The organism is Paenibacillus marchantiophytorum (assembly GCF_014640555.1).
Taxonomy (GTDB): Bacteria; Bacillota; Bacilli; order Paenibacillales; family NBRC-103111; genus Paenibacillus_E; species Paenibacillus_E marchantiophytorum.
Genome location: NZ_BMHE01000011.1, coordinates 115,343 through 173,013, shown reverse-complemented (window position 1 = coordinate 173,013; position 57,671 = coordinate 115,343). Strand labels below are relative to the sequence as shown.

The following is a 57,671-nucleotide window of genomic DNA, read 5'->3' as shown; positions in this document are numbered from 1 at the left end:
ATTTGAAATGAGGATAAATAGTTGGTATGTTTCGAGAGAAGCAGCACAAATATCAAGTTCATTATAGCGATCCCTAATATCGTCGAATAGGTAAGACGGAGCCATGCACCAAGCAATGAAAGGCTTTGATGAATTGGCTTAAGGAAGATATAGAAAGCCCAGGCGACCACGAAGTCACAGATCAGAATGATGACCCACCCCAAGATTTCAGCTTTGAAAAGGTTGTTTAATGACGCGATGTTGTTGAATGTGGCGATGGGATCGCCTTGTACCACAAGAGTTTCATGGACAAAGCCGTAGGAAAAAAATGAGGCAAGAGCCATGATGATAAGCGATGTACCAGCAATTAATGCAGATTTTCGCTGATACGATACTTCTTTTACTGAGGTAGTCATAAGATAGCCTCCTATTGAGATTGTTTATTTTCATTATAATTAGGAGGAGTATGACTGGTCATTGACTTAAATCAAGGGGAAGGATTTTTTATAGGACTGAAAGGTAGAAAATAGTTTAATTTGTTTTTGGTCTTGTATAAGTGCACACTCTGTTGTATTTTATAGCGGGAACCAAATAGATAAAGAACTATTCAAAATAGTTCACAGGAGAGGGAAGTGAAATTCATTTGAAGCAATACAATACACGAGCTATAATGGCGTCGCTGCTCATTTGCGGCTTCGTAGGCATGTTCAGCGAGACGGCACTCAACATAGCGATTAGTAATTTAATGGACGTGTTCCAGATTTCGGCCGCGACTGCTCAGTGGTTAACGACAGGCTTTTTGCTGACTCTCGGTATTCTGATGCCGATGACAGGTTTACTGCTGCAATGGCTGACGACTAGGCAGCTTTTCATTCTTTCGCTTGCAAGCTCGATCGTTGGGACATTGATTGCAGCGCTTGCGCTCAATTTCGAAATGCTCATGGTTGCTCGCGTTCTTCAGGCAGCCGGCATGGGATTATTGATTCCGCTCATGTTTAATACGATTCTCGTGGTCTACCCTCCGGAGAAGCGTGGGGCAGCGATGGGCTTCGTTGGTCTAGTCATTATGTTCGCACCAGCAACTGGGCCAACTGTGGCGGGTCTTTTAATTGAATATTTAACATGGCACTACATTTTCTGGTTGTCTCTTCCGTTTTTGGTCATAGGGTTGTTGATCGGATTGAAATATCTGGATAACGTCACCGAGGTCACGAGACCCCGCATTGATCCCTTGTCTATTCTTTTGTCAACAATAGGCTTCGGCGGCGTAGTCTTTGGTTTTAGTAAGGCGGGCGAAGGACAGGGAGGCTGGAGCAGCATGATCGTGCTCGCTTCAATTGTCATCGGCCTTATCGCACTTGTATTGTTCGCGCTGCGCCAGATGTTCATGCGCGAGCCGATGATGAACTTGCGCGTCTTCAAGTACCCGATGTTTATCGTGGGGCTGCTTCTTGTGCTGACGTGTATGATGATCATTTTATCGAGCATGATTATTTTGCCGATGTATCTGCAGAACGGGATGAAACTATCCGCGTTCGCTACCGGGCTCATGATGCTGCCGGGCAGCGCATTGAACGGTATCTTGTCGCCGCGTATGGGACGCTTGTTCGATAAGTATGGACCTAAGTGGCTTGTAATTCCGGGGCTCGCTATCGTAGCGGTGATGTTATGGTTCTTTTCCAGCATAACCGTTGCGTCTTCTGTAGCCTTTATCGTGACCTTGCATATTGGTCTCATGGTTGGTATTTCCATGGTCTGGATGCCGGCGCAGACGAACGGACTTAACCAACTTCCACCGGAACTTTACCCACATGGAACGGCAGTCATGAACACGCTGCAACAGGTCGCAGGTGCGATCGGCACGGCAATCGCAATCAGCATCCTCACTAGTGGCATGGAGAAGTATTTAACCAGCTCATCTGTGCCGAGTGAGCCGGTCGAGATGGCTAAAGCTATGATGCTCGGTTCCCAGAACGTGTTCTTGTTCGCGACAATCGTATCCGTCATTGGGCTAGCCGTGGCGTTCTTCATCCGCCGCGTCATCGTTAAGCATGCGACGATGAATGCGGTACACTAACGAACTACGAGAAATAAGGAAGGAGCTTGCTTAACCGCTGCTCCTTTTTTTCATGCCCTAAGAATAAAACTGACTTGACACAGGTGAATTGTGGTGTTAATTTTTACTGGAAGATATAGACAAAACGTAAAAACCACATTTTTCAATAGGAGGCATTCATGCGTATTATTTATCTGGATATCGATTCGCTTCGGCCTGATCATATGGGCTGCTATGGATACAAGCGAAACACGACGCCAAATATTGACGCGATTGCTGCGCAAGGAGTGCGCTTCAACGATTGTTATTGCGCCTCGTCGCCATGTGTTCCTTCGCGGGCAAGTTTTATGAGCGGACGCTTTGCGATTAACCACGGAGCGCTGACGCATTGGGGACCGGGATACAATTTTTACTATCCGGAAGGGGAAAGTCATAGCGAGCCCTACGCCTTTTTTACACGCAGACTGCGGGATGCTGGGTACAAAACGGTTACCTTTTCATCGTTCGGTGATCGACATCATGCCTGGTGGTATTTTGCAGGGTGGAACGAGATCCATACGTATACGATGAAGGAAGGCAACGAAGATGCGGATGAAGTGAATGCGGCCGTCATTCCGTGGTTGAAGCAGCATGGCAGAGCGGATAATTATTTTTTGCATATCCAATATTGGGACCCGCATACGCTGTACACGTCCCCTCCGGAGTATGCGGGGCAATGGAAGGATCAAGCGGCCAAACCATTCCCGTCTGAGGAAATCATCAAAGAACACCAAAGTGACATCTTCCCCCATTCGGCTAAGTATCTGCATACGGATAGCGAGTTTCCTGAAACGATGCCGCAGCGAATCGAGAATCGAGCTGATTTTGTGCACTTGTTGAATGGATATGATGGCGGGATTAGCTACATGGACAAGCATGTGGGTGAAATCCTTGATACGTTAGGTGAGTTGGGTATTGCGGACGACGTCAGTTTCATTATTAGCTCAGATCATGGCGAATCCATGGGTGAGCACGGTATTTATGCCGAACATGCCAGCGCGACGGAGTCAGTCCATCATTTGCCGCTTATTATCAAAGTGCCGGGAGTAACAACGCCGGGTACAGTTGTAGACGGTTTCGTATACAACGTTGATGTGGTTGCGACCATTACGGATCTTGTCGGTTTGGAAGTTCCTTCGGGTTGGGACGGCAAGTCATTCAGTCCTGCATTGCGGGGGGAAGACTGGCAAGGACATGACTATTTGGTCATGGATCATGGCTTATATACATGTCAGCGGGCTGTGAGGGATGCCGTCTGGTCTTATATCCGCACGTATCATTCAGGCTTATATCAGTTTGATCCCGTTAGTCTTTATCACATTGAAACCGATCCGAACCAAACGACCAATGTGGCAGCCCAAAACCCCGATGTGGTTGCGGAGATGGAACGCCGTTTGTCACAGTGGAAAGCAGAACAAAACGGTTTGCATGGACATATCGCAGATCCGATGGATGCGGTGATTGAGACGGGGCCTTGGAAGTATGTGACCTTGGACAGTTGGATAAACAAGCTGGAGGACGAAGGCGCACATGAGGCTGCGGAGACGTTAAGGTACAAGTACAAGAACGGGATCGCGCATTAGAAAAAGGAAGTTACGCAGCTAGCTGTAGCTGTGCAGCTTCCTTTTTTCGTTAGAAACGTTAGTCTTAACTATCTCAGGGAGTAAGATGCGAGAAGGACAGATGCTTGTCAAGGACGAAATTGGCTGCCCCGAGGGCGCCGCCGATATCTTTAAACTGTCCAATCTTCACATCTGTGCTTTTGGAGAGCGTGCTCATTGCGCGTTGACGCATAACGGTCTCCGCTATTTTTACGTACAGGAAGCTGTCTTTTGGAATGGGCCCTCCGAGAATAATGGCTTCTGGATTAAGCAGATTCACCAGATTGGCTAAGGCAGTCCCTAGGTATGCAGCAGCTTTATGAATGATCTGCTCCGAAAACACATCTCCGTTTTCAGCCGCTTGACATAGATGTTCAGCTCGCAAGAGTTGTAAGTCGAAATCGGGTTGCAGCTGCAAGGAGGAGGTCGCGCCTAAACGCAGCTGTTTGCGCGCTTCAAGCTCTATCGCTTGGGAGGTTGCTACCGTTTGCAGACATCCGGTGTTCCCACAAGGACAGAGAGGGCCGTTTTCAGTAACGGTCGTATGTCCGATTTCCCCAGCTCCGCCATTAGCGCCATGAATGAGTTCGCGATTGACGTAAATACCTGCGCCAATACCGGCATCTATGCCGATATAGATCATATGATTATAATGTTTACCTGCTCCGTAGCGGCACTCGGATAACCCTCGGGCGCGGCTGCGGTTAAGTAAAGCCGTCTGCCAACCAAGCTCTTTTTCGAATAACTTTGCCCATTCCACTTGCTGCCATCCGAGCACAGCTGAGCTGCGCAAGATGCCTTGATGAGAATCTACGATGCCAGGCATGGCGATGCCAAGCAAGGGGATAATGTGACTTTTGCCTAAATTTGAAATAAAGGCAGGCAGCTCATCAATTAATGCGCGATAAGCGGCCTCTTGGGTGAGGGGGCTGACTGCAATCCGCCGACTGTCTATGGTATTGCCCAGAAGATCAAAAGCGCCCAGCATCCAGCCTTGCTGATTGAGGTCAGCACCCAGCACAAGATGCGAACCCGGAACTAAGGATAAATTAGTTGGGGGCCTGCCTCCAGTGGATTGACGGAGTTCAGTTTCTTGCGCCAAGCCGAGTTCAATTAATTCCTGAATAGAGATGGATATGGTGGCTCTGCTTAAATCCGTCTGATTGGCTAGCTCAATGCGAGACATGGTGCCGTAGACGCGCAGGATTTGAATGATGGTCGTTTTACTGCCTTTTTGATCCACAACCTTACGAATATGATCCATAGAAATTCCTTCCGCTTATCGAGGTACTTAAAAAATAACAAAATCAGCACAAGATAGCAATGAGGAACCAACTGACAGGGCACATTATTATATAGTTTATAAAATAGTATGTTTAAATATTGACAAAAGTAATAATTGTAATGTAAGATCAATTTGAAATATCGTTTTGTATTAAATCCGATAATTTCAATGTGATTAATACGAATAAATGAACCGGGAAATGGAAAATTCGCATGAGGGGAGTGCAGAGGAAAGTGATGAATGATAACCCTCATATTGTTTTGATTATGGCTGACCAATTGAGATGGGACGCGCTTGGCACGCATACCCCTCACTTGAATCAACTTCGATCAGAGAGTGTTGACGTAGAGAAGGCCTATTGCGCATCTCCTTTATGTGTGCCTGCTCGAGGCGCTTTCCTTACTGGCAAATACCCGAATGTGAATGGCTCACTTATTAATCCGTGGACGGAACAGGAGAAACACTATGGCAATGTTCTCTCCGAACATGTCCATTGGTATGATCTATTGGAGCAGGATTGGGACAGTTGGCATACTGGTAAACAGCACCTATTCACCGATCCGAAGCTGGAACGATTAACGGACAGCAAGACGCGCTGGCTTCCGCTTGAAGGACGCTATGAAGCGTTCCTGAAGGAAGAGGGAAAGAAGAAGCCAGGGGGCTCGGCTTATCGAGGTATTGTCCCCGAGCTTGTTTACGGGAGGGTGACACGCAAACGGAACTATTCGATTCCCACCGTGGGCCGATTTGATGAGGGACTTGATTATTTTTACGACGGTTTTATTCTTCGTGATGCTCTGCATGCGATTCGGAATCGCGATCAAAGCAAGCCGTTTGCGCTCAATGCGATGTTTCTTGCCCCGCATCCTCCTCTACACATACCCGATCCGTGGTATTCCATGGTTCAAGAAGCGGATTTGCCTAATAACGTAGGTGTGTGGGGGAATAACCAATCTCCTCTTCAGCTTTATAATTTGCCAGGCATGTTAGGAAGCTCTTACACCCGTGAGGAGTGGCAGCATATTTGGCAGGCTTACCTCGGCCTCGTCGCATTACTCGACCATTGTGTCGGTGAGCTGATTGCTGAATTGAAGCGCCAGGACATGTATGATGAGACACTTATCATTTTTGCAAGCGATCATGGTGAAATGCTCGGTTCGCACCGACTGTGGCAAAAGATGTGCATGTATGAGGAAGCTGTGAAGACGCCTGTATTTCTGAAATTTCCACTAAGCTTATCTCCGGCGATTCAACGAATCACTGACCCTGTCAGCGCTGTGGACATTGTCCCAACGCTCTGTGATTACTTAGGGCTCGAGCCGCCTGAAGGAGTTTCCGGCCTTACGCTGATGCCGCTCATCCGGGGTGAAAAGAAGCGGTTGGAGAGAGAACGAATTTTTATCCAATTTGACGGAAACGGGGCAAGGAGCAACTTCCAACGTTGTGTTGTGGAACAACGTTATAAGCTCATTGTGGATATTTTTAAAGATGAGATATTTATTGAACTGTATGATATACAGGCTGATCCTGAGGAGATGTGCAACCTTGCTTACCAATTGGGGGAGCGTATACGGATTCTAACGATGGTTGGGCATTTAAGGGCACACATGAAAGTGACTGGTGATTTGCTGGAATTGCCTGAGGATTTGTATGAGCGGTTCTTAGCCGATTATGCCCCCTTTCAAGCGTAGCGTTCAAGGTCGAGAAGGGATGATATGGATGTCAACGGAAGCTGACAAGGACCAAGATTGGTTAGAAGAGACTTGGCGGAAAACAGTTGCGAAGATGACGCAAGCAAGTGATACCATTGGCAGTGAATTTGTTCATGTATCCCGTGATGGAATGTATGACCGCACTGATTCTCATGTCTGGACGGCCGGCTTCTGGCCAGGGCTGCTCTGGCTCGTTTATCGGGATACGAGCAAAGAGCGTTTTCGTGAACTGGCGGAACAATGCGAGCGGAGGCTCGATACATCTATCGAAGAATTCATGAGATTGCACCATGATGTCGGTTTTATTTGGTCGCTTGCTTCAGTAGCGAACTATAAGCTTACAGGCAATCTAGCTTCGAGGCTTCGAGCCCTCAAAGTGGCGGCTTGGCTTGCGGGGCGCTACAACCTGCGCGGCAAGTATATCCGAGCTTGGAACGATTATGCGGGCATCGGACAGAAGAGAAATGCCGGTTGGGCAATTATCGATTGCACGATGAACTTGAGCTTGCTATTCTGGGCTTCCGAGGAGATTGGAGATCCCCGGTTCAAGCATATAGCTTCTGAACATGCGGATACGGTGCTCCGTGAGTTTGTAAGAGAGGATGGTTCCTGCTGCCACATCGTTTCATTTGATCCTGAAACCGGACAACGGATCGAAGCGCTGGGCGGTCAAGGCTACGCGCCTGACTCGGCATGGGCAAGAGGCGCAGCGTGGGCGATATACGGTCTAGCCTTATGCTACCGCTATACGAAGGCAGAAAAATATAGGCATGGCAGCCAGCGAGTGGCCGATTTCTATTTGGCCAATTTGCCTGAGGACAGCGTGCCCTATTGGGATTTCAGGCTGCCGACAGAGGAAGGGGCGCCCAAAGATTCCTCTGCGGCGGCGATCGCCGCAAGCGGGTTGCTGCTTTTGGCTCGATGCGAAGATACGGAGCGGTCACGCCACTATGAAGCGGCCGCCAGGCGAATGATGAGATCCCTAAGCGATTATTACGCGGTGTGGGATCTTGAGGATGAAGCGATTTTACTTCATGGCACGGGCAATTACCCAGCTAATAAAAATATCGACGTTGGCTTGATCTATGGTGATTATTTCTTCGTTGAAGCACTTGCGAAGCTGCGGGGACAGATGGAGACATTTTGGTAATTGAGAAGACCTTAACATGCTACCCTACCAAGGAGACGATCGACGATGAATATATATTGGGGAGATTTACATAATCACTGTGGCATCAGCTACGGCTTCGGCGGCTTGGACAATGCTTTGAAGGCGGCTAAAGGCCAGTTGGACTTTTGTGCGATTATTGGACACGCCTCCTGGTATGATATGCCCGCACGCGCGGAAGGATTGGAGTATTTAGTTGATTTTCACATGGAAGGCTTCGCCAAGCTGCGCAGAGACTGGGAGCAGGTTCGCAACACGGTGCGGACCTACAATGTGCCGCATGAATTCGTTACCTTCCAAGGTTACGAAGCGCACTCCAGCCAATACGGGGACCATCATTTCCTATCTCCAGACGATGATCTTCCGTTAGTCGAGGGTAGTTCCATTCCAGTCATATTGGAGCAATTGAGTTCGTACCAAGTCATTGCAGTGCCGCATCATGTTGGGTACACGCCGGGCTATCGAGGGGGAAATTGGAGCAGCTTTAATTCATCGGTCAGCCCCATAGTTGAAGTGTATTCTAAGCACGGCAGCGGCATGTCGGATCATAGTCCTTATCCCTACTACCATGATATGGGGCCGAGAGATTCAAGATCCAGTGTGTATGCGGCATTAGCTCTCAAGCACCGATTCGGATTCGTTGGGTCTACGGATCATCATGCGGGGTATCCGGGTTCCTATGGTGACGGCCGTCTGGCGGTTTGGGCGGAAGCGAAAACGAGAGAGTCGATCTGGGAAGCTCTCTTAGCACGCAGGACGTATGCGGTGACAGGGGATAAAATCGCTTGTAGATTCACACTAAACGGAGCTCCGATGGGCAGCGAAGTGAAGGCCAACCATCGGCGGTTGGAATTAGAAGTAACGGCTTGTGATCAAATTGATAAAATTGTCGTCTACAAAAACTTGAAGCCACACCAAATCATTAACGGCGAGCTGCTGGCAGACAAGGCAGCGTTATCGAAGACTCCTGCTAACCATTACAAAATAAAGGTGGAGTCGGGATGGGGCAACGCGAAAAATGGCTTGGCTTGGCAGGGGAAAGCAGATTTAGCAGGTGGACAACTGCGCTCCGTGGAAACGTGCTTCCGTGGACGCAGTATTCTGGCTCCGACGCCTGATATCAAGGATGATCCAACCATGAATGCGCTAGGTAATGCGATTGTTAGTCAAACGGATTCTTGCGTAGAGTGGACTTGTACCACTTTCCGCAATCCGACCACACTTCACCCACATACAGCGGGGCTGATTCTTGAGGTAGAAGGCAATGAACATACAGAGGTTCGTGTAGAGCTAAATGGAAAGTCAATGACGGCAACAATCGGAGAATTGCTTGAAGGCAACCGGACCACCCATCTGCAGGCATACAATTCCGCAGCTTTCATGATCCATCGAGCTGTTCAGCAGCATCAGTATACGGTGAAGGAAGCATGGAACGACGATAGCGTCGAGTCGGACTGCGATGTCTATCATGTGGAAATTCGCCAAGTCAATGGGCAATATGCTTGGATTTCACCTATCTATGCACTGGCTGAATAAGATGGCTTCGCTGCTTGGATCTACTATCATCATAAGACGATTGACCGGACCGCCGGAGACGTCTTCCTGGGTATTTTGCCAAGGGAAGAGTCTCTTTTTTTGTGCCTAAAAAACGCTTGAGCCAGTCATTAAATGGCGTAGAAGGGGGAATGTAAAAATGGAGGCTGCTCCGCAACCAAACAAGCGTGCTAAACGCACGCGCTTGAAGTTTCATTACCGCACAACCAAGGAACTATGGTGTTTGCTCTTTATTGCGCCGCAGCTTCTACTGTTTTTGTTGTTCACGATATATCCCATCTTTATGAGCTATCTATATGCCTTTTTCAACTGGAATGGCTATGGACCACTAAATGAATTCGTCGGGTTTGATAATTTTAAGGAAACCCTCTTAGACCCTATATTCTGGAATGCATTTCGCAACAGCTTGGTTTTCATGGTCTGGTTAGTTGCCATTCAGGTACCCATCGCCCTGCTCGTGGCGTTACTGCTAAATGCCAGCTGGATGCGTGGAAAAATTTTCTATCGTACCTTGATCTTTCTTCCGGTTGTTACGACAACGGCCGTCGTTGGATTGGTGATGCGCTTCCTATTTGGCGCGTACAAAGGGATGTTTAACGAAGTGCTTCTCAAGATTGGGCTGATCGACAAACCAATTGATTGGCTGGGCTCGGTGGACACGGCGATGCTGATTGTCATTTTGGTAGGGATTTGGAAAAGCTTTGGTATGAAGCTAATTTACTGGCTTGCAGGCATCCAGTCGCTGCCGAAGGATTTATTCGAGGCTGCGCGAATTGACGGGGCTTCTGCCCTACAGTTGTTCCGTTATATTACGGTACCGCTGTTAATCCCCGTAGGAAGTGTAATTCTGCTCCTTTCGGCGGTGAACGCTCTGCATGTGTTCGATCTTGTTAAAGCAATGACGGACGGTGGTCCCGCGTTCAAGACAGATATGGTGGATGTCTATATATATCGGTATGCCTTTTCGGGAAAAGGCGAGGCGCGAGTCGGCTTTGCGTCGGCGGCGGGAGTGCTTTATGGGATTGTCGTCATGGTGATTTCCTTATTGATGGGCTTGCTAGTCAAACTGACTGGCGGACGCAAATCCGCCCAGCATTAGGTTAAGGAGGATAAACGTACAATGATAAAAAAAATAGCCGGTCGTTCGCCGTTCATTGGACTTGTTCACCTCGTGCTGATCGGTCTAGGTTTGATATGGATCTATCCATTCATATGGATGGTGATGGCTTCGTTCAAAACGAACACCGAATATATCACCTCGGGCATTGCGCTGCTGCCTAATAAGTTTCAGTTGGACAACTATAAACGAGCCTGGGAGACAGCGCATTTCTCCGTATATTTCTGGAATACTGTAATCGTCACGCTTGCTGTCGTATGCATTGTTGTTACTGTAAGCTCATTGACGGGCTATGCCATTGGCCGTTTTCGTTTTCGCGGGAGACTGATCTTCCTTTCCACCATTACTGCCACGATGTTCATGCCGAAGGGATATACCATTATTCCAGTGTATACACTTGTGAATATGCTTGGGCTCAACAACTCGCTTTGGGGAATCATTTTGGCGGAGGTCGGCGGGGGGCACGTCGTATTCATTCTGTTGTTCGTGGCTTATTTTCGGGGTTTGCCAAAAGAACTAGATGAATCTGCTGAGATGGATGGAAGCAGTTTTATCAGAACGTTCGTTCAAATTATGCTGCCTCTGTCCAAACCGATGTTAGCCACTGCGGCGATCATGCAATTCATGTGGACATGGAATGCGTTTCTTATGCCCTTGGTTTTTACCCTGTCTAAGCCCAATTTGCGTACCTTGGGTGTCGGCATGTTCCAATTCGTCGGCGAACAGACGATGGATTGGACAGGGATGGCGGCGGCGGCCAGCATTTCATTATTACCTATCTTAGTCGTATTTATTGCCTTGCAGCGTTACTTTATCGAGGGTGTCGCTGGAGCGGTTAAAGGATAAATAGAAGTGAAATCAGATACTTTATTTGAACAAAGGAGGCTATAACAAATGATCGCAGCAAAATTGAAAATGTGGGGTACGCTCACTGTAGGTACCGCTCTCCTGTTGAGCGGCTGCTCGGGGAGCACGGGAAATGGGGAAAAGGCAAACGAAACACCTTCGGCAGCAGAAGGAAGCGGCAAAGAAGTCGTGCTCACGCTGTGGGGCGGGGATGACTTTCTGAAAGGTGAGGAAAGCCCAGGCCAGCGTATGGTGAAGCAATACAACGAAAAGAACAAAGGGAAAATTCGCGTTGAAGCTAAGTATATGCCATGGGCGGAATATCACACCGCGATTCAAGCAGCCGCAACTTCGAACGAGTTGCCAGATGTGTTCGTGACGCCACAGAACGTAGATATTCGAACGGTTGTAGCGAATGGCTGGGCGCTTCCTTACGACGGTCTGGTTTCGGACAACTGGAAGAAGCAGTTTGCCGAGGGCTCTTTCGCAGAAGGGGTTAACGTGATTGATGGAAAAACATACGCTTGGCCCGTAACAGGTCCGACACTGAGCACGATTCTTTATTACAATAAAGATGTTTTGAAAAATGCAGGTCTCGATCCGGAGAAACCGCCAAAGACTTGGGATGAGCTGCGCAGCATGTCCAAGACCGTAACCGATAAGGGGAAGGGTGATGTTTACGGACTTGTTTTCGCTGGCGGAGAGAGCGCGACGGCTTCAGGGATTAATAAAATCGTCGACGGACTCGCAGCGGGAATTTCGAAGGATGAAATTGGTGATGGCGCCTCGCGGTTTAACTATAAGACGGGAACCTATGCCTTTGATTCGCGAGCTGCGATTGACTCTTACAATTTCTTGAATCAATTGAAAATTGACGGCAGCATTTTACCCTCCTCCTACACGATGAAGCTTGCCGAATCGACTGTCTTATTTGGACAAGCCAAAGCCGCATTTTTCATTGAAGGTCGGGCACGGATGTGGATTATTAAACGAGATACGCCAGATGCGCATTTCGGGCTAGCGCAAGTGCCTACACAAGATGGCGGCAAGACGAGCTCATTTTATACGCGTGCAGGTGGTACGGGGTATTTGATCTCTGCTAAAACAAAGCATGCCAAAGAAGTGGGTCAATTTATCGAGAATGGCTTCGCTGCGCCGTTATTTTACGAGAAATATCTGAATAGCGGGGTTGCTTTGACACCGATCGAAAGTATTAATAACAACAAGGCTTTGTACCCGTATCCGGAATTTAATCAGTTCGTTCAGTTGCATAAGGACTTATTGCATGAGCGTCCGAACTACGCAGTAAGAAATCCACAAACGGCGCAGGTCATTGTAGAGCTAGGCGCACTGTCTCAGCCGAAAATTAAGCCAAGCTACGGAGAGATTTTGCAGGCCGCTCTGGCAGGCGCACAGAAAGATTTGCCAGGCGCGCTCAAGGCGTATAACGAAAAAGCAAACAAAGGCCTGGATGACGCGATAAATAAAGTAAAAGGCGCAGGCGTAAATGTAAGTCGGAATGACTTTGTTTTTCAGAATTGGGACCCTGCCAAAGACTACACCACAGCTGATTATAGTCAGTTGAAGTAAATTTCAAAATAAGATAATGGAGACGTGATGAATGTGGGTAAAAAGTTTGCACGGAAATGGAGATTAATGATGAGTCTCCTTGTATTTACGCTGGTCATTTCATCAAGTTTGACTGCTGTGCCGCAAGAAGCGCTAGCTGCTGACGATTACTCGAAGACGGAATCTTTCGAAGGAAATGCCGTGCCCTCGACATGGACGTTAGAGAATGGCGGTTCACAGGCATTGTCGGCCAAACATTATAAGAATGGTCAAAAGTCCCTCCTGTGGACGTGGACGAACGGCTCCAAGCTGAGAGATACACAACCGAGCAATTTGGCAGCAGCCAATGTCAAAAATGGCGGTATGAAATTATGGATTTACAACGAAACGCCAGTTAATGATAAAGTCACTTTTAATTTTGGCAAAACGACGGAAATTAATAGCGGAATCTATCATTACACGTTCAGTGCCAATTTGAACTTCAAGGGCTGGAGAGCGATTTGGGTAAGGTTCCAAGAGGAAGGAAATAATCCCGCCTATACCAAAAGCCAAAGCAATGCGCTGGAAGTCATGCAGATCGTTCCCCCCGCATCGGTACCCTCGGGCAGTTTATATTTCGATAATCTAGAGTTCTCCGCTGCTATGATTAAAGTGAGATCAGCGGATTATCAGATGCCTAAGCCAGGGATTGATGTAGGGGCTGGTACTTGGGATAACGTATATTATTATAGCCAACAGACGCCTACCATTCCGCTTGAACCTACGATCACACAGCCGCAAATTGATGCGTTTGGTCTCATTTCCAGTAAATATGAGAAGTGGATCTACGGCGATGCCCTTCAGTACGCAGGATTGACGGGGCCTTTGAAAACGCGATACGATTCGCTTCAAACTTTCATTACAGCAGGCGTTGCTGCCTATAATGGCTTGAATATTGTAAGACAAGCGGACGGAACAATCACTGGTAATGCGCTATACGCAAGTCGAGATCCTCATTTGCCTAAATTCGGTGAGGATGTTAGCAAAAGAGTGCTTCTTCCCTTAGTGTTTGACTATAAAATCAATGGCAATGCGGCAAGCAAGCAGAAGGTTATGAATGTTCTCGATTATATGAATGATCAGGGCTGGGCGGATGGCAGTGCTTTGGGTACCCAAGATCATGAGACGAATAAGAACAACGGTTATTTTCATGCGATTTATTTAATGAGAAATGAACTGAAAACAGCTGGTATTTATGAAAGGGAGCTGAAAACAAGCTTCTGGTACGCTAATTTTGGTAAAACATTCGATAATTCGGTATACGAGGAAACGACTTCAGATGAGTTTAGAACGAAATTTATTTACGATTTGGTTTACGTACTGGGCTTAGATAACACGCCGAAAAAAGTGCAATATATGAAGGGTCTTCTCGGCATGTACGAGCAAGCTTTGCAAATTGCGCCAGGATATGCGGATACGATTAAGCCAGACGGCACGCTGTTTCATCATAGAGGCACGTATATGAACGCATATGGGCCAGATGCCCTCCACATGGCATCCCTTATTGCCTATTTTGTTGGTGGAACGCCATTTGCCTTATCTAACGAAGCTTTTAATAATATTAAAACCGGGCTGCTTACAGAAGAATTAGTATCTAATAAATACGATATGCCAATCGGGGCTACAGGCAGATTCCCGGCACAAACAAGGGCTATCACAGGAATGCTGCCCGCTTATGCGTATTTAGCACTTGCCAAAAATCCAGTAGACAGTGAACTGGCTTCAACGTTTATGAGATTTTGGGACCCGCAGTCACCGCTTTTGGCAACAGAGCTATTCCAGTCGGCAGACACCTATGGCGTAGCTTATCTGGATACGCTCGGAGGGCTCCAGCTAGCTGACAATCTGTCCAAAGCCGGATATAGTCCGAAACCAAGTCCTCAAGGATTTTGGGTGAAGCCCTACGCGGCCTTGGCGATAAACCGCATAAATGAAAGCCTTGTGGGGTTAAAAGGATGGAGCCAGTATGTATGGGATTTTGAGGGCTCTAACAAGTATAATCCACAAACGACAGAAAATTTATCGCAAAACTTGTATGGACGTTATCAAAGCTATGGCAATTTGGAAATTATTAATAACGGCCCAACCTCGGGTATTGTGGAAAGTGGGATTCATGTTGGCGCTGGCTGGGACTGGAGTCGTTGGCCGGGAACTACCATTAAGCATTTGACGCTGCCTGAACTGGCCCTTTCAACAACAGGTCCCACGCGCTCATTTACTGACAGTACTTTTGTAGGGGGGGTTACGTTTAAAAATCAATACGGACTATTCGCAATGAACCTGCATGATACGGTCTTCGATACGAGCTTTAAAGCCAATAAATCGGTGTTTTTCTTCGGTGATAAGATAATCAATCTGGGATCAAATATTGAGAACACAGATGCTGGCCATGCCACCGAAACGGTTCTGTTTCAGACCTACATGCCCACGAGTAGAACGCCGTTCTGGCTCAACTCGACGACTCCGATCGTCAATGCAACCCAGAACACGACCCTTACTGGCAATGTAAAGGCTTGGCTAGTAGACCCTTACGGAAATGGCTATGTACTGCCTAATTCATCAGGAGTAGTCATTCAACGGGGGGTGCAATATTCGAAGGATAACTCAGGGTCAGCAGATACGAGCGGCAATTATACAACAGCTTATATTAATCATGGTCCTGCTCCATCAGCAGGAGAATATGAGTATGCGATTAAGGTAGGAGCGGGTGCGCAAGGTACAGCAGATTTCGCTGCCAACATGCAATACAAGGTTCTGCAGAAGGACAGTAATGCCCACATTGTACAAAATACGGAGCCAGGGAAAAATCTAACAGGCTATGCCATATTCAACAGCAAAGCCCCGATTGGCTTCGGCGCTTTGCGAAGCAGCAGTGATCCTGTGACCGTGATGATTCACACGATCAACAACAATGAGCTTGCGCTGAGCATGTCCGACCCAGATCTGAGGCTTCCAAAATATACGAATCAAACCATACCAGACAACGATGTTATTCAACCGAGTGTGTTGAAGAAGGTTACGCTCACGATTAGTGGCGTATGGCATTTGAAGGAAGTTAGTGCGAATGCTCGGGTCAAAAGTACGACGACAACAACGACCATTTTGGAGTTTGATTGTGTGGATGGCAAGACGATCGAAGCAGCGCTTATTAAATAAGATTTCTGCGTTGAAGCTGAATATGAATGGAAGGGGGATCTCATGTTAAAAAAGAAATGGCAAATTATCACGGCAGGATCCGTAGGAGCCGCTATGCTGCTCACGGCAGGATGCTCAGAAAGCACTCCGAATGGTACAGCGCAAACGGATACGCCCAATGGGCAGGAAACGGTCATCACCGTTTGGGGTTTAAGCGATTTCTTGAAGGGTGAGGAAAGCCCAGGTCAGCGAATGATTAGCGAGTTCAATGAGAAAAACAAAGGGGAAATTCGGGTTGAAGGCAGGTATATGCCGGCAGCTGAATATAACACCGCCATCCAAGCCGCCATTACCTCAAATGATCTCCCAGATATTTTCCAGACGCCGTCCAATTCCGATATTCGTACCTTTGTTGCGAACGGGCATGTATTGCCCTTTGACGGTCTAGTGTCGGATAGCTGGAAAGGCAGGTACTTGGAAGGAAGTTTTGCTGAAGGCGTGAATGTCATCGATGGCAAAATCTATAGCTGGCCGTTAACCGGACCGACGCTGGGGTCTATTTTATACTACAACAAGGAGGTCTTGAGCAAAGCCGGTCTAGATCCTGAAACTCCCCCCAAAACGTGGGATGAGCTCCGGGAAATGTCCAAAGTTATCACCGCAAAAGGCAAAGGCGATGTGTACGGACTCGTACTCGGCGGCGGTGAAACAGGGATAGCAGGCTCTGTCAATGCTTTTGCCGCCGGTGTCGCGCCTGAGCAAGTTGGAGGGTTCAATTATCAGACAGGCAAATACGCCTATGATGGTAAGGCAACACTTGAATCATTCGAATTCCTTCAAAAACTGAAGCAGGACGGAAGCATTCTCCCTTCGTCGTATACGATAAAATTAGCAGAGGCTGCCGTTTTATTCGGTCAAAATAAAGCCGCGTTCCTAATCGACGGCCGTGCCCGGATGTGGCTTCTGAAAAGAGATACGCCGGAAGCCAAATTCGGTCTAGCCGTTGTACCGACTCCGGATGGCAGCAAGCCGACTTATTATTATGTTCCTTCGAATCCAACGGGATATATGATTTCTTCCAAAACTAAGCATTCCAAGGAAGTAGGCATGTTTCTCGAGAATGGTTTTACAGATCCGATGTTTTATGAGAAGTACCTGAAGAGCGGGGTCGCTTTAACTCCAATCGACAGCATTAATACGAACAAATCGCTGTACCCGTATCCAGAATTTGAAACGTTCATTCAGCTCCATAAAGATTTGCTTCGAGTGAGACCGGACTATGCAGTGAGGAATCCGCAGACGGCCAAAGTTATTGTCGAATTGAGCTCGATCGATCAGCCAAAGATTAAGCCCGGATACAATGAAATTTTGCAGGCCTTGTTGTCAGGCGCGCAAAAAGATGCTTCCTCCCAATTGAAGGGATATAACGACAAGCTGAACAAAGGCCTCGAGGATTCAGTCAGCAAGGTGAAGACATCTGGCGCTAACGTGGATTTGAAAGATTTTGCATTTCCAAACTGGGATTTGAAGAAAGACTATACAACAAATAATTATAAAGAGCTTAAATGACAGAGGAGGAAATCATTTGAGTAACAGCATCTTATTTATTTCAGATGAACACAACCCTCGCTATTCATCGGTATTTGGCCACAGCTTCCTCCGGACACCGAACCTTGAGCGTTTGGCTGAGCAAGGCACGTTATACGAAAACGCTTATTGTCCTTCACCACTTTGCTCTCCAAGCCGATCAGCCTTCATGTCGGGCAGGCGAGTACATGATATTCAAGCCTACAGCAACTGCAGCGTCGGACTTCGTACCGACTTTCCAACTTATGGAAAATCACTGAAGGAGCAGGGCGTTTATACGGCTCACTTCGGCAAAACGCACGTTTACGAGCAAGGGGACAAGCTGGGATTCTCCGAAATTCATTATAGCAAGGATCAGAAACGGAGGCCTGGTGACACCAACTTCGTGCGCAGACCGCTAGCGATCCGTCAGGATGCCGCTGAGAGAGCAGACGGCTACGGAGTAAAGGAAACCGCATTTGATGATGATCTTATGGTCATGCAAGGCGCACTCGAGTGGCTCGAACAGGTGGCCCCAACGTTGAGCCAGCCATGGTGTTTAACCATTAACCTGTTGAACCCGCACTTCCCTCAGTGGAATACCCAAGAATTGTGGGACCTTTACCCGGAGGGAGCGGACTTGCCTCGCTACGGTAAAGAAGTGGAAAGTGCGAAGCATCCATACGCACAGGACCTTCGCGACCATTTCCAAACTGATTTATTTACGGATGCTCAGATAAGGGGTCTTAGAAGAGGCTATTTAGGTAACGTTAGCTTTATCGATCAGCAGTTGGGGAGACTGTTGGATTGTGTGCAGGAGAAGGGACTCCAAGGAGATACGAATATTATTTATTCCTCAGATCATGGAGAGATGCTCGGTAAATTCGGTATGTGGTGGAAATGTTCGCTGTATGAGGATTCTGTACGGATCCCATGCATTGCGGCAGGCCCTGATTTTGAGAAGGGAAAGCGAGTGAAGACTCCCGTGGATTCCCACGATATTCAATCCTCATTGTTCTATGCGGCAAAGGCAGAAAGACCCGAACACTGGGTCGGTCAGCCGCTGCAGGTCATACAGGAAGATGGAACAGAACGGGTTGTGTTCTCAGAGTATCATGGACATGGCACCCGAAGCGGGGCTTTTATGATTCGCAAAGGTGAATGGAAGCTGATCCATTACTGTGAGGGACCACACCAGCTTTTTCAGCTGCAGGACGATCCGGAAGAGCTTCACAATGTGTATGCCTTGTATCCACATAAGGCCGATGAACTTGAAGCGGAGCTTAGACGTATTTGCTCACCGGAGATTGAAAATGAGAGGGCGCATGAATTTCAGAGGGGGCAGCAGCAGGAGCTGCAGAGATCACTCTGATCAAATATGGCTGAGATATGCGGGGTTTCCGTATCCCTTAGTAAGTATAGATCGGTTCGCAGCAAACTCCGCATTCACGAGTTCGAAGTATACGGAAATTAACGGCAGCGCCGTTGGCGTTCATCCCAGCACTTTGGGATGGACGCCTTTTTCTCCTAGGGGGGGGCAAGGAATCCCGATATCCGCGATGCAATGTTTGTATGGCGGTGGTGATTTCATATCCTTCGTCGAATTGCCATCGAGCAGTAAATTCGAGGAATTGTCGCAAAAAATATCACAGCTCGATGTCAATAATATCATCAAATCTTGATAGATGAAAAAATAGAGCATAATATTATAGCCAGAGGAACTGAGACAGAGGAGAGATACATATGAATTCATTTGTGGAGAATAGACATGCTTCGTTGCGAGAGGCTGAAAGGAAGGCGGCTGAACTTTTCCAAGCGATCGAAGATAAGAATATAGTAAGGAGCGGTACAACCGAAAAGCAGATTAATCGTGATATCTATGACTTGGCGTTCCAAATGTTCGGAATTAAGAAATACTGGCATAAACGTATTGTCCGAGCGGGCAAAAATACGTTGCATCCGTATAAAGAAAATCCTCCCGACTTGACTGTCCTTGAGGATGATATTGTTTTTCTTGATTTTGGTCCGATTTTTGAAGATTGGGAGGCTGATTTCGGCCGGACATACGTGCTTGGAGAAGATCCAACTAAAACAAAACTACGTCATGATATTGTACAAGCTTGGGATGAAGGAAAAGCCTATTTTCAATCTAAACCTAATATGACAGGTAGTGAACTATTTGCCTTTGTTAGTGATCTTGCCCACAAATATGGTTGGGAATTCGGAGGACCACACGCAGGTCATCTCATAGGTGAATTCCCACACGAAGAAATCCAGGGAGAAGAAGTTGAGAACTATATTCATCCCGACAATCATATTTCCATGAGAGAACCTGATACAAACGGTCACCCGCGAGATTGGATTTTGGAGATCCATTTTGTTGATCGGGAATTGGAAATTGGCGGGTTTATCGAACAATTATTAACGGTTGATTAACCTAACGGAGCGATGATAGCATCGTCCGATTGTGGGGAGAACATGAGAATAGCGATGCACAGCGTGCGCTCCCGAGAAGGCTGCCGATATCAAAGGGGGCGGCCTTCGATAAGGGAACCTCGATCCGTTGTTTTAGCAAAAAGTGTCCCTAGTTCCCTTTGGGCTATGTGATGACACAGAACCGTCGAGTGAAAAGGAACTATGATCCGCTAAATGGCGGGAACTGGGGTAAAAGCAGCATGAGAGGGAACTGAGGTAATCTATTTAAGCAGATTATGCTGATTCCGACCGGAAAATGGTGAAATAGCGGAACGTAGTTCCTTTTGGAGTGGAATTTGGCGTGATTCAGCATTATAGCGGATCCTAGTTCCCTTTGAGCTATGCGATGACACATAGGAACCGACAGTTCCCTTAATAGAATTTGTCGCTTGCAAGAGCCTCATCATTCAGAGCGGCAAAGCCGTTTTTGTCATTCCTGTTCTTTTAGCCCCCAAAATCATTGGTTACATCGATTCTCGGCTATTTGGAGAAGCAATCCCCAGGGAGGTTATTGAATAACAGGAGGACTTGCTTAGGATGCCGCGAATACCTAAATAAGCACAAACGAACATAGAAGGAGTGTATACCATGCCAATTCCATTAAATGAAATTCAATTTTATAAAAACTTTGATGAACTTGCTAAGGATGTTTTAGACATGGCAAAAGAATTTATGCCGGACAGGTTAATTTACTTAACCACTTTTACAGAAACACAGCAAATTATTCTAAAGCTTTCTGAAACTAACACGAGTATTCAAATAAGTGAAGGCATGATTATAGAGCGCAATGACACTGTTTGTAACAGAATTGACTTTGAAAAAAGCCTCCCTTTAATTTTTGAAGATATGAGTAGAGAAACTAACTTGGATGATCTGCGAAAAGCACTAATTGCAGCTAACATTAATTCATATTTGGGGATACCTATTATTCTTTCTAGTGGGAAGGAATTCGGAACTTTGTGTGCTGTCCATACAAATGCAAGCGTTTTCAATGTGAAGGGCATACAAATGCTCCAAAGAATAGCGAAGTTGTTCTCCCATTACTTAGAGCTAGAGCGTATTGCTTATAGAGATTCCTTAACAGGACTTTATAACCGGCAGTTTCTTTATAAGTATTTTGAAGAAATTCCTGCGACAGGAGGAACGTTATTCTTTCTTGATTTAGATGGTTTTAAAAAGATAAATGACATACTTGGACATGATGCAGGGGATTTAGTATTAAGGGAAGTGGCTTTAAGGCTTGAAAATTTGGTGCAGCAATATCATGGTTTTGCCGTTAGGTTAGGTGGGGATGAATTCATTCTTAACATTATTGATATATCTTCCAAAGAAGAAACTAGTAAGTTAGCGCAAAGTGTGCTCTCTCGACTATCATCTTGGGATACTCAGCTAGAGGAGCTTCAACTGTCAGCTAGCATCGGGATTGTAACGTATGCTGCAAACGAGAATAACAACTTGAAAGTTTTACTCAAAAATGCTGACAATGCCTTATATCGAGCAAAAGCAAGCGGAAAGAATGCCTATCAATTTTTTTAGCCAAGCTATGATCTGACTTATTATGTGGATAAATTAAATGAAGTTAGAAACAGAACATTTGAATTATTTAAAACAGTGGATGATAGCTGGCTATACGCCGAAGAAGAGTTCTGGTATAAAAAACAAGCCAATCATTATTTCATGTGGTTTCACGTTTTTGAGGATGAAATCAATCATAGGGGTCAAATCAATTTGATAAGAAAGAGATTAAAGGTATTGGAGTAATAGAGAAGAGATAGTTAATTGGAGTTTTCCTTCACAGACACTAACGAGGAATGACAGTTTAACATAAGAAAGGGCTGCTCTGTAATCAAGGAGTTACCACTGAGGCTTTGCTCGGGAGGGAACTACAGTACGCTATTTCGGCCCAAAGTGTCATTCTAGCGAGGTTGAGGGAACTGGAATACGCTATTTTACTGTTTTCTGGGAAATTCAGCGCTTCTCGTGGAAATAAGACCCTGTAGTTCCGCTACCGCCCTCGCATTCCTGTTTTTTGCCTAGATAGCGTACTGGAGTTCCTCTTAATAAGATTTGTCGCTATGAAGAGGCTACCTTTTTTGGGGCAGCAAGCTCTAAGTCTTGAACCCGCCAAGCCCCTTCACACCATACAGGTTTTGAGATCACGATTGAACTTTAGAGTGCTAATCTCGTCTATAAAAGCAACATCCAATATATGTATATAGGAGAAGCGATGAAGAGACTCGTGAGATTAGTATTTGCATTGATTTTTGTTTGTTTATTATTGTTGCCTGCTTGTGAAAGTGAGACGGTCCCGATTAGCAAGGAGAAGAATACTTCCAGCCAAACACATGTTGTTGTAATTGGTTCAGAAATAGAAGGAATGTACTTGGCGAGGGCTGCGGTGGATGAAGGGCTGTCGGTCGTTGTTTTGGATCCGCGGGAGAAGCCGGGAGGGCAGCTCATTCAAGGTCAAATGCAGTTTTTGGATGAACCTGTGGATGACCACAACAATTCGCTGCTTCAAGGAAGTGTGAAGACTCTTTTTACCCGTTATAAAAAAGGTGAGATACGTAAGGCGAATGAATTCGAGCAGTACTATAATTCACTTATTAAAGGGATTCCCATCGAATCTGGTATCACAATTATTCGTGTGGATAAGGATGAAGGCCATGGAGCGGCAACGCAAACCATTAAATCAATGACTTACCGCTCGGCAGACGGTTCAGAAAAAACCATCAGCGCTAACTATTGGGTAGAGAATACTGATTTCGCTGCGTTAACAGGAGATCTAGGATTAGCGCGTCTTCCTGGGATCGAAACCGTATTCGGGGGATCCAAAGACTACATGGCGGCTTCGATTATGATGAAATTTCGCAATGTGGATTGGAAGAAGTTCCAAACGGAAATCAATAATTTATCCAGAAAAGAAGTTGAAGATAAGTATGGTTCCACGACGACGGTTACTGATAAATTTACATGGGGCTTCGGTAAGGTCGGAGGGGAGTTCGCGCCAAGCAGCAAGGAAGTATTTCTACGTGGGTTAAATGCGATCAATCAACGGGATGGAGAGGTGCTGATCAACGCTCTTTTACTATTTAATGTTGATCCTTCCAATAAGGAAAGTATCCAGAGCGCACTAAACCTGGGGAAATCGGAAACGGTGCGAATCCTACCTCATCTTCGCCAACAACTTCCCGGTTGGGAAAAGGCCGAAATCAATGGCTACCCGGACTATTTATACATTCGTGATTACAACCGCTACCAAACGGAATATGTCCTGCAAGCATCAGACCTCATGAGCGGGAGAATGTTCTGGGATAACGTCAGTATTGGCGGGTACCCCATAGATCTGCAAGGAACAGCAACCCATACGTGGGGTCAGCATAGCGGAGATCCTGACAAGTACGGGATGCCCTTACGCGCTTTTATTCCTAAAGGATATGCAAACGTCATTCTAGCAGGTAAAAATGTGGGTGCTTCAGCCGTCGCTTATGGCAGTGCTCGCATCCAAGCCAACACTTCATTAGCTGCAGAAGTTATTGGTCTCATTCTAGGAAAGCTAAAAGGAGAACCAGGCTTAACTAAGCTAACAGAACAAGAAATGAACGATATCCATTCTTATTTAAAGGACAAATATAGGATTGCGCTGAGTGGTGCAGATGCGAAAAATAAGATAGAAAATCTATCTGGCGATCAAATCAAGCAGGTCGATATGGGGAAGCTCACACTTCCGTAGTCCCCCTAATGAACTCAATAACCTTTATTTGGTCAAAATCGTTCGTTTTGAAAATCTAACGAATTCCCAAGGCGTTATGTCATACAAATGATCACCATTCCGCCTATAAATGACTCGATAACGTTAATACAGTTCATTAGATCACCAAAGTAGCCAATTTCTCGTGAATAAACATCCAGCAGTTCATTAGGACGCCGGACGAACATAACCGCCTAAAGTAACGGTAGCTTTTCCATGTCGTGCAACATTGAAAGCAAGAGGCTGCCCTTAAGTCATTGAATTGACTTTGGGGACAGCCTCTTTGAGTCAATTGAAGTTATGTGCGGCGCATATAGGCAATAACGGTGATAGGTGCGAAAATCGCTACGATCACAATAGCTCCGATGAGCGAAATCACAAGATCCCATCCGGCGGTTCCGGTGTTGGCGAGCTCGCGGACAGCAGTCACAAGGTGCGAGATCGGATTGATTTTAACGAACCATTGGAGCCAATTGGGCATGGTGTCGACGGGCACGAACGCGTTGGAAAGAAACGTTAGCGGGAAGAGAACAAGCATCGAGATCCCCTGCACACTGGAGGCCGTCCGGGCAATTACGCCGAAGAAGGCGAAAATCCAACTGATTGCCCAAGAGCAGAAAATGACAAGTACCGCGGCAATGGCAACGGAACCTAAGCCTCCCTCGGGCCGATAGCCCATGATGAAGCCCATGCTAAATGTGAGCACAGTTGCAATCGTATAGCGGATCGTATCCGCTAATAAAGCACCTGCCAGTGGTGCAATTCGCGCGATGGGCAGAGATTTGAAACGGTCAAATACCCCTTTATCCATGTCTTCACGCAATTGAACCCCGGTGACAATAGAGGTCGTGATTACGGTCTGTACGAGGATGCCTGGAATAATGACTGGCAAATAGCTCATCACGTCACCAGAGATCGCTCCGCCAAAGATATAAGTAAACATCAAGGTGAAGATGATGGGTTGGAGAGTGACATCGAACAATTGTTCAGGTGTACGGCGAAGCTTTAGAAGACCCCGATAAGCCATCGTGAGCGAGTGGCGGACTGTTTGGGCGAAGCTCGTGTGATTTTTCAACTGCCGCTCGGCTCCTGGTTTAATGAAAGTGCTGCTCATGCTCGTGCCTCCTCTAATTTCATTGCACCATCAGGCGAGGCTGTTTCATCTTTAATTCCTTGGCCTGTTATGGTTAGAAATACTTCGTCTAAAGTCGGTTTCTGAACACTCATCTCCGCCAAGTGAATACCAGCTTCGCGGAGCGAAATTAAGAGGTCGGTGACGCCATCAGCATCCGTCATAGGGGCTGTAATCATTCCTGCCGTTACAACAGCTTTTGCTCGCAAGACGAGTTCAACCGTTTGACTGGCTTTCTCGATGTCCTGAGGATTCTGGATTCTTAAATGCAAGGAAGATGTACCCACGGAAGCTTTCAGCTCGTCGACAGTTCCTTCGGCGACAACACGTCCACGATCGATAACGGCGACGCGGTCTGCCAATTGATCTGCTTCTTCGAGATATTGAGTTGTTAATAAAATGGTGGACCCTGTCTTCACCAATCGACGGATCGTTTCCCACATCTGTGAACGCGTGCGCGGATCAAGTCCTGTCGTCGGTTCATCCAGGAAAATGAGGGGAGGTTGGGCGATGAGGCTCGCCGCGAGATCTAATCTGCGGCGCATGCCGCCGGAGAAATTTTTCAGCGGCCGCTTCGCAGCCTCCGATAGGCCGAATTCTTCAAGCAAATCCGCTGTCTTGCGCCGTGCTTCTGCGCGTCCAAGCCCAAGCAAACGTGAGAAGATCATCAGATTCTCAGATGCGCTGAGCGATTCGTCGACCGATGCGTATTGACCTGTTACCCCAATCAATTGGCGAACAACCTGCGACTCCTTTACCACATCGTGCCCAAAGATTCGCGCTGACCCAGCATCTGGTCGAAGTAAAGTCGCCAACATATTAATGGTGGTGGTTTTCCCAGCACCGTTCGGACCCAGCACGCCGTAAATCGAACCCGTAGGTACGTTGAGATGGACACCGTCTACCGCACGATTTTCGCCAAATGTTTTGACGAGTCCGCTCGCTTCTACGGCCCAATTAGATTTGCTTTCTTTCCTGTACACATGTTCCACGGCAAATCCCTCCTTAATTCATTCATATGTGAGCATTATAACTTGCATTTATAAACTGAATATAAACATTGTTTGGCAATTGAGCAGTTGCAATACCTGTTACCGAAGGTAAAACAGCTGTTTGGGGGAACGCTGCTGCATATTCTTACAAAGCATGAGAGATATTCGGGAAATTGGTTCATTTCTAGTCGGAGAGCTCTGAAACGTAGCCTAATATAGATAAAAAGGCGAACGATTTGCTTGATTAATTCGGGAATCCTATGTATTATTAAGATAGATTTTAAAGAGTAGAAGTCAATAATCGTTCTTGAAGGTGATATCATTGTCCCTATCAGATTCTAATGAATACAAGAAGAAGCTGTGTCACCTGTATAACGAGATTTCTAAAGAGTTGTTTGGCTTTGGAACCACCTTGCTCAAGGTATCGATCGATCAGAACATCATTACTTTTCATGCCAAACATCGTCGTTCACCCCGTTCCACGGCACTTGAAGGCGAAGCGCCAACATTGAAGCATGAAGTGGATTTCTATATGTCTTCGATCTATAAGAAGAAAATCCGTGAGAAGTTGGAACAAGAGATGGGTTTATCCATGGACGCGGTATTAAGAGATTATGATCCGCCAACGCAATGGGCCATTACGAACATTATTCTTAAACAAACCGAATAGCACACCACGGTGTTTCACTTTTGATCTATCTTAAGTGGAAACTATATGTATATCAGATGATGTCTCTTTACATTGTTTACAATGAAAAGTGCTCTTGATTAGAAGGTTATCTTCTATCAAGGGCACTTTTCTGTTTATTGGCGCTTATGCGCATAGATGTAAGGCCTCAGGTAACATACTAGTAAAAAATGACAACGGGTTCACGCTTCAAAACATAGATATACACACTTGGGAGGTTATTAAAGATGAAAAAAAGAATGCTTCAAAGCCTTATTTCGCTGTCCGTGGTGGGACTGGCTCTAACAGGATGCGGTTCAGCGCCGTCCAAAGATCAGGGCACTGCAAGCGCAAGCCCAGCTTCATCGGCACCGGCGGCAACAGCCAAAGGAGCGCCTACCGAATTAGTCATTTCTACATGGGGCTTCTCGGATGACTTCTTCAAGAAGGAAGTTTATGCGCCGTTTGAGAAAGAACACAACGTCAAAATCGTTCTGGAAATCGGCAACAACTCGGAACGTCTGAACAAAGTGAAACAAGGCAGCAGTTCCAAAGTGGATCTCATCTATTTATCCGATTACTATGCGCAGCAAGGTATTGAAGCTGGTCTTTTTGATAAGATTGATCGCACGCGTATTCCGAATTTGAAAGACGTCTACGATGTAGCCAAAGCTCCGCTTGGCGAAGATTATGGCCCTGCCTACACGATCGGCCGATTAGGGATCGCCTACAATCCGAAAGCGACAACGAAAGAAATCAAGTCATGGAGCGATCTATGGAGTCCTGAGCTTGCCAAGAAGCTGACGCTGCCGAACATCACTTCAACCACAGGACCCATGATTCTAGACGCGGCATCGGTCGTGGCTGGGAACACAACGTTCAATGCGGATCAAGCTTTCGCCAAAGTGAAAGAACTGAATAAAGGCGTGGTCAAATACTACGGTCAAACGTCCGAGTTCGTGAACATGTTCGCGCAAGGGGAGATTGCCGCTGGGCCAATCATGGAGATGTATGTAAAGGATTTGAAAACGGCAGTGCCGGAAACCAAGTTTGTTTCCCCGACTGAAGGGGCATACGCGGTTATGAATACAGTCAACGTGATCAAAGGAAGTAAAAATAAGCAGCTGGCTGAAGATTTCATCAACTGGCATCTGAGCAAAGAAGTACAAGAAAAATCAGCGAAAGCCAAAGTGGATTCTCCGGTGAATTCGACGCTTCAACTCTCGGCTGATGAGGCTCAAGGCATTACTTATGGAGCGGACGTAGTAAGCAAGCTTCGTAAATTGGATATGAAATTCGTGAACCAAAACCTTAAAGGGTGGATCGACCGCTGGAATAAAGAAGTTACTCAATAGTTGAAGATGGAACAAGGGTATATGTTTGTGGATATACCCTTGTCTGTATGAAATGGGAGGGGTTTATCATGACTAAGAAGGTCATCCTTGATGTGGATACAGGCGTAGATGATGCGCTGGGCATATTGCTGGCCGTTGGCAGCGGAGAAATGGATGTGCTCGGAATCACGACGGTGAACGGCAATGTGTCACTTGACCAAGCTACGCTGAATACCTGCAAAGTTCTTCAGTTGCTGGGAATGGAACAACAGATTCCGGTTATTAAAGGGGCGAATAAGCCTCTATTGCGCACGACTTATTTTGAGCATCGCGTTCACGGCAAGGACGGACTTGGCGGAGCTTTAAGCGATATGCAGGTTCATACGCAACCTGCGGAGGGACATGCGGTCGATTTCATCATCGAGCAAGTGAAGCAGCATGCAGGCGAGGTCACGCTTATTATGACCGCGCCGCTGACGAATCTGGCCCTAGCCGTTATGAAATACCCGGACTTGATTCATCAGGTTCGCGAAGTGGTTGTGATGGGCGGCGTTGTCCAAGGCTTCGGCAATGTGACGCCGACGGCGGAGTATAACATGTACGTCGATCCGGAAGCGGCGAAGATCGTGCTGCATGCAGGCTTCCCAGCTCTAACGCTCGTAGGTTTGGATGTAACCCGCAAGGCGCTGCTGACAGAAGAACATATCCGCTCGCTCGGAGATACGCCGATTGGCCGCTATGTCAGGGAAAGTACAGCCGATTACATGCAGCGCTATCACGAGCGCAACGGTGTGCGGGCTTGCGCCCTTCACGACCCGCTTGCGGTCGGGGTAGCGCTGAATAGAGAGCTGGTTACGACTCGCCATTATTACGTAGATGTAGAAACCCGAAGTGAGCTGTGCGACGGGCAAACGGTCTGTGATTTCCAAAACAGAATGGCCAAACCAGCTAATGTCCATGTGTGTATGGAAGTTTCTGCTGACGCCTTTCTCGACCAATTTATCTGCGCCCTGCGCGCTTAGCGAACCCAGGAACAGGAGTAGAGCTACATGAAAAAAACGTATTTATATTTCCTATTGCTGCCGGGATTACTGTTCCTGACGGTTTTCATGGTGGTTCCGATCCTTCTAACGATAGGTTCAACCTTTTTCAATAAAGGCAGTTTCACATTATCCGGTTACTGGAGCTTCTTCAAGGACCCTTACTTTTTGAAAATTTTATGGACAACCCTGCGTGTAAGTGTGGTCACAACCGTGCTGTGCATCGTGGTGGGCTTCCCCGTTGCCTATTATATCTCCAAGCAAAGCCCGAGGCAGAAGGCTTTTCTGCTTGCCTTGGCGATTTTTCCGCTGCTCACCAGCTCTGTTGTCAGGTCGTTCAGTTGGATGATTATTTTGGGCAAAAAAGGGCTGCTGAATAACGCGCTGATCGCTATCGGCTTGATCAAGGAGCCGCTCGATATCTTATACACGCCCGCGGCGATGATGATCGGTCTGGTCCATTTATTCCTGCCGCTCATTATTATTACCTTGGTCGGTGTTCTTGAGAATATAGATCCGGACCTGTTGAAGGCGGCGGAAAGTTTGGGAGCGGGTCGTTTCACGGCTTTCGTCAAAGTTATCGTGCCGCTTAGCGTACCTGGATTAATCATAGGAAGTATTCTAGTCTTCGTAGGCAGTCTAACAGCCTATACGACACCTGCTTTGCTCGGAGGCAAGCAGCGGGTTATCTCCACATTCCTCTATCAGAACGCGATTACGCTGAATGATTGGTATCTCGCCTCCGTTATTGCGGTCATTATGATTGTGATTACATTTGTGGTCATCGCGCTGATGAATAAACTGGCTGTTAAATTAAATCCGAAGGGGTAGAAATATGCAGCAGAAGAACCGAGGGCTGGCGGTATTTACGTTTCTTGTCTATTTATTTTTGCTCGGGCCGCTCATCATCATTGCATTTGCATCATTCGAGCCAGGGAGTATCTTGAAATTCCCGCCGACAGGCTTCTCTTTAAAATGGTACCGCAACATTCTGGACGTCAAAATGTTCATGTCAACGTTCAACACGTCCATCATCGTCTCGCTGCTTGGCAACTTATTTGCGCTGCTGCTGGGGATTCCCGCTGCTTACGCGTTAAGCCGGTTTACGTTCAAAGGGAAGGAAGCGCTCAATGCGATTTTCATATCCCCTGTGCTAATCCCTGGTATCGTTCTTGGATTCACAATGCTCAAGTATTTGATCGTGATGTACCATCTGCCCGTCTATGCGGCCTTGTTGGTCGGACATACCGTCATCATGCTGCCTTTTATTATTCGGGTTATTGCTTCAAGCTTATCGAATTTCGATTTTGCGATTGAAGAAGCCGCGTTAAGCTTGGGCAGCGGGCACTTGAAGACCTTCTTTAAAGTCGTTCTGCCGAATATCAAATCCGGGATTATTGCGGCAATTTTGATTGCCTTCTTGGAGTCTTTTAATAATGTGGACATTTCGGTCTTTATGACGGGGCCAGGAGTCAGTACGCTGCCTATTCAGATGCTGACTTATGTGGAGAATCATTTTGATCCGACGATTGCTGCTATTTCTGTGCTGCTGATGCTGTTCACAGCTGTACTTATGTTCATCATTGAACGGTTGATGGGTTTATCCTATTTCACCAAACGATAACGGAGGCTTGTATCCATGGCATTGCTATCACTGGAAAAAATTTCGGTTGCCTACGACCAGCATTATATTCTGCAGGATTTCAACCTGAGTGTTGAAAAAGGAAGCCTGATCTCGCTGCTGGGTCCCAGCGGATGCGGGAAAACGACGACTTTGCGGCTTATCGCTGGATTCATCGAGGCGAAATCAGGCACTTTCTCATTGAATGGAAAAGATTATACGCGCGTTCCTGTGAATAAACGCAATTTCGGCTTCGTTTTCCAGAGCTATGCGTTATTCCCGCATTTATCGATTTATGATAATGTGGCATTCGGCCTGCGCTTGCGCAAAGTGAGTGGGGCGGAGCTGGACCGCCGTGTGCGTCATATTCTCGATGTCGTCAGCTTGTCCGGCTTCGAGAAGCGTTACCCCAAGGAGCTGTCAGGCGGTCAAAGACAGCGCGTCGCGATTGCGCGGGCGCTCGTCATTGAGCCCGAACTGCTGCTATTCGACGAGCCGCTGAGCAATTTGGACGCGAATCTGCGCGTCAACATGCGGGTGGAGATCCGCCGCATCCAGCAGGAGCTGGGCATTACGACGGTATATGTATCGCATGATCAGGAAGAGTGCTTCTCGATTTCCGATAACGTGGCGATCATGAATAAAGGAATTATTGAGCAGCTAGGTGCTCCGGCAACGATATTCAAATATCCGAAGACGGAGTTCGTGGCGCGGTTTATCGGGTTTACGAATTTTATTACCTTCGAGTCACGGTTTGATGTCAGTGACGAGATTGCCCTCAAGGTGAAAGAGTATATGTTCACTGTAACCAAGCATGCGAGCAAAGGCGAACAGCTAGGCAAGCAAGGAGCTATCCGTCCAGACGATGTGGTGATGGGAATGCTGGATGAGCTGGATGCAGGGGCCAATCGCGTGAGCGGACGCGTCAAGGTTAGCACGTTCCTCGGGCGAAGCTACCAGTATGTTATTGAAACGGAACTCGGTTCCTTCACCGTGAATAAAGAAATGGAGTTTCCCTATGCGAACGGCCTAGAGGTTCGGCTTCATTTTCCAGGTGAGAAATTAGTCATTGTTGAGTAGTGGACTTGGAGGTGAAGACAGATGCGCATTGATGTACTGATTGAAAATGTTCAAATTTATAACAGTTATTTCAAAACATTTATCCCTGGCAACGCAGCCATTCTGGACGGTAAATTTTTATATATTGGCAAAAGAGGGACGGATAGTTTCGAAGCCGCAGAACGCTTGGACGGAAAAGGCCGTTATATGATTCCAGGTCTTATCGATATTCATTTGCATATTGAAAGCACGATGGTGACGCCGGAGACGTTCTCCTACGGACTCATCCGCAATGGGGTCACAACCATTGTTCCTGAACCCCATGAGATTGCCAACGTCTTCGGACTGGATGGGGTCAAACAATTTATGAAGGCCAGTCAGGATACTGTCGCGGACATGTTCTATGCTCTCCCGAGCTCGGTTCCGGCGACATCAATGGAAACGACAGGCGGCGAGATTCATATCGCCGATTTGGACGAGCTGCTTCGAACAGAACGGATTATCTGTTTGGGTGAAATTATGAATTTCGTTGATGTTATCACAGACCCCGATTGCAAAACGAATCAAATCATCAACCATGTCCGCGCCAACTATCCGCATCTTATCATCGAAGGGCATGTGCCTAAGCTGTTGGATTTGGACCTGCACCGGATGATTTACAGCGGAGTTGACTCGGATCATACGCATCAGTCGATTGAGGGCATGGAAGCCCGGATCGCGGCGGGCATGTTCATCGAAATTCAAGAGAAATCCATGACGGATGAAGTTATGGCTTATTTAATCGAGCATGATGTCTCCGAGCATTACTGCTTCGTTACCGATGACGTGATGGCGGACTCCTTCCAGCGCCGCGGGCATTTGAACCATATCGTGCGCAAAGCAATCGGCATGGGGATGAAGCCTGAGCAGGCTATATATGCCAGCACACTCTCTCCAGCCAAGCGGATGCGGATGTATGACCGCGGGGTGATCGCGCCAGGCAAAATTGGCGATTTCCTGCTGCTTTCCAATCTAGAACAGCTAACGATTGAGCAGGTCTTCAAAGCAGGGCGTAAAGTTTACGATGTGGAAGAGGCCTATACGCCACTCATCAAGCCCCCGGCTTTCCCTGCGCATTATTATCAGAGCGTGCAGATGGCGCCTTTAACGGAAGCGGATTTCGTCGTTCGTATTGAAGAAGTTGATGCTGTTTATTCGTGCCGTAAGATGATGGTGAAGGATGGTTCTACGTTCACGGAAGAGCAGCACGCTCAGGTTGAAGTCCAGCAAGGGAAGCTGCTGTGGCAAGCTAGCGGCAGCGCACTCATTGCAACGTTCGAACGCTACGGGAAGAATGGCAACCGCGCCTACGGGCTGATCGGCGGCGATACGATCAAGCGGGGAGCCATCGCGACGACGTACTCCCACGACAATCATAACTTGCTCGTTGTCGGGCTTAATCCCGCTGATATGATGCTCGCTGCCAACGAAGTGATTAACAACCAAGGCGGCTTCAGCGTAGTGGAAGATGGCCAGGTGATCGCGAACCTCCGGCTGCCCGTGGGCGGCATTTTAACGGAAGAGCCGCTGGAACAGGTAGCCAAAGAAGTGGAGCATCTGCGCCAAGCGATGGAATCGCTGGGCTATCAGCATTATAATCCGATTATGTCCATCAGCACGCATTCGTTGCCGGTAAGTCCGGCTTTGAAAATTACGGACTTTGGTTTAATCGATGTGAATCAGGGCAAAGTAGTTTCGCTTATTGTTAAATAGAGCAGCAGCCAAGGCAACGAAGACAGCCAAGACAGCCAAGACCTCTCCGTCCAAGGACGCGAGGGGCTTTTTTTTTTGGCGCGCCAGAATTTATATGTTTTGGAGGTGAACGAGGAGTTACCGGGGCTGCCTTGCGCGGGAGGGAACTACAGTGCGCTATTATAGCAAAAAGTGTCATTATCGCGATCCAGAGAGAACTACGGTATGCTATTTTGCTGTTTGAAGGGGAATTTCAGCTTTTTCGTGGAAATAAGGCACTGTAGTTCCGCTAATACCCAAGTGTACTCCCTTTTTGCCTAAATAGCGCCTTACAGTTCCCTCTTACTAGGATTTGTTCCTATGAAGAGGCTCATTTCTGAAGGCGGATTAGCTAATTTTCTTATCGACGTTCACCACAAAGTTCTTTGCTCTGGAGGTTTTTGGTCTCAAGGGGCATTTAATGAACTGTATGATGCCTATAGACCGGAAAATGGCTACTTTGGAGGTTTAATGAACGGAGTTGGTGCTACTCGGTACTTTATTGGGCGAATGGTGATCATTTGCTTGAAATAGAGTGTCTGGAGTTCATTAAATGTTCAGAATGAGCGATTTTGGCCGAATAAAGGGTATTGAGTTCGTTAAGGGGCTTGGGATTTGCCTCAGTTCGTTAGGGGCTGGCTTGCCCCACGGTTCATGGACTGGGTGATATAGCCGCAGGGCTAGGTGCGTCCACCGCAGCTTTCTTTACTACGGCGGTTCTCGGTGTTATAGGGCATCTAATGAACTGCATGATGCTTATAGACCGGAAAATGGCTACTTTGGAGATCTAATGAACGGAGTTGGCGCTACCCGGCATTTTATTCGTTGAATGGTGATCATTTGCTTGAAATAGAGTGTCTGGAGTTCATAAGATTTTCAGAATGAGCGATTTTGGCCGAATAAAGGGTATTGAGTTCGTTAGGTGCTAGGGCTTGCCTCAAGGTACGACGTGCGGTCCGGTGGCTTTCGCTTGCGTTTGCCCCTTGCGTTTGCGTTTTCACTTGCCCTATGCAGATAAACGTGATACAATCATCCTGACGAACGTTCGGAAGGATAGTGATTAAATGACTGCAACTCGCATCAGAGAGGTAGCTCTCAAACATTTTGCCAAAAACGGTTATGAAGGTGCATCGCTTGCGGATATTGCTGCTGAGGTAGGCATCAAGAAGCAATCCATTTACACGCATTTCAAAGGGAAAGATGAACTTTTCCTTGATTTGTTTGAGAAAGTCCAAGCGAAGGAATTGAATTTTGTTGCCGATTATCTGCAACGCCATAAGCATCGTTCGATTGATCAGCTTTTGTATGGCTTTCTAATTCAATACATTGATTGCTACGAACAGGATGATAACGCCAAGTTTTTCTTGCGTACGGTCTTTTTCCCGCCTTCTCATCTCTACGAGGTGATTGTCAAACAAGGATACTACCATTTAGAAAAACTAGAAACGATGCTAATTCCTGTATTCGACCAAGCGCTAGCAGATGGGCTTATCACCCCTGATGTCAGCAGAGATACGGGGACGGCGGCTTTCCTTGCTGTGATGGACGGCATGTTCGTCGAATTGCTGTTCGGAGGAGCTGAATTATCGCTTATCAGAATTGAGGCTTCTTGGCTTGTGTACTGGCGTGGCATCAAAAAGTAAAGCAACAGGAGGATTTTACACATGAACCGTAACTGGATTTATATATTTGTAGGTGCTTTTTTTGAAGTAATTTGGGTCACCGGCTTGAAACACTCGGATACCGCATGGGCGTGGATCGGCACAATTATTGCGATGTACATTTCATTTCATCTTGTTATTAGCGCTTCAACTAAACTGCCAGTGGGGACCGTCTATGCCGTCTTCACGGGAATGGGGACAGCGGGCACGGTAGTAGTGGAAATGCTAGTATTCGGCGAGCCGTTCAGGATGATTAAAGTATTCCTTATCCTGCTGCTTTTATCCGGTGTATTCGGACTAAAATTTGTGACATCTGAGCAAGATAAGAAAGGAGCTGCAGTCTGATGGGGTGGATTTTTCTTATGTTTGCCGGCATGTTTGAGGTTGTCGGCGTTGTGGGCATGAACCAGATTAATAAAGCGAAGAATATTCGCTCCTTCAGTCTGTTCATCGTTGGTATTGTCATGAGCTTTGGTCTTCTGAGCCAGGCCATGAAAAGCTTGCCGATGGGGACGTCTTACGCCGTTTGGACAGGTATTGGTACAGTTGGCGGGGCAGTGGTCGGGATGCTGTTCTATGGCGAGTCCAAAGATTGGAAACGGATCGTATTCATAGCGATGGTGTTAAGCGCAGCGGTTGGTTTGAAATTAATTTCCTAATGAACAATAAGAAGAGGCTGCTCAACAGGTTAATAACCTGGCGAGCAGCCTCTGTTCGTATTAGGAGGTTTTACCTAAACGACACCTTGAGCAATCATGGCATCGGCTACTTTGGTAAAGCCTGCAATATTAGCGCCTACAACGAGGTTGCCGGGATATCCGTATTCCTCTGCCGCTTGGACGGCGTTTTTGTAAATGTTTTTCATGATAGCGTGGAGTTTGTCATCCACTTCATGGAATTGCCAGGAGTATCTCATGCTGTTCTGGGACATTTCCAGCGCGGATACGGCTACACCGCCTGCATTCGCAGCCTTGGCCGGTCCAAACAACACGCCTGCCTGCAAGAATACATCAATGGCTTCCAATGTAGATGGCATGTTCGCGCCTTCACCAACGGCTTTGACGCCGTTGCTTACGAGGACCTTCGCTGCATCCTCATCAATTTCATTCTGTGTTGCGCTAGGAAGAGCAATGTCACATGGAATAGTCCATATTCCGTTGCAGCCCTCATGATAGGTTGCGTCTGGATGCTCATCTACATATTCGCTGATGCGCTTTCTGTCCACTTCCTTCAGGCGACGAACCGTGTCAAGGCAGATTCCGTTTTTGTCATGAATATAGCCGTTGGAGTCACTGCAAGCAACGACTTTGGCACCGAGTTGTATCGCCTTTTGCATGGCATATATAGCCACGTTGCCAGACCCTGACACAACTACGGTGCTGCCTTCGAAGCTAAGACCCAGGGATTGCAGCATTTCATTCACAAAGTAAACACAACCATACCCAGTCGCTTCGGTACGTGCTAAGCTGCCGCCATAAATAATGCCTTTGCCTGTTAGTACCCCAGCCTCGTAAGCGCCTCTAATTCTTTTGTACTGACCGAACATGAAACCAATTTCGCGGGCACCCACACCAATGTCTCCTGCGGGTACGTCGGTATCTTGACCCAGATATTTATAGAGCTCCGTCATGAAACTTTGCGTAAAGCGCATGATTTCATTATCGGATTTGCCTTTAGGATCGAAATCCGAGCCGCCTTTACCACCGCCGATAGGCTGGCCTGTAAGGGAGTTTTTGAACGTTTGTTCAAACCCGAGGAACTTAATAATGCTAGCATTAACGGAAGGGTGAAAACGCAATCCGCCTTTATAAGGGCCAATGGCACTATTAAATTGAACGCGAAAACCACGGTTCACGTGTGTAACCCCTTGATCATCTACCCATGGCACGCGGAACGTAATCAAGCGCTCGGGTTCAACGATGCGTTCAAGGATACCGGCCTTCATGTACTTCGGATGTTTAGAGAGAACTGGAATCAGTGACTCTAAAATCTCCTTAACGGCCTGATGGAATTCTTTCTCATATGGGTTGCGTTTGACTACGGTTTCGTATACGCTGTGTACATATTGGCTGGCAACGACTTCATTCTCTACTTCATTGTGTACTTGAACAATCACGAATCTCTCCACCTTCAATATCAGTAATAGTAAAATGTCTAATATAATAGTTTTACCTTATCCAAGGCAATAGAGCAACCAAAATTTACATGTCATGTAAGCTTACTCGGCTTGGGAAAAAAACTGCGAAACCCGTGAAAGCTTGATGCGGCGCGTTTTTTTGGGGCAATATCACCGTATATTGAATAGATGCGGCACCAATTAGAAGTAGAGGCTGTCTCCAGGTTGAAAACCTAGAGCAGCCTCTATTTGTTCAAATATGTTAATTGTGCATCCTCATATCTGCCCTACAGCAAAACCGGTTGCCCCAGTTTTACGGATTCGTATCCAGCTAAAGCAACAATAGTCGAACGCAAGCCATCTTTTCCAGTAATCGGCACCTGCTCGCCGTTCAGCAGCGCAAGAACGAATCCCTTCACTAAGTATTCGTCCATAGAGTCTCCCCAGAAAGTCCAGACACCTTTTCCGTTAGCTTCACTATATAATTCGTTCTTTTGAGCAAAACCATCAACTGCAATCGTGCCTTTGGTACCGATGATCGTCATCGTTACATCTCCCCAAGTAGGAAATGACGAATTCCGTGACCAGCTTGTATCCAAGACGCCAATGACCCCATTGGCGAACTTGACATGAATCATGCCAGCATCGTCGATAGTAATGTCTTCATTAAATAATGTGGCTGAATAAGCGTATACTTCCTTCACGTCCGATTGGGTAAACCAATTCATCAAGTCCATCACATGAACGGTATGATCCAACAAGGCACCGCCGCCGGATAACTCGGATTGGAGGAACCAACCGGAAGGAAGCGAACCGCGATTGGTTCCCTTGATCGCTACGATATCCCCGATCTCACCTTGGTCGATGGCTTCCTTCGCTTTCATCACGGAAGCCAAATATCGGCAAGGAAAAGCTGTCATAAGTTGAACGCCGTTCTCTTGGCATGCGGAAATCATAGCTTCCATTTCGGTAAGGGAAAGGCCGAGCGGCTTTTCACAAAGCACGTGCTTGCCTGCTTGTGCCGCTGCTATTGTGAGCTTGGCGTGATGAACGTTTTCCGAACAAATAACGACTGCATCAAGATCGGTGGCGAGCAAATCCTCATAATTGGCATAATAGGGAATTCCATATTCGGTTGTTACCTTTTCTACGCGGCTCTGGATCTCGTCAGCGATGCCAGTGATTTCGACATTCGACATGGCTCTGAGCGATTCCAAGTATGAGTATGCATGGCCGTGGGCAAAGCTGATTATCCCTACTTTTAATTTCTTCATGCTGTCTCCTCCCCGAGCTGCGGACTTGGCTGTAGGTAAACAGATTTTCCCGTCTGTACCGACTCGAGCGCAGCCATGGTAATCTCTAATGCTTTATAAGCATCGTTAGCCGAAACGATAGGCTCGCTTCCCTCGCGGATGCACTGAATGAAATGGGCTAATTCCAGTTCATAAGGACTGGAGAACCCTGGACTTTGCGGAACTTCTGCGAAACGTCTTTCTTCCGAACTGGAAGGCGCTTTGCAGATCTGCAAGGAGCTGCTTTTCTGGCTATCGCTACGGATAAGCCCTTTGCTGCCGGCAATTTCTACAGCGGTTTGGAACGGGCCATGATATCCCCAGAATGCTTCTAGATTGGCAACGGCGCCGTTCTCAAAAACCAGAGTGACCAGTGCGTAGTCCATCTCATTTACCCGGTGGTTCAAGCCGTAAACGGACTTCACGTCACCGACCGCCCAACGTAGAAAATCAATATCGTGGATCATGAGATCGGCAATGACGCCGCCGCTTTTATCGGCATCCTTAAACCAAGGTTTGACATCCCCAGGGTGAGAGCCTATGCGTTTGGCGTGAACGACGCCGACTCGACCCAGCTTGCCCTCATCGATGGCTTGCTTCATTTGAACATATTCGGGGAAAAAGCGAACGACATGTCCGACAAAAAGATGAACGCCATTCTGTTCGCAGCTTTGGATCATGGCTGCAGCGTCTTCCAAATTAAGCGCAAGCGGCTTTTCGCAAATCACATGTTTGCCGGCTTGCGCCGCTTTCAATGTATACTCTTTATGCAAGAAGCTTGGCAAAGTCACGCTGACAACATCGAAGTCAGTTTCGTTCAGCATAGCTTCAAAGGAATGATAAGCCGCTGCACCTGTTTTCATCGATAGTTCTTGTGCTAACTCGAAATCTACATCGCAAACGCCAACCAGCGTTACATTCGGCATGTTCATATAACTGAGGGCGTGTACATTTCCCATACCCCCGCAACCGACAATGGCTACTTTCATGCAAATTCACTCCTTGCTTCCTAGTATAAAAATGTTTAACTAAGATATATGATATACATATTGCTGGATACCGTATATGCGGACATTTATTCTTTTTATATCCATATTTGTGATTATCGAAAGTGTGGTGCTTAAAGCAGTGGAAATTTTTAAAGAACCGATACCTTATCAAAACGCTTCGTTATGCATGAAAGTCTGGAGATTTATTCAATCTGGTCAAGAGCAGCAGCACGGGAATGCCTGGCATTATCATAAAGAAGTTGAGTTCATTTTGGTTGAGGAGGGGAGACATGAAATTCAAACCCCTAACCATACCTACTTGTTAAATGCTGGGGATGTTATGGTGATCGGCTCTTCCCAACTGCATAGAGGACGGAAGATCGGCGATCAGGATCTCGTCTATATCGTGCTGCATATAGACCTGCAGCCTTATTTCGATCCGGCTATGATGATGTACTATCGGCATTTCCTGGAAATATTTCAGCCATTGGAAGAGCTGAATTACATTTTCCGGGAGAACGAACAGGCGAGGAAAGACATTGGACGGATTATCACAGAAACACATAATGAAGTTATGGATCAAAATAAAGGTTTTGAAATCGCAGTCAGCATGCATATGAAACATCTGCTCCTGCTGCTGCTTCGCCACGACAATCGTGAGGTGCTGACGACGCATGTCAATGTGGATGCCGATGTTGATATCATTCGATCACTTGCCGCTTATGTCGATGACCATCTGACAGAGAAAATAGACCTGGGAGCAGTGAGCCAGCTTGCTGGCATGAGCTATTCTTATTTCTCCAAATATTTTAAAAAGAAAATGGGATCATCATTTATAGATTACGTTAATCGCAAACGGATCTCGAAAGCGGAGCGGATGCTCGTCACCGAAACCCGCAGTGTAGGCGAGATTGCTGAGTCAGTAGGCATAGAAAATATGGCGCATTTCTATGAACTGTTCAAACGTTTCAATGGGTGTACGCCTAAACAATATCTTCATAAAATGTGTGTGGAAAGCCAAGTTAAACCAAGTGAATAGGAAGCAAGTTTTGTATTATTACCACTATCTGCTCCGATTATGGCTACCATTGGTCTTTTCTACGGTGTCACGCATTGGAATTAATATTTTAAAGGCATTTTCTATTTATCTGATAAAACACCAACTGTCTCTCGCGGAAGTAAAGGAACTACGATGCGCTATTCGAGCTAAAGGTGTCATTTTCGGTAGGGTGAGGGAACTACAGTACGCTATTTTGCCGTTTCATGGAAATTTTCAACGTTTTCGTGGAAATAAGATCCTGTAGTTCCGCTATTACCCACGCATCCCTACTTTTTCCTAATTAGCGTCCTTTAGTTCCCTTACAAGGTTTTGCCGCTAAGAAGAGACTGATCTATTAGGGCGGCGAAGCCGTTTTCTTATTTGGGTTTGGGGTGAGCGAAGCTTCCCCCTATTAATTGATGTCCATGTAGACTTCTTGTTACTTTGCTGCCTCCCAGGACATGTATTGAACTGTATGATGCTTATAGACGAGAAAATAGCTGCTTTGGCGATCTAATGAACTGTATTGGCGCTAACGAGCAGATTCAAGGCGGAAAAAGGAACGCTTGCTTGAAATAGCGCGTCCGGCATTCGTTAAATTTTCAGAATGAACGATTTTGTTCGAATAAAGGGTGTTGAGTTCGTAAGGGGGCTTGCGTCAAGGTTCATAGCCGCGCAGGCAAGGTTTTTCTTAATGTCAGATATAGCGGGAAATGCCTTCCGGCAATCCATATCGAGAGTATGGTTGGCTATGCCTTCTGATAAGGGTCCCCAAGGACTGCTATTCGTGTAAGACGGCCGCTTTTCGCTCAAATAAGAGCTCTTTGAGCAGAAGCTTTTCAAAAAACCTAATAAGAATAGTATGAGAAACCTCATTACATTGGATAAATCCAATGTAATCGTGAATTTGGCCGCCCAAGGGGCTGTTGGATTGGATTTATCCATTGGAATCCTCGAATCTGCCGCTTATATGGCGTTTTTTATCAGATAACATTGGATAAATCCAATGTAGATACGAATTTAACTGTCTATACGGTTTTTAGATTGGATTTATCCAATCAAAAACGTGAGCCGTTGCTTAGATATTGGACGTGCGGCCGCACGGTCCGAGTGATTCAGCTACTTTCCCTTGCATCTACTTTCAGCGTTCTCCCAACCATCTGTCTAAACTAGCTAACTTCAAGATTCCGCACCAGACCGCATGAGGAACCTCATTACATTGGATAAATCCAATGTAATCGTGAATTTGGCCGCCCATCGAGGCTGTTGGATTGGATTTATACATTGGAATCATCTGTAAGGCGGGAAAACAGCTTTACAGCAGGAACTTGTGCACGACAGCATCGAATCAGGTGCATATAAGGTTGAAAAACAGTGTTACAGCGGAGGCAGCAGCTGTAGCGTGTTTTACAGCGTTATCGCTGCTCTTCCGCCTCGGGCCGGCTACTTTAACACTGTAAAACAGCGTTAAATCTGCAATTGCTGACGCGCTCCAACCGCTTTTCCCGCTGTAAACTCGATTTAAAGCGTTACAACCATGCTTCAGCCTCAGCAGGCCACTTTAACGCTGTAAAATTGCGTTAAATCTGCCGATGCTGGCTTGTCTCCTCGTATATACAGAGCCGAATGGATATGATATCGTTACTTTTGGGGGAATATGTTGAAAAATGATAGGAGTTGGACATAATCATGAGTAAAATTGCTATCTTTGGTTTTGGACGTATCGGCAGGCAGTTGCTTCGCGTTGCATTGCAGGACAAATTATTTGTCCCTCTTTCCATTTCAGATATTAAAGATGAAGCTACGCTGACTGCATTATTTGAAGTCGATACGAACTACAAGCGTTGGCCGGAAGAGGTCTCCTCTCAAGATGGCGTCATTGTCATTGGAGGACGCGAAATACCCTATATAAACTCGCTCAAGGAAGTACCTGACTGGAAAGCTCTTGGTGTAGATCTTGTCATTGACTGTACAGGAAGAGCAGTGACTCGTCCGGTTGCGCAAATCCATTTGGATCGTGGTGCGAAACGAGTGCTGGTTAGCGGACCAAGCAAAAGCCTGGAAGATTGCGATGCGGTATTGCTTAAAGGCATCAATTTGGATAGTTTCGATCCAGACAAACATAAAATCATCAGCATGGCGAGCTGTACGACGAATGCGTTGGCGCCTGTCGTTAAACTCGTAAAAGAGAATTTTGGAATTAAGTACGGGTTATTCTCTACGGTGCATTCTTATACGAACACGCAGTCGCTCACGGACCAGCCGATGAAGGATCGCAGGGATTCCTGGGCGGCAGCAGAAAATATTATTCCTTCTTCCTCTGGTGCGGCTAAAGCACTTAAATTTATTTGGCCGGACCTGCAGATTACGGGGAAAGCCTATCGGATTCCTACGCGTACGGGAAGTATTGCTGAACTAAATTTAATTACAGAAAAGCCATGTACCGTACAGCAGGTGAACGATATGTTCCGATCAGCAGCTAAAGAGGGCGAACTGAAGAACGTGCTTGATGTTTTGGAAGGCGAGTGGGCATCTTCACGGATCGTCGGAGATTCTCATTCCTCCATCATTGATCTTCCTCACACACAAGTTCAAGGCGAGATCTTGTCCATTGCCACTTGGTACGATAATGAATGGGGCTATGCCTCGCGGTTGGCGGAAGTTGCCGCGCATCTGGCTAAGCAGTAGCCACGAAGTTTTACCATAACCAGTCACGTTGACAACCGGCAAAGGTTTGGCTTTGCCGGTTTTTCATTTGTGCGGCAGCCGCGCATAAGTTGCAGTCACATTTCCATTAAGGCCCAGGCCCAGTCCTAGCCCAGCCCCAGCCCCAGCCCCAGCCCCAGCCATACGAATCGTAGATGCTCTATTTGTGAACAAAATGGTTAAAAAGTGATCTCGCGGAACTACAGTTCGTTATTAAGGTGTTTGTGGAGCTAGAAGCCCCCAATCCGCGGATATAGCGAATCTACGATTCCCCTGGCTGTTCCTCAAACCTAAGGCCTCGCTTACCGCACATTTCAACTCTCAACTGGCTTCTGCTGCTCATTGCACCACTAAGTAATCAAGAACCTCATTGGATATTTCCAATGAAATCAGCTTGAAGACGGTTGAAATCAAGCTTTGATTGGATTAGTCCAATGGTTTTACTTGAAATCGGCTCCCAAGGGCCAATTTGGAGATTTACATTGTATTTATCCAATGTAATCGGGATCTTGATTGTGAAATAGAGGATTTCACTGGATTTCTCCAATGCAAACTGCCTATCTGGCAGCGCAGCTTTCGCTAGCGTGGAACGTGCTTCCGCTATTTCACTGTGCTACGCCCAAAACTGGGCAGTTTGAGGCAGTTTGCGCGAAATAGCGAATCTACGATCCGCGGAGAGGTTAATATTCCGTATAATTACGGAAATAGGTGATCTATGCTTTTTATCTCAAGACTAGGAGTGCTTGTCGGGAAATAGAGGATAATGTCGAATGTTGCGAGAATATAACACATGACATTACAGTGAAGTCATGTCAATTCAAGCTAGAATTGACTAGAAGAAAAATGGGGGCTGAAAAGGTTGTTAAGAAATTTCAAAAGATTAGCAGGGCTATTTCTAGTTATAAGCTTGGTTTTAAGTGTGTTTCCACAAGCGATTTTTGCCAGTAATGTAAGTTCAAACAAGGCATTTCTTTCGTTTTCTGTAGAAGGTAATCCAGGTGTGATTGATGAGAGTAACCATACGATTAGCGTGACCGTTCCTTACCGATCCGCCGTTAATAATATGTTTGAATCATTTACGATTTCGGGAGCATCTGTCATTAATCATACGAGCGAAATGACGCGTACTAACTATACGAATCCTGTCGTATTAACAGTCGTTGCGGAGGATAATAGTACACAAGATTACACGGTAACTGTGATCATTGGGCCGAGTAATTTGAAGTCTATCACAACTTTTAATTTAACCAACCCACCGGCAATGGGCCTGATTGATGACGAAGCTTACGCCGTATTTCTCACTGTCCCGCAGGGCACAGACCTAACGCAATTGAAGCCTTCTTTTACAACAGACGGAGCTTCGGTACAAGTAAATGGGGTTGTTCAAACAAGTGGCTCAACCGCACAGGACTTTACGCAACCCATTATGTACACGGTGGTCGCGGATGACGGAAGCTCACGCAATTACTTGGTTACTGTCCAAATACAAAGAGTGCTCAGTAAGGCAAAAGAGTTCACTTATTTTGCTTTAGCATCCCTTCCTGCAACCGGAATTATTGATGAGTCCAGTAAAACCATTTCAATTACAGTTCCTTATGGAACGAACCGAGCAGCTTTAGTGCCTGTTTTCGTGACCACAGGTTATATGGTTCAAATATATGGGCAACAACAAATTAGTGGAGAAGAAGCACGTAATTTTACTACACCTATCATTTATACCGTGTTGGATGAGGGATTAGAAGATCAAGATTATTTGGTAACCGTCAATGAAGCGCCTCAAAATGCAAGATCAACGAAACAACTGCTGACGTTTAACGTTGGTGGTGTGGATGGTATTGTAAATGAAGCAAATCATACGATAGCGGTACAAGTACCAACAGGCTATGACCGTGCTAATCAAACTGCCAACTTTACCGCCAATGGTCAATCTGTAAGAGTTGGCAACCAACTCCAAATTTCGGATCTAAGCATTAATAACTTTTCACAACCAGTAACGTATACGGTTTTTGCTGAAAATGGATTAACGCAAGATTATGTAGTATCCGTAGAGCTTCAAAAACAAATAATTTCCTATGATTTAAACTACCCGATTCAAGTTCATGGTGTCATTGATGAGGTCAATAAAACGATTTCCTTCCAAATTCCTTATGGCACTGATTTAAGTGCAACAAAGGCTGTCTACACAACAAACGCAGACCACATTAAAATCAATGGCATTGTTCAACAATCAGGTGTTACTGAAAATGATATTAGTCTATCACCAACCATTTATGCGGTAGACTCTGAGAATGCTGCAGCACCCTACACTTTGATTCTGAATAGGGCGTTGAATCCTGCGAAGGATATGACTTCTTTTGGACTAACGACTCCGCAACTCAATGGGGTTATAGATCAAAATAATCAAACCGTATCGCTGACTGTTCCTTATGGGACGAATGTTTCTGAATTAATTCCAACCTTTGCGATTACAGGCACCAAAGCAAAAGTTGGTCTTCTTGATCAAATCAGCGGCAGTACCGAACAAGATTTCCGGAGCCCTGTCACCTATGCGGTTTACGCGGAAGATGCTACCTTCAAAGATTATCTCGTTACGATTAAAGTTACGGCGCAACTGCCAGATCATAATTCTTCGGAAGGTCAAGTTTCGTCTCCAAGCATAGACACAGCACCTCCAACGAAACAACCAACAGCTGTTTTCACTTCAGTGGTTAACCTTGCCAAGGTCGAGGAGTTCATAAAAGGCAAAATGGAAGAAGCAAAAAGGAAATCAAACAATACCGAATTCTCTGATGTGAACAAGCACTGGAGCAAATCTAATATTGATCTTTTTATAAAACTTGGCGTTATATCGGGCTATGAAGACAATACGTTTAAACCGGATGCCAGCATCACACGTGCAGAATTTGCAGTTATTATAGCTAAAGTATTTCACATCGAAGCTGCGGACAAATCCGCTTTATTGAAAGATGTGAAAGATCACTGGGCGAATAAAGCCATTGCAGCTCTTTCCTCAAACGGAATCATAACGGGATATGAAGATGGTATGTTTAAACCGGATAAAACCATTTCTCGAGCAGAAATCATTGCCATTTTAGGGCGTTTAATCGATTTAAATGCGACAGAAAAACACCAAGCTGCTTCTTTTAGGGATGTAGGAAGTTCTTGGAATGCCAAAGAGATTGAAGCTGCTGCCTCCTCTGGTTTAGTTGAAGGGCGTGACGCTAACACCTTTGCTCCTAACGGATCTTCTACTAGAGCAGAAGCTTTGACTATTATCCTACGTGCGCTGAGTCTGAATCCTGGTGTAAAATCTTTGCTTGAACAGTTTAAATAGGTTGATTGTGACAAGATCAGGTTGCTATTGCAGCTTGATCTTGTTTTCTTTTCGAGTTGGTAGAACTAAACTGTTGTCGAAATCTGTACAGATGTGTTAAGATGAAAAACAGACTTGACCAACAGAGATAAAGAGTCTGCGGATACGGAACGAAGAATAGGAGATTCTATTTACTATGACCAACAAGAACAATCAGCATGTGTTTAGACTAGCTATGCTGCTCGGTTTATTTTCGACACTCGGGCCTTTTACGATCGATATGTATTTACCGGCGTTCCCGGAGATTGTAAAGCAATTCGGTACAACAGCTTCGCTGGTACAGCTCAGCTTAACCGCTTGTCTACTCGGACTCGGCATCGGCCAGCTCGTCATGGGTTCGCTGAGCGATGTCCACGGTAGACGTAATCCGCTGCTGATCTCCATGGCTGTTTATGTCGTCGCTTCGTTAGCTTGCGCATTTTCGCCCAATATCGGGCTGTTGATCGCATTCCGCTTCGTGCAGGGTTTTGCCGCTTCGGCGGGCATTGTCATTTCCCGCGCGATCGCACGCGATCTGTATAGTGGTCACGAGTTGACCAAGTTTTTCTCGCTGCTCCTGCTTGTAGGTAATTTGGGTCCGCTTGTGGCGCCGGTTACCGGTAGTGGCATTCTTTCTTTCACTTCTTGGATCGGCGTATTTGTAGCGCTGTCACTGCTGGGAATCTACTTATTGATGATGACCAAATGGAAGCTGCAGGAGACTCTGCCAGCAGATCGCCGCAGGCCCAGCAACTTCGTGGAGCAGCTGCGGAACTATGGATTGCTCTTGCGAGATCGCAAGTTTGTCGGCTACATGCTGGCACAGGGTATTATGATCGCGGGTGTCTTCGCGTATGTTTCAGGAACGCCCTTTATTTATCAAAATATTTATGGGGCATCGCCGACCGTATTCGCTCTTTTGTTTGGATCGAACGGCATCAGCCTAATCATCGGCTCTCAGCTGGTAGGGAGGATGTCGCATCGTGTATCCGAGCATGCGTTTCTGTTGTTCGGCTTAGGGCTTGCTTGTTTGGCGAGTGTCGTTGTCTTGGTGGTAGCCATCGTCCATGGACCGCTTTTCGCATTGGTAATTCCGCTGTTTTTCTTCGTGGCGGCAATCGGCATCACATCTACGGCAGCATTCCCGCTGGCAATGGAGAGCCAAGCTAATATGGCGGGCAGCGCCGCTGCCCTGCTAGGGGTCATTCCCTTCTTGCTTGGTGCAGTCGTCTCACCGCTTGTCGGCATCGCGGGTGAAGACACAGCCGTTCCGCTGGGCGTAATTATTTTATTGACGAGCGTTGCAGCGATGTTGGCGTACTTCTTACTCGTAAGAAGAAGCCCAGGTGGTGCAGCCTAGGATAGTAGTTCAAATCAAGCGCTAGGAAAGAGTAAAGTTCAAGCTGATAAAAGCTTGGCTTTGCTCTTTTTGCGTTACATCTGTTGAAACGCTTTAAATAACGCTATTGTTTAATGGATGTGTGGAAAAAAAGGTTGACAACGGGTTGGAATTGACTGATTATTGACATAAAATAAACCTGAAACAAACTAGGTGGTTTAATTTATGTTTTAATATTATATTAATAAATCAGAAAGAAACCAGAGTGGTGGAAGACTACAAGTTTTCAAGGAGGATATCTCATGATTGAGATACGTACAATGAGTGAACGCGAAATGGCGCAGGCGGTTCAACTGGCTGATGAAACGTTTCGCGATGCTAAGCAGGCTTCTATGTTGAGAGCGTTCCCGAGTGCATTCGACGGTCGCCTCGGGCAATCCTTCGGTGCATTTGAGGGGGAGAGACTTGTTGCTTTCATGGGATTAGTTCCTTCGATTATACGCATTGGAGCTGCTAATCTGAATGTGGTTTCCCTTGGTTCCGTGTGTACAACTCCGAGCTATCGGGGAAAGAAGATCGCTTCTGCGATGCTTGGCGAAGTGTTGGCTCATGCCGATCGCATTGGAGCAAGCATGATGCTAGTTTCTGGTGATGGTCCGCTCTATATGCGCAGTGGCTGCCATTATTATGGCAGGGTGACAAGATTTATAATATCCGCAAAAGACGAGAAGTTGCCATCGCTTGCTGCTAGTTCCAACTTCACAGTTGGGCGAATTGGTTCAGAAGATCTGTTCCGACTTCATGGAGTAGCCAGAACTCGTCCTGTAAGGTATGAGCAGGGGGTGTCTGAACTTGCAGCTTTGATCGCTAGCGAAGCCATCGCCAGCTGTTATCATATGCAGCATGCTGTGTTTGCGGCTTTCGAATCGGATGAGATTGCTGCCTATGTTGTCATTGCGGTGCCCTCAGAGGGGGATGATGTTAAGGAAGAAGCTCCTTTTGTGGTGGAATGGGGCGGCAGTGCGGAAGCAGTGGCATCTGTTTGTGGTCATGTTTTGCGCGAGCGGCATCTTGATGTTCTGGAAGTTCCGGTACTGTGGCACGAAACCAGGCTGTTGAAGGTATTGGCTGATTTCCCCCATAAGAAAATGAGGAATCATGGCACTGCACAGATCATTGATCCGGAACGATTGTTCAGCGAGCTACTGCCTTATTTGGCGGAGAAGGCGCCGATGGCTGCATCCAGACTGAGCTTTCGCCGATCCGGCGCCAGCGGCGGGACTATTCTCCTTGTGGATGGTGTGGAAGCGTTCGCTTTGAGAGAGGAAGAACTTGTAGCTGTTTTGTTCGATCCGGAAGCTGACATCCCTGTTCCAGAACCTTTGAAGGGATTATTAGGCCAGTTGTTCCCTGTTCCTTTTCCGCATGCCGGAGGGTTGAATTTTGTTTGAAACACTCATCTGATACATTGGTTTAGAAAACCATTAAGAGCAGGAGGTCATGATTATGATTCAACTTTCCAACTTGGAGGAGCTGCTTGCCTGTAAACCGCATCCTATGGATGATGGTCAGCTTGTGTATGTAGAAGGCTATTATGAAAAGGGGGATGGCGGCTGCAAGCTTGTACGATGGATGGCGAGCAGCAATAATACCGATAATGGCGGGACGATTCATGATCCTCGCACAGGCGGCAGCGGACGCTGGGAAACCGTTCATCGCGGGGTGGGCGACTACAGGTGGTTCGGCATTATGGATGCGACAGTGAATGCGGACGATGCCATGGATGCAATGGTCAATGACGGCTCGATTCATTTGATTGAGGCGCATACAGATCTAAATTTTGTTCGACGACATACGTATGACCGCAGCGACATTGAACTTAATTTTGGCGGGCATACCGTCACCACGGAAGGTGTTGAGTTAAATACGCCAGCTAACCCGTTCGGAGCGGTGATATTCTTCCAGGGAAAGGTATCCGGCGAAACGCAAATCCTTACACTTTCCGCTGATCTTCCGGAGCAAACCGATACTCTGGAGGTGTTGGATTCGACCCTTTTTGCGGTGGATGACTGGTGGAAAGTAAGAGTGAAGAATAATCCGGCAGGCAGTGCGCAGCGGGAGCTGGACTACCTGCTGCAGATTACAGAAATCATCGATGGCAGCCACGTCCGGGTTAATTACAAGCTTGGCTGGTCCCTTGCTGCGGGGCGAGAAATCACGTTCATGAAGATGAATCCTGTCTTCCGCAGTCATGTGCGGAACATGAATTTCGTCGGCGTCCCCGTGCCGGATAATGGTTCAACAAGCGAGAAGCCATCGGAGAACTGGGATCAGCTGGGTTCAAATCCGATCGCCTACGAGTTTGCCGTTGCGTGCAATGTTGCTGATATTACGGCGACGAAGGTATTCTGGCCAGTTGTTGAGCGGCGGTACTGCACTCACTATGTGACGGAGCGATGCAGGCTGACGAACCCTGAGGAAGTGATTTGGGGCGGGACCGGTTATCTGACGCAGCAGCTGAACGTGCTGTATGGGCATGTTCGTGATTGCCATACAAGCAACGCAAGACATTTGAACGATTTCACATGTGCGGGCTATTGTATGGTTGAGAACTGCCACGGCGATGGCGATGAACATGGCTCGTTCGTTACTCATGGACAGTATGAGCATGATCTCACATTTGTTGGGAATTCGGGTTTGCTCTCGTTCGCCAACAGCGGTACAACCTGGGGAGATAGTGCCAAGCGAATCACTGTCACAAAGCATGTCGGTTCACGAGTGGTAGCGCATAAGCGCATAACCGATTTAACGCTAGAGGATGTTCATGCCGTTTACAAGGAAGGGCTGGTCGATTCCGGTACGATATGGGCAAATGCCGATGGTTTGCAAATGAGGGGCTGCACAGCGGACACGATGCTGACCCTTTCGCAAAGTTCATCGCGCTCGAAGCGCAGTAATTTGGCTGACGGCTGCGCCTTCGGGATGACCAAGAACGGGGAAATGGCGAGGCTTCCCGGAGTTGCGAATGCTGGATTTGGCCCAGTCTCAAGCGATTTCGTCATGTTGAATTGCCATTTTCACAACGTCGATGGGAATTTAGTCGGAAGCATCAAGCGTCTGAGGCTGACGAACACGTGGTTTGTCGGCGCTTCTCCTGAAGCGAGTCCGATTCAGATCTGTTCTGATGAGGTGGTGATTCATGGCGGTGGTTTTGAAAATTCCGGTATTGAGCTGACCGGAACGAACAACCAGTCCATTACGATAGATGGAGGCACGTCATTTCGGGGCGCGAATGCAGATAAGGCTTATCTGAGGAACAGGAATGCGGCAGGAATCATGACATGGATTCTCGGCGATTGTGATAGTGCAGCCCTTGATGCTGATACTGCGCACTTTCATATTCAAGGCGGCAGTAATAAAATGAGAGCCATAGGCTCCCGGTTTTCTGGCGGCAAATACGCTGTTGCGGAAGGGGCATTCAGCCGTGATTCGTATATGCTTATGACGGCTTGCATAGAAGATAGGGTCGATCGATCCTCGCTGCCGGCGGAAAGTCATCTAATCAAACATGAGGCAGGAAACATAATCATTGCTTAATTATCGTTGGAGTCTGCCTGTTAATAGGCGGGCTTCTTTCTTGTTTTAACGTGTATCCTTGCGGCTCGGTCCCGGATATTCTAGTCACAGGTCCGGTTTTACGTGTTAGGTTAATGTAATGTAATAAATAATATACGTCATATAATCTAACATTGAAAGCGATTGCAAAAACAAAAAAGATTGACAATCATATTTAGCCTATTTATAATAAAAAATGAATCAGAAACAAATCACAAATCAAAGTTAGTTTGGTTTCTAGTGCAGTTATTAAATCAGATACAAACCAGAAAGAGGTAAGCATGATGAGAGCAGTTAAAGGCATAAATGGTTCGGCGCAATTATTAGAGCTTCCACCCCCGGAGATGATACCTCAATTCGTCAAAGTGAAAACGGAATATTCCGTTGTAAGTGTAGGTACCGAGCTGATGATGATACAAAATAGCGGGGATGCTAATTTGGGATACAGCGCAAGCGGGATTGTTGAGGAGGTAGGAGAAGGAGTAACTCACGTTGTTCCAGGGCAAAAAGTCGCTTGCTACGGGGTGCCTGCCCACAGAGAGTTCCTGCTCGTGCCGAAACATTTAGTAACGTCGATACCGGAAGGTGTCACGCTGCAGGAAGCAGCATTCGTCGGCATTGGAGCGATTGCGATTCATGCCCTGCGTCAAGCTAGTTTGAGTTTCGGGGAAGCGATGATCATTGCAGGGCTTGGCATATTAGGGCAGGTAATCGCCCGTATTGCGCATGCTGCGAGCTACCGGGTGATTGGACTGGAGCTGATGGAGGAGCGCTGTCGCGCGCTTGAAGCAATCGGAGCCAAAGCTTGCCGCTCACAAGATGAGCTTAGGCGCCTTGTTGAATCGGACCCTTCCTGGCTTGGGGCAGATGCTGTTATGCTTTGTGCAAGCAGCCGGAAACATAGTATGGTGGATGATGCGATCGGCTGGCTTCGCGATCGTGGGCGCGTCGTAATAGTCGGAGATACCGGGACGGAATTCGATCGGGATCTGCTTTTTATGAAAGAAGCGAGTGTGCACATCTCGCGGGCGGGCGGCCCTGGCCGCTATGAGCATACGTATGAGCAGCAAGGAGTCGATTATCCGCTTGGTTACGTGCGATGGACAGAAGGCAGGAATATGGGAGAATTCTTACGCTTAATCGCGGAGAAACGGATCGATATGCAATCGCTCATCACGAATGAATGTGCGCTTGATGAGCTGCCTTCCATGTATCAAAGCTGTCTGGAAAAGCCGCAGCAATCGATGGGGATTGTTGTTCGTCACGGCAAGCTTAAACCTGCTTAAGGTAAGGATCACATTCACCAACGATGAAGGAGGTAGAATATGGGAGCAAATGTGAATGCGATTTCTGGTGACCCTACGGTCAAAAAACGGATAATCCCAACGATCTGGAAAACATTTCTCCGTTATAAATGGCTGTATATGCTTATGGTTCCGGGAATCGCCTATTACATCGTTTATCATTATGTGCCGATGTTCGGGCTCGTAATCGCATTCAAGAAATACAACCTGTTGAAGGGCATGTGGGGCAGCGAATGGGTCGGCTTTGATAATTTTCGGACGATCTTCTCGTCGCCGGAATTTCCTAGTCTGATGCGCAATACGATTCTGATCAGTGTATACCGTATTTTATTCAACATGCTGCCTGACGTAATGCTGGCGCTTATCCTCAATGAGATTCGCGCGCCATGGTTCAAAAGGGTCGTGCAGACGATTACCTATGGACCGCATTTCTTATCGTGGATTATCGTGTATGGACTTGTCTTTTCCTTCTTTGCTCCTGGAGCGGGGCTAGTTACAACGTTCTTCCGCGATATGGGTTGGGGAGATCTGGATGTACTTGCCAATTCGGATTATTTCCGCTCGCTGCTGGTCACGTCGGATATTTGGAAGAGCACCGGTTTTGGAGCGATCATCTATTTGGCCGCGCTGTCCTCGATCAATCACGAATTGTATGAAGCGGCCGTGGTCGACGGCGCGGGGCGTTGGCGGCAGCTGTGGCATATTACGCTGCCAGGCATCCGAGAAGTGTTCATCTTGCTGCTAATCTTGCGAATCGGGCATATTATGGATGCCGGCTTCGAGCAAGTCTACATTTTCCTGAACGCCCGAGTTTACGATGTGGGAGACATTCTCGATACATATATTTTCAGGCGCGGGATTGAGCAGATGGAATTCAGTGTTCCCGCGGCGATGGGTGTGTTCAAATCAGTCATCGGTCTTGTGCTCGTGATAGGAGCGAACAAATTAGCCAAAAAAGTCGGCGGGTCCGGCATCTGGTAAAGGAGGCATCGCAATGCCATTCATACTTAAAAAAACCAAATCAGACCGTGTTGTAGATGCCGTTCTTTATACGGTACTGGCGATATTCTGTTTGGCAACGCTGTTCCCGATTTACTTTGTTTTCGTCATGGCGATCACGCCATATAAGGAAGTGCTCAAGAACGGCGGTTTCATCATTTTCCCGCATTCCGTCACGTTCGAGGCGTTCAAAACGATTTTCTCCAGCAATACAGTTCCCAAAGCGCTGCAAGTGACAGTCTTTATCACGGTCGTCGGTACGGCGTGCAACCTGGCGATTACGACGATGCTGGCGTATCCATTATCGAAGAAATTTCTGCCAGGACGCAATATCGTGCTGATGGGCATCGTGTTTACGATGTTGTTCTCGGGGGGGATTATCCCCATTTATTTAACCGTTAAGGCAACCGGTTTGATGAATACCGTCTGGGCGCTCATTATTCCGGGTCTCGTGTCATCGTTCAATATTCTGATTATGAAAACTTTCTTCGAAGGTCTGCCGTATGAGATTGAGGAAGCGGCGAAGGTAGACGGCTGCAGCGATATCGGCACGCTGACTCGCATTGTGCTGCCGCTCTCGCTGCCGATCATGGCAACACTCGGCTTATTCTATGGTGTGAATCATTGGAATGCGTACTTCGGCGGGGTCATGTATTTGAATGATCGCAGTCTGTATCCGCTGCAGGTCGTGCTGCGCAACATGATTGTGTCGCCGGCTATCAGTCAGGAACTGGCCGTACCGCAATCTGCGCTGAATACGATGCCGCCAGAAACGATTAAAATGGCTACTGTAGTCGTAGCGATTGTACCCGTGTTGATCGTATATCCGTTTTTGCAAAAATATTTCGTTAAGGGCATGCTGTTGGGTGCCGTCAAAGGGTAAATCTGACAGCGGCCTTGTTTTTCAGGAACAGTTTATTACTTACGGGAGGTGAACCTTGAGGGCAATGTGTGTGGGTTTGACGAGCAAACGATTCAGATGAATTGACGGACGTAAGATAATGGCTTGATGGTAAAAGGAATCTAATTCTTCGAAATCGAATAGGGGGGTCATTGGTTTGAGAACGTTTTCAAAAGTAACGACTGTATTGTTGGCTTCTTCACTCTTGCTTGCTGCATGTTCGGACGCCAAAGAAGGTGCTTCATCGTCACCGGCAGGGAAGACCGGCGTTTCTTCCAGTCCGGGCGCTAAGAAGGAAAAGCTGGATCTGAAATGGACGGTTATCGCAGATGCAAGTTCCCAACTTCCTGCCGCAGATAAAGATTTCGTGAAGAGTGCAATCGAAGAGAAGTTCAATGTCACTCTGAAAATGACTTACTTGCCGCTTGGTCAAGACTACACCAATAAGTTGAATACGATGATCGCTTCCGGCGACATTCCGGACCTCTTCTATGCCGAGGGCGTCCCTTCCAACAACTATATCCGTGACGGCGTGGCCCGCGACTTGACGGGCATTGTTACACCTGAGAAAATGCCGAACTATTTCAAAAATTGGGTAACCGAAGCTAACTTGAAATCATACCAAGTGCAAAGCGCGTTTAAACGTGCGCCTGTTCCTTATGAAACGAACTATTATCGGACCTTCTATATTCGGAAAGATTGGCTTGACAAGTTGAATTTGAAAATGCCGACGAATTACGACGAACTCGTTAATGTTATGAAAGCCTTCACGTTCAATGATCCGGATGGCAACGGCAAGAACGACACCTACGGCTTTACGGCTGCAGGCAGCGGCGCCAGCGTTTCCATGGATTTCCCGGAATTCCTGCAAAATGGCTTGGTCGGAGACACCTATGTCGACGGCGATCAATTCATCGACGTCCGCAGCGATATCCGCATGCAAAATGTGCTTACAGATATTAAGAAACTACTGGATCTGAAAGTTGTCGATCCGGATTGGTTCCTCAACAAATACGGGCAGCACTTTGATAAAGCGGCGCAGGGCAAAGCGGGTATCGTGATCGGTCAAGGCAGAGACCTGGCCTTCGACAACAATCCGGCAGGCCTCCAAATGAAATCCAAGCAAGCAGGTCAAACGACGGCGGATTGGGAGCCGTTTCATCCATGGGAAAAAACCGGCACATGGGTCGAGACGATTCCAGGCAATCCTTTCTTGATCAGTTCCAAGACTTCCGATGCCAAAGTACAGCGTTCCATTGAAATTCTCGACTGGCTGGCTGGCGAAGAAGGATTTCTGCTGACCCGTTACGGCAAAGAAGGCGTTCATTATAAGCGCAACGGCAAGACAATTGAAGTGAATCAAGATGCTTACAAAAAAGACGTAATCGACAACAATAACTTCATTGAAATCTATGGCTGGTTTACACCGCGCAAACCGGAGGTGTTCGGGCTGAATGTCGTCGATCCGAAAATTACGGAGCGCGATAAGAAAATCGTGGAGAAAATCAACAGTTACAAAATTCTACCTTCTGTCGGCACGGCTCTGACTGTTAAGGAAGGCATGGATTTGGGCGCAATGCGCAAACGAATGAATGAACTGCATATCCAAGTTGTGTATAAAGACAAGGATGCATCCAATTGGCCGCAATACCGTCAAGAAATCATGACGAAATTCGGCGGCAAGGCAATTTTTGACAACTATGCTGAGCTTGCTACAGCAGCCAAAGGCAAAACGATCAAGTTCAAAGCAGAAAACTAATACGTAAACGTTGTACGGCACGATGGTCAGACTAGCGGAGTTTCCAGATGTTCGCTAGTCTGACCATTTAGACGTTCCTCACTGCGGCAGGCTCCAACCCCGCGTATGATCGTGGGTAGGGACTGCTGTTCCTAGAACGTGATCTTCAGGCGAGCTTACCTAAACCCTTTGCGAAATGGAGTTGTTGAACGATGTTTTTCCTGACTGATAAAAAAGGGAAATCGAATGCGACGAACGTAACTGGCGAGGCGAATCAAGCAACAGGTAAAGCGGGCGAAGCAATCAGTAGACGAAAGATGCTGGCAACGTTAGGGATTGGCGGTGCGATGCTGGCTGGAAGCGCTTTGGTTCCTCGTATCGCATCAGCAGACAACGAGAAGTTCAGCAACAGCAGCCAAGGGAATCAAGTGCTGCGAGTCAGCAACGTGGAGGAGCTTAAGTCACTCCCTTCCGGCCAATTGGATGACGGCCTCTATGTGTTTGTCGGCGGCTACTACAAGAACGGTGACGGAGGCGCCAAGCTTGTTCGCTTTGTGGCAGGCAGTACCAAAGCGGATAACGGCGGTACGGTCCACAAGCCGATCAAAGGCGGCAAAGGGCGCGAACAGAATGACGATAGCATGGGACGGAAGCCGCCAAAGACAGAGGGTTGTTTCGAAGTCGTACATAATGGGGTTGGCGACTTTCGCTGGTTCGGCATATTCGATGTGAAGAAGAATGCCGATGATGCGCTCGAGATGCTGATCAATGATCCTTCGATCCACCGGGTTGAGGCGTACTCGGATTTGAACTTCGTGAAGCGTCATGTGTTCCATCGCAGCGATATAGAAATTGATTTCCACGGTCACACTGTGACGACCGAAGGCATGGAGTTGAACACGCTGGATAATCCGTTCGGCGCTGTGATGTTTTTCCAAGGGGTAGTAACGGGAATCGCGCAAACGGTAACACTGACGCAAGACTTACAGGAGTACTCCGATATATTTGAAGTTGCTGATTCGTCGATTTTTGAGGTGGAGAGCTGGTGGCATGCCCAGATCAAAAACAATGCAGCCGGCGGCGCGCAGCGTGAACTTGACTATTTGATCAAAG

General features: G+C 47.0%; 43 protein-coding genes (2 of these 43 running past the window's edge). 36 read left to right on the top strand and 7 right to left on the bottom strand.

All coding sequences use genetic code 11. The annotated features are described in order from the left end of the window. Positions 1-395, bottom strand: partial view of a DUF4386 domain-containing protein gene (locus IEY34_RS13615; protein WP_189012409.1) — the 5' portion only. The gene continues 325 nt to the left of window position 1, outside the view; only the first 395 of its 720 coding nucleotides appear in the window; its start codon is at positions 393-395; the stop codon falls past the left edge of the window. 254 nt (positions 396-649) lie between these two features. On the opposite strand from IEY34_RS13615, the gene IEY34_RS13610 reads away from it, so the two are divergent. Both IEY34_RS13610 and IEY34_RS13605 read left to right on the top strand, forming a co-directional pair. Beyond that, positions 650-2,056 carry a DHA2 family efflux MFS transporter permease subunit gene (locus IEY34_RS13610; RefSeq protein ID WP_189012426.1) on the top strand — a complete coding sequence of 469 codons (1,407 nt, stop codon included), beginning with the start codon at positions 650-652 and terminating at the stop codon, positions 2,054-2,056. Between the two features lie 158 nt (positions 2,057-2,214). Further along, positions 2,215-3,657 (top strand): sulfatase family protein, encoded by a 1,443-nt coding sequence (locus IEY34_RS13605; RefSeq protein ID WP_189012408.1) that lies wholly within the window; start codon positions 2,215-2,217, stop codon positions 3,655-3,657. A 73-nt stretch (positions 3,658-3,730) separates the two neighbouring features. On the opposite strand, the gene IEY34_RS13600 is transcribed toward IEY34_RS13605, so the two are convergent. Beyond that, on the bottom strand, positions 3,731-4,939 hold the full coding sequence (locus tag IEY34_RS13600; RefSeq protein WP_189012407.1) for an ROK family transcriptional regulator: 1,209 nt from the start codon (positions 4,937-4,939) through the stop codon (positions 3,731-3,733). Positions 4,940-5,196: 257 nt separating this feature from the next. On the opposite strand from IEY34_RS13600, the gene IEY34_RS13595 reads away from it, so the two are divergent. The 13 genes from IEY34_RS13595 (at position 5,197) to IEY34_RS13535 (ending at position 23,874) form a co-directional block, all read left to right on the top strand. Beyond that, complete coding sequence (locus IEY34_RS13595; RefSeq protein WP_189012425.1) at positions 5,197-6,651, top strand: sulfatase family protein; 1,455 nt, start codon at positions 5,197-5,199, stop codon at positions 6,649-6,651. Between the two features lie 28 nt (positions 6,652-6,679). Next, positions 6,680-7,822: a glycoside hydrolase family 88 protein gene (locus IEY34_RS13590; RefSeq protein ID WP_189012406.1), complete on the top strand. Its 1,143-nt coding sequence runs from the start codon at positions 6,680-6,682 to the stop codon at positions 7,820-7,822. A 45-nt stretch (positions 7,823-7,867) separates the two neighbouring features. Then, entirely contained in the window at positions 7,868-9,376 is a 1,509-nt protein-coding gene (locus tag IEY34_RS13585) for a DUF3604 domain-containing protein (protein WP_189012405.1), read from the top strand. Between the two features lie 157 nt (positions 9,377-9,533). After that, complete coding sequence (locus tag IEY34_RS13580) at positions 9,534-10,493, top strand: carbohydrate ABC transporter permease (RefSeq protein WP_189012404.1); 960 nt, start codon at positions 9,534-9,536, stop codon at positions 10,491-10,493. A 21-nt stretch (positions 10,494-10,514) separates the two neighbouring features. Continuing rightward, complete coding sequence (locus IEY34_RS13575) at positions 10,515-11,357, top strand: carbohydrate ABC transporter permease (RefSeq protein ID WP_189012403.1); 843 nt, start codon at positions 10,515-10,517, stop codon at positions 11,355-11,357. Between the two features lie 48 nt (positions 11,358-11,405). Beyond that, complete coding sequence (locus IEY34_RS13570) at positions 11,406-12,947, top strand: ABC transporter substrate-binding protein (RefSeq protein ID WP_189012402.1); 1,542 nt, start codon at positions 11,406-11,408, stop codon at positions 12,945-12,947. Between the two features lie 33 nt (positions 12,948-12,980). After that, a complete protein-coding gene (locus tag IEY34_RS13565; RefSeq protein ID WP_373291246.1) occupies positions 12,981-16,121 on the top strand; it encodes a chondroitinase family polysaccharide lyase in 3,141 nt (1,046 codons plus the stop codon). A 42-nt stretch (positions 16,122-16,163) separates the two neighbouring features. Next, positions 16,164-17,669: an ABC transporter substrate-binding protein gene (locus tag IEY34_RS13560; RefSeq protein WP_189012393.1), complete on the top strand. Its 1,506-nt coding sequence runs from the start codon at positions 16,164-16,166 to the stop codon at positions 17,667-17,669. Between the two features lie 16 nt (positions 17,670-17,685). After that, positions 17,686-19,038 (top strand): sulfatase family protein, encoded by a 1,353-nt coding sequence (locus IEY34_RS13555; protein ID WP_189012384.1) that lies wholly within the window; start codon positions 17,686-17,688, stop codon positions 19,036-19,038. Continuing rightward, positions 18,992-19,348: a hypothetical protein gene (locus IEY34_RS13550; RefSeq protein WP_189012427.1), complete on the top strand. Its 357-nt coding sequence runs from the start codon at positions 18,992-18,994 to the stop codon at positions 19,346-19,348. Before IEY34_RS13555 ends, IEY34_RS13550 begins: the two co-directional genes overlap by 47 nt. Before the next feature lie 61 nt (positions 19,349-19,409). Beyond that, positions 19,410-20,102, top strand: coding sequence for a M24 family metallopeptidase (locus IEY34_RS13545; RefSeq protein WP_189012382.1), 693 nt, complete (start codon positions 19,410-19,412; stop codon positions 20,100-20,102). Positions 20,103-20,729: 627 nt separating this feature from the next. Continuing rightward, entirely contained in the window at positions 20,730-21,677 is a 948-nt protein-coding gene (locus IEY34_RS13540; protein ID WP_189012380.1) for a sensor domain-containing diguanylate cyclase, read from the top strand. 691 nt (positions 21,678-22,368) lie between these two features. Next, complete coding sequence (locus IEY34_RS13535; protein ID WP_189012371.1) at positions 22,369-23,874, top strand: FAD-dependent oxidoreductase; 1,506 nt, start codon at positions 22,369-22,371, stop codon at positions 23,872-23,874. Between the two features lie 316 nt (positions 23,875-24,190). Here IEY34_RS13535 and IEY34_RS13530 read toward each other — a convergent pair whose 3' ends face one another. Both IEY34_RS13530 and IEY34_RS13525 read right to left on the bottom strand, forming a co-directional pair. Further along, positions 24,191-25,006, bottom strand: a complete 816-nt coding sequence (locus IEY34_RS13530) for an ABC transporter permease (RefSeq protein WP_189012369.1) — start codon at positions 25,004-25,006, stop codon at positions 24,191-24,193. Beyond that, positions 25,003-26,016 (bottom strand): ATP-binding cassette domain-containing protein, encoded by a 1,014-nt coding sequence (locus tag IEY34_RS13525; RefSeq protein ID WP_189012366.1) that lies wholly within the window; start codon positions 26,014-26,016, stop codon positions 25,003-25,005. The genes IEY34_RS13530 and IEY34_RS13525 overlap by 4 nt, the downstream gene beginning before the upstream one ends. Before the next feature lie 322 nt (positions 26,017-26,338). Here IEY34_RS13525 and IEY34_RS13520 point away from each other — a divergent pair, with 322 nt between their 5' ends. The 10 genes from IEY34_RS13520 to IEY34_RS13475 all read left to right on the top strand — a co-directional run bounded on the left by IEY34_RS13520 (position 26,339) and on the right by IEY34_RS13475 (position 35,827). Continuing rightward, complete coding sequence (locus tag IEY34_RS13520) at positions 26,339-26,686, top strand: DUF2294 domain-containing protein (RefSeq protein ID WP_189012353.1); 348 nt, start codon at positions 26,339-26,341, stop codon at positions 26,684-26,686. Between the two features lie 245 nt (positions 26,687-26,931). Next, positions 26,932-28,038: an ABC transporter substrate-binding protein gene (locus IEY34_RS13515; protein WP_189012351.1), complete on the top strand. Its 1,107-nt coding sequence runs from the start codon at positions 26,932-26,934 to the stop codon at positions 28,036-28,038. Between the two features lie 68 nt (positions 28,039-28,106). After that, positions 28,107-29,039 (top strand): nucleoside hydrolase, encoded by a 933-nt coding sequence (locus IEY34_RS13510; RefSeq protein ID WP_189012349.1) that lies wholly within the window; start codon positions 28,107-28,109, stop codon positions 29,037-29,039. 27 nt (positions 29,040-29,066) lie between these two features. Further along, positions 29,067-29,888, top strand: a complete 822-nt coding sequence (locus IEY34_RS13505; protein ID WP_189012347.1) for an ABC transporter permease — start codon at positions 29,067-29,069, stop codon at positions 29,886-29,888. A 4-nt stretch (positions 29,889-29,892) separates the two neighbouring features. Further along, the gene (locus IEY34_RS13500; RefSeq protein ID WP_189012345.1) at positions 29,893-30,681 is read left to right on the top strand and encodes an ABC transporter permease; all 789 of its coding nucleotides are present in this window, start codon (positions 29,893-29,895) and stop codon (positions 30,679-30,681) included. 15 nt (positions 30,682-30,696) lie between these two features. After that, positions 30,697-31,758: an ABC transporter ATP-binding protein gene (locus IEY34_RS13495; protein ID WP_189012343.1), complete on the top strand. Its 1,062-nt coding sequence runs from the start codon at positions 30,697-30,699 to the stop codon at positions 31,756-31,758. A 21-nt stretch (positions 31,759-31,779) separates the two neighbouring features. Further along, a complete protein-coding gene (locus IEY34_RS13490; RefSeq protein ID WP_189012341.1) occupies positions 31,780-33,489 on the top strand; it encodes an adenine deaminase in 1,710 nt (569 codons plus the stop codon). 1,082 nt (positions 33,490-34,571) lie between these two features. Next, positions 34,572-35,150, top strand: coding sequence for a TetR/AcrR family transcriptional regulator (locus IEY34_RS13485; protein ID WP_189012339.1), 579 nt, complete (start codon positions 34,572-34,574; stop codon positions 35,148-35,150). 21 nt (positions 35,151-35,171) lie between these two features. Continuing rightward, positions 35,172-35,513, top strand: a complete 342-nt coding sequence (locus tag IEY34_RS13480) for a DMT family transporter (protein ID WP_189012337.1) — start codon at positions 35,172-35,174, stop codon at positions 35,511-35,513. After that, positions 35,513-35,827: a DMT family transporter gene (locus IEY34_RS13475; RefSeq protein ID WP_283214743.1), complete on the top strand. Its 315-nt coding sequence runs from the start codon at positions 35,513-35,515 to the stop codon at positions 35,825-35,827. Before IEY34_RS13480 ends, IEY34_RS13475 begins: the two co-directional genes overlap by 1 nt. Before the next feature lie 74 nt (positions 35,828-35,901). On the opposite strand, the gene gdhA is transcribed toward IEY34_RS13475, so the two are convergent. The 3 genes from gdhA to IEY34_RS13460 form a co-directional block, all read right to left on the bottom strand. Further along, positions 35,902-37,284, bottom strand: coding sequence for an NADP-specific glutamate dehydrogenase (gene gdhA, locus IEY34_RS13470; protein WP_189012334.1), 1,383 nt, complete (start codon positions 37,282-37,284; stop codon positions 35,902-35,904). Between the two features lie 287 nt (positions 37,285-37,571). After that, positions 37,572-38,558: a Gfo/Idh/MocA family protein gene (locus IEY34_RS13465; protein WP_189012332.1), complete on the bottom strand. Its 987-nt coding sequence runs from the start codon at positions 38,556-38,558 to the stop codon at positions 37,572-37,574. Continuing rightward, a complete protein-coding gene (locus IEY34_RS13460; RefSeq protein WP_189012330.1) occupies positions 38,555-39,565 on the bottom strand; it encodes a Gfo/Idh/MocA family protein in 1,011 nt (336 codons plus the stop codon). Before IEY34_RS13460 ends, IEY34_RS13465 begins: the two co-directional genes overlap by 4 nt. Before the next feature lie 139 nt (positions 39,566-39,704). On the opposite strand from IEY34_RS13460, the gene IEY34_RS13455 reads away from it, so the two are divergent. The 11 genes from IEY34_RS13455 to IEY34_RS13405 form a co-directional block, all read left to right on the top strand. Then, the gene (locus IEY34_RS13455; protein WP_189012328.1) at positions 39,705-40,604 is read left to right on the top strand and encodes a helix-turn-helix domain-containing protein; all 900 of its coding nucleotides are present in this window, start codon (positions 39,705-39,707) and stop codon (positions 40,602-40,604) included. 1,689 nt (positions 40,605-42,293) lie between these two features. Further along, positions 42,294-43,292, top strand: coding sequence for a type I glyceraldehyde-3-phosphate dehydrogenase (locus IEY34_RS13450; RefSeq protein ID WP_189012326.1), 999 nt, complete (start codon positions 42,294-42,296; stop codon positions 43,290-43,292). A gap of 877 nt (positions 43,293-44,169) precedes the next feature. Next, positions 44,170-46,644 (top strand): SGBP N-terminal domain-containing protein, encoded by a 2,475-nt coding sequence (locus IEY34_RS13445; protein WP_189012324.1) that lies wholly within the window; start codon positions 44,170-44,172, stop codon positions 46,642-46,644. A 175-nt stretch (positions 46,645-46,819) separates the two neighbouring features. Then, complete coding sequence (locus IEY34_RS13440) at positions 46,820-48,022, top strand: multidrug effflux MFS transporter (RefSeq protein ID WP_189012323.1); 1,203 nt, start codon at positions 46,820-46,822, stop codon at positions 48,020-48,022. A gap of 281 nt (positions 48,023-48,303) precedes the next feature. Further along, a complete protein-coding gene (locus IEY34_RS13435) occupies positions 48,304-49,452 on the top strand; it encodes a GNAT family N-acetyltransferase (RefSeq protein WP_189012321.1) in 1,149 nt (382 codons plus the stop codon). A 55-nt stretch (positions 49,453-49,507) separates the two neighbouring features. After that, positions 49,508-51,598, top strand: coding sequence for a putative phage tail protein (locus IEY34_RS13430; protein WP_189012318.1), 2,091 nt, complete (start codon positions 49,508-49,510; stop codon positions 51,596-51,598). A 299-nt stretch (positions 51,599-51,897) separates the two neighbouring features. Then, a complete protein-coding gene (locus tag IEY34_RS13425; protein ID WP_229757636.1) occupies positions 51,898-52,902 on the top strand; it encodes a zinc-dependent alcohol dehydrogenase in 1,005 nt (334 codons plus the stop codon). Between the two features lie 39 nt (positions 52,903-52,941). Further along, a complete protein-coding gene (locus tag IEY34_RS13420) occupies positions 52,942-53,901 on the top strand; it encodes an ABC transporter permease (RefSeq protein ID WP_189012316.1) in 960 nt (319 codons plus the stop codon). Between the two features lie 13 nt (positions 53,902-53,914). Next, positions 53,915-54,802, top strand: a complete 888-nt coding sequence (locus IEY34_RS13415; RefSeq protein ID WP_189012313.1) for a carbohydrate ABC transporter permease — start codon at positions 53,915-53,917, stop codon at positions 54,800-54,802. A gap of 175 nt (positions 54,803-54,977) precedes the next feature. Beyond that, on the top strand, positions 54,978-56,579 hold the full coding sequence (locus tag IEY34_RS13410) for a type 2 periplasmic-binding domain-containing protein (protein WP_189012311.1): 1,602 nt from the start codon (positions 54,978-54,980) through the stop codon (positions 56,577-56,579). Positions 56,580-56,770: 191 nt separating this feature from the next. Then, positions 56,771-57,671, top strand: the beginning of a protein-coding gene (locus IEY34_RS13405) for a peptidase C14 (RefSeq protein WP_189012309.1). 1,511 nt of this gene lie beyond the right edge of the window; 901 of the gene's 2,412 nt are visible here — the first part of the coding sequence; its start codon is at positions 56,771-56,773; its stop codon lies off the right edge, out of view.

Bases quoted from the DNA above. Each gene is read 5' to 3' on its own strand.
- IEY34_RS13610 (WP_189012426.1), top strand. From the start codon at position 650: ATGGCGTCGCTGCTCATTTGCGGCTTCGTAGGCATGTTCAGCGAGACG.
- IEY34_RS13440 (WP_189012323.1), top strand. From the start codon at position 46,820: ATGACCAACAAGAACAATCAGCATGTGTTTAGACTAGCTATGCTGCTC.
- IEY34_RS13530 (WP_189012369.1), bottom strand. From the start codon at position 25,006: ATGAGCAGCACTTTCATTAAACCAGGAGCCGAGCGGCAGTTGAAAAAT.
- IEY34_RS13450 (WP_189012326.1), top strand. From the start codon at position 42,294: ATGAGTAAAATTGCTATCTTTGGTTTTGGACGTATCGGCAGGCAGTTG.
- IEY34_RS13500 (WP_189012345.1), top strand. From the start codon at position 29,893: ATGCAGCAGAAGAACCGAGGGCTGGCGGTATTTACGTTTCTTGTCTAT.
- IEY34_RS13475 (WP_283214743.1), top strand. From the start codon at position 35,513: ATGGGGTGGATTTTTCTTATGTTTGCCGGCATGTTTGAGGTTGTCGGC.
- IEY34_RS13575 (WP_189012403.1), top strand. From the start codon at position 10,515: ATGATAAAAAAAATAGCCGGTCGTTCGCCGTTCATTGGACTTGTTCAC.
- IEY34_RS13465 (WP_189012332.1), bottom strand. From the start codon at position 38,558: ATGAAGAAATTAAAAGTAGGGATAATCAGCTTTGCCCACGGCCATGCA.
- IEY34_RS13420 (WP_189012316.1), top strand. From the start codon at position 52,942: ATGGGAGCAAATGTGAATGCGATTTCTGGTGACCCTACGGTCAAAAAA.
- IEY34_RS13425 (WP_229757636.1), top strand. From the start codon at position 51,898: ATGATGAGAGCAGTTAAAGGCATAAATGGTTCGGCGCAATTATTAGAG.
- IEY34_RS13590 (WP_189012406.1), top strand. From the start codon at position 6,680: ATGTCAACGGAAGCTGACAAGGACCAAGATTGGTTAGAAGAGACTTGG.
- IEY34_RS13495 (WP_189012343.1), top strand. From the start codon at position 30,697: ATGGCATTGCTATCACTGGAAAAAATTTCGGTTGCCTACGACCAGCAT.
- IEY34_RS13595 (WP_189012425.1), top strand. From the start codon at position 5,197: ATGAATGATAACCCTCATATTGTTTTGATTATGGCTGACCAATTGAGA.
- IEY34_RS13535 (WP_189012371.1), top strand. From the start codon at position 22,369: ATGAAGAGACTCGTGAGATTAGTATTTGCATTGATTTTTGTTTGTTTA.
- IEY34_RS13605 (WP_189012408.1), top strand. From the start codon at position 2,215: ATGCGTATTATTTATCTGGATATCGATTCGCTTCGGCCTGATCATATG.
- IEY34_RS13435 (WP_189012321.1), top strand. From the start codon at position 48,304: ATGATTGAGATACGTACAATGAGTGAACGCGAAATGGCGCAGGCGGTT.
- IEY34_RS13505 (WP_189012347.1), top strand. From the start codon at position 29,067: ATGAAAAAAACGTATTTATATTTCCTATTGCTGCCGGGATTACTGTTC.
- IEY34_RS13430 (WP_189012318.1), top strand. From the start codon at position 49,508: ATGATTCAACTTTCCAACTTGGAGGAGCTGCTTGCCTGTAAACCGCAT.
- IEY34_RS13585 (WP_189012405.1), top strand. From the start codon at position 7,868: ATGAATATATATTGGGGAGATTTACATAATCACTGTGGCATCAGCTAC.
- IEY34_RS13510 (WP_189012349.1), top strand. From the start codon at position 28,107: ATGACTAAGAAGGTCATCCTTGATGTGGATACAGGCGTAGATGATGCG.
- IEY34_RS13545 (WP_189012382.1), top strand. From the start codon at position 19,410: ATGAATTCATTTGTGGAGAATAGACATGCTTCGTTGCGAGAGGCTGAA.
- IEY34_RS13415 (WP_189012313.1), top strand. From the start codon at position 53,915: ATGCCATTCATACTTAAAAAAACCAAATCAGACCGTGTTGTAGATGCC.
- IEY34_RS13570 (WP_189012402.1), top strand. From the start codon at position 11,406: ATGATCGCAGCAAAATTGAAAATGTGGGGTACGCTCACTGTAGGTACC.
- IEY34_RS13560 (WP_189012393.1), top strand. From the start codon at position 16,164: ATGTTAAAAAAGAAATGGCAAATTATCACGGCAGGATCCGTAGGAGCC.
- IEY34_RS13515 (WP_189012351.1), top strand. From the start codon at position 26,932: ATGAAAAAAAGAATGCTTCAAAGCCTTATTTCGCTGTCCGTGGTGGGA.
- IEY34_RS13600 (WP_189012407.1), bottom strand. From the start codon at position 4,939: ATGGATCATATTCGTAAGGTTGTGGATCAAAAAGGCAGTAAAACGACC.
- IEY34_RS13490 (WP_189012341.1), top strand. From the start codon at position 31,780: ATGCGCATTGATGTACTGATTGAAAATGTTCAAATTTATAACAGTTAT.
- IEY34_RS13485 (WP_189012339.1), top strand. From the start codon at position 34,572: ATGACTGCAACTCGCATCAGAGAGGTAGCTCTCAAACATTTTGCCAAA.
- IEY34_RS13580 (WP_189012404.1), top strand. From the start codon at position 9,534: ATGGAGGCTGCTCCGCAACCAAACAAGCGTGCTAAACGCACGCGCTTG.
- IEY34_RS13480 (WP_189012337.1), top strand. From the start codon at position 35,172: ATGAACCGTAACTGGATTTATATATTTGTAGGTGCTTTTTTTGAAGTA.
- IEY34_RS13550 (WP_189012427.1), top strand. From the start codon at position 18,992: ATGAATTTCAGAGGGGGCAGCAGCAGGAGCTGCAGAGATCACTCTGAT.
- IEY34_RS13460 (WP_189012330.1), bottom strand. From the start codon at position 39,565: ATGAAAGTAGCCATTGTCGGTTGCGGGGGTATGGGAAATGTACACGCC.
- IEY34_RS13540 (WP_189012380.1), top strand. From the start codon at position 20,730: ATGCCAATTCCATTAAATGAAATTCAATTTTATAAAAACTTTGATGAA.